Raw genomic sequence first — 56,160 nt, forward strand, 5'->3', positions numbered from 1 at the left:
AGGACCATGCGCTCGACGCGATCGCGCAGCGCGTGCGCACGGCCACCGCGAACCTCGAGGATCCGAACAAGCCGCGCGGCGTGTTCATGTTCGTGGGGCCGTCGGGTGTCGGCAAGACCGAGACGGCACTGGCGCTGGCCGACGTCCTGTACGGCGGCGAGCGCAAGATGGTCACGATCAACATGAGCGAGTATCAGGAAGCGCACAGCGTGTCGGGCCTGAAGGGCTCGCCGCCGGGCTATGTCGGCTATGGCGAGGGCGGCGTGCTGACCGAGGCCGTGCGCCGCAATCCGTATTCCGTCGTGCTGCTCGACGAGGTCGAGAAGGCGCACCCGGACGTGCTCGAGATGTTCTTCCAGGTGTTCGACAAGGGCGCGATGGACGATGCGGAAGGGCGCGAGATCGACTTCCGCAATACGCTGATCATCCTGACGTCGAACGTCGGATCGGCCGCGGTGATGCAGGCCTGCCTGAACAAGCCGGCCGAGGAGCTGCCCGACCCGGACGCACTCGCCGAGACGCTGCGACCGCAGCTGTACAAGACCTTCAAGCCCGCGTTCCTCGGCCGGATGAAGGTCGTGCCGTACTATCCGATTTCCGACGACGTGCTGGTCGAGATCATCGAGCTGAAGCTCGAACGCATCCGCCGCCGGATCGAGGCGAACCACAAGGCCGCGTTCGAATGGGACGAGTCGCTCGTCGAGGCGGTGCTCGCGCGCTGCACCGAGGTCGACTCGGGGGCCCGCAACGTCGACCATATCCTGAACGGCACGCTGCTGCCGGAGATCGCGGGCCACGTGCTCGGCCGGATCGCCGACGGCGCGGCCATCGCGCGCATCGCGGTGCGCGCGGACGAGGCCGGCGAATTCACGTACACCGTCGAATGAGCGCGGCCGCGCAACGCCCAAGCATTGATGAACTGACCGAACCATGCCGATCAATCTCCCCGAGCTGCTGACGCCGATCAGCGATGCGTCGCCCAGCGGCGGCGACCTGCTGTTTTCGAACGAATTCGACGCGATCCAGGACGCGCGGCGCTACGACGACCCGACGCTCGACCAGGGCGAATGGGTGACCGAGATCAAGGAGGCCGACTGGGGCTTCGTCGTCGACCATGCGGGTGAGCTGCTGCGCACGCGCACGAAGGACCTGCGGCTCGCCGTGTGGCTGACCGAGGCGCTCGCGCTGGAGGACGGCATCACCGGTCTCACCGAAGGCTATGCGCTGCTCGAGGGCCTGTGCCGGGAGTTCTGGGACACCGTCCACCCGCTGCCCGAAGACGATGACACCGAGCACCGGCTCGGCAACGTCGCGTGGCTGTCCGGCCGCACGGCCGAGCTGCTGCGCGCGGTGCCGATGACGGACGGCGCGTCGAACGCGTTCAGCACGCTCGACTGGGAAGTGGCGCAGCACGTCGCGCAGTCGATCAAGCGCGACCCCGAACACGCGGACGACATCGCGCGCGGCAAGCCGTCGATCGAGCAGATCGACGCGTCGCGGCGCGTGACGCCGATCGCGTTCTACACGGCGCTGCTGGCGAACCTGAAAGCGTTCGAATTCGCGCTCGATGCGTTCGAGGAGCGACTCGTCGAGCGCGCGGGCGATTCGGCGCCGAGCTTCCGGCAGGCGCGCGACGCGTTCGAGACCGTCTACCGGCTCGCCGAGCGCTTTGCGCGCGAGCAGGGCTATACGGGCAGCGCGCCCCACACGCAGGCAGCGCAGCAGGCGCAACCCGAGCGTATCGAGCCGGTATTCGGCCATCCGGTCCAGACCGAGGAGACTCACGTGCAGCAGCAGACCGCTTCGCGTCCGCCGGTGACGCAGATGATCGCCGGCATCCAGAACCGTGCGCAGGCCGTCGACCAGCTGCGGGCGGTGGCGCGCTATTTCCGCCAGACCGAGCCGCACAGCCCGGTCGCGTATCTCGCCGACAAGGCGGCCGAATGGGCCGACATGCCGCTGCACAAGTGGCTCGAGAGCGTCGTGAAGGACGACGGCTCGCTGTCGCATATTCGCGAGCTGCTGGGCGTGCGCCCCGACGAGCAGTCGTAAACGCACGACGGGCGGCGCATTGCTGCCGCCGCCCGTCGTGCGCCGCGCCGCGCCGCCACGGAGCGGCCGGCCGGTCCGCCGTTACTGCCCCACGCGGAATTCGATCCGCCGGTTCCGGGCCCGCCCGTCGGCCGTATCGTTCGGCGCGATCGGTTGATCCGGCCCGACGCCCGTCGTCGTCATCTGCTGCGGCTGAATGCTCTTCGTGATCAGGTAGCCCTTCACCGCGTCCGCGCGCGCCTGGCTCAGCGCGATGTTCGATGTCCGGTTCCCCGAGTTGTCGGTGTGACCGATGATGTCGACCGTGCGGTTCTGCATCTTCGCGAGCGCGGCCGCCATCTGGTCGAGGATCAGCCGGCCCTGCGGCGTCAGCGTCGCGCTGCCGGTCTCGAACTCGATCGTCCGGTTCGCGAGCGTCTGGTCGAGCACCCCCTGCTCGGACGCCGACACGCGCAGCCCGTTCTTGATCGTGTACGTCGGGTTCAGCGTGTTCGCCATGTCGCTCGCGAGCTGCTGGCGTTGCGCCTCGTTGTGTACCTCGCCCTTCACCTCGATCTGCGTGCCGTTGATCTTCAACTGGCCCTTGCTGATCTGCTTGAGCTGCGCGCCGAGCAGCTTCTGCACGTTCGCGCTCCAGTTCGGCGGCGTCGCGACGTCGCCCACCTCGATCTGGTCGACGACGTTGGCCGCGCCGTAGGTATCGCGCAGCTTCTGCAGCACGGCGGCCTTGGTCGCCTCGTCGGGTACCTTGCCGCCGGCCACCACCTGGCCGGGTGTCGCGTTCGCGGGCGGCGGCGTGATCGTGCCGGCCGTGCCGTGCACCACCGCGCCGGACGCGGCGCCGGCGTTCGGGTTCGCCTGCGGCAGCGTGGTCGTCGCGACCGTGCCGTTGCCGACCGGCGTGACGGTCGCGCCGGTGTTTTGTGCGAAGGCCGCGCCGCTTGCGACGAGGCCGGCGGCGAACAGGGCGGCGAGGGCGGGCGAGACGGCGGCCGAAAAGCGTGCGCGCCGGACGTGAATCGTGCGATGCATCCCGTCAGCCTCCGATGAACGCTTCGCGGAACGCGTCGATGGCGACGCGCAGCGAGAGTTGCGGTTGGTCGAGGTAGCTGACGAGCTTGCTGATCTGGTGATCGTTTTGCGCATGGGCGTCGATCCACTCGGGATCGTCGATGTCGATGTTGTGGGCGGCGTAGGTCTGCGGGTCGACGACGCTCAGCAGCGTCTTCGCCGACGCGCCGTTGAAGCCGATGACGAGCCGTTCGCGTTCGGCGATCGTGCCGATGAAGATCGCGAGCTCGAAGTCGGCCTGCGCGACGAACGGCGCGATCAGTTCGAGCCAGAACGCGGCGACGAGGCTGCGGTAGAACGGATCGACCGGCAGCGGCAGCGTCAGGCCGCGTTCGATGTGCGACGAGCCGCTCTGCATCACCGGCCGCAGCAGCGAGCCGAGCGCGAGCATCGCGCCGCGCAGCCGCACCGGATGACCGCTTTCGAGCAGCATCTCCTGCAGGCCGTACAGCGACTGGTGTTCGATGAAATCGTTGAAGGTGCCGTCATGCGATGTGCCGGGGCCGCCGACGTCGATCGGCACCTGCGTGTCGCCGAGCGCCTGCAGCGCGCCGGGCGGCTCGTCCTTGCCGAGCAGCGGCGGGATCTGCGTGGCGACGCGCGACCACAGCCGCGCGAACGCGAGCGGGCTGCGCGCGAGGAACGCGAGTGGCCGGTCGACCTCGAGCGCGGTTGCGCCGAGGAACGGGAAACGGCGCATCGACACGTCGTGGCTCGCGACCATGTGGCCCGCGATCGCGAGCTTGCTGCGCGAGCCGAGGAACGCGAAATGCATCGGCTTCGCATCCTCGTAGACGATCTTCCAGCGCGGATCTTCCGCAAGCAGCTCGAGCGCCTGCGCAATCCAGCGATCGAGCGTCTGCAGCAGCTGCGGATTGTGCGCGCTCTTCACGAAGTCGCCGCGCGACGGAATCTTGCCGAAGTAGGCGATCTGCGCCTGTACGGTTTGCGTCATTGCGCCCCCTGTGCATTCGTTGCGTTGGCGGCCGCGACGGCCGGCGCTGCGGCCGGCGCGCCCGTGCCGGCGGACTGGGTCGCGTTCTGCGCGGCGCCCGCGCTCGCGTCGGCGACCGACGACGGCAGTTGCAGGCCGCGCAGGCTTTGCTGCTGCGGCTGGTCACCGCCACCGCCCGACGGCTGCGACGTGCTGATGATGCGCATCGTCACCGACACGTTCACGCTGCCTTGTACCCACGTCAGGTCGAAGGTGCCGTCCGGACGGCGCTTGCGTTGCGCCGAGTTGATCAGCTTCTCGAGACCGTAGCGGCCCGGCTCGTTGACGAGCTGCACCGTGCGGCCGTCGAAGGTCGTCGCGGACAGCGTCGCGCCCGGCGAGCCCTGCGGGTTCGGCCACACGAAGTTGGTCCACTGCGGCGGCGTGTTGCGGTAGCGCAGTTGCTGGCCGTCGATCGCGATCGTGTATTCCGTCGTGCCCGTGCTCGGCTGCGGCAGGATCTGGAACACGGTCTGCGGCTCGGACGACGCGGCCGCGCTGCCGGCGGCACCGCCCGCGAGCGGGGCGACCCAGCGCGCGAAGCCGTTCGTGAAGTCCGGCGTGAGCCCGATGCCCATGTCGCCCCACGTGCGGGCGGCGAGCGTGTCGCCGCGGCGCACCGCGAGCGGCCCGAGCGTCGTGCCGACGAACTTCGCGATCGAGCCGTCCGGACCGAACACCTGCGCGATCTCGCCGGCGCCGGCCTCGACCTTCGCGCTGGCCGCGAACGGGTACTTCGTCGCGAGCGAGTTCTGGAACGGCTGGTAGACCTGCGCGTTCCACACCTTGTTGACTTCGGTGCTGGCCGGCTGGATCACGACCGCGAACGCCTGCATCAGCGGCCGCACGAGCAGCGGACGCAGCGACTTGCGTTGCGAATCGGTGAGGCCCGTCAGCATCTGCTCGTCGACGAGCTTCAGCGAATCGGCGAGTTCCGAACCGTTGCCGTCGAGCGTCTGCTGCATCAGCTGGCGCGCGCCCGGGCCCGGGTCGCCCTGGTTCTTGATCACGTTGAAGCGCGTGCGGACCTTCGACAGCGAATCCATGTAGCCCTTGAGCATCGACGTGCCGTCATGCGTCGCGACGATCCGCGCGAGCCCGACGAACTCCTGGCCGATCGGACCCATCGGCACCTCGGCCGGATTGCCGTTGATGTCGATGTTGGCGGCCGCCACCTGGCCGGCCTGCGAGCGCGAGAACAGCTGCTTGACCCAGTTCACGACGCCGGTCTGCGCCTTCTTGATCGTCACGTTCGCGAGCGACGGGTTGTCCCACGACGTCTGGTCGTACGCAGTCTCGAGGATCTTGCGGATCGGCGAATCCTGCGGGTCGCCGAGGCGGTTCATCCCGTCGACGGCCTGGCCGAAGCTGCTGAAGCCCTGCACCGCGATGCCCTGCATGAACTTCTGCCAGTGCTGCGCGTACTCGGTCTTGTACATGCCGACGAGCGTCTTCTGGATCTGCTCGGGGCTGCCCTCGAGCGTCAGGTCGTCCTGCGTCGACGTGTTCAGCACCCAGTCCTTCGCCTGCAGTTCCTTGGTCGCCGCATCGCGGATCGCCGGCTGCACGTAGTCGAACCACGCTTCGCGCGTGAACGTGCCCGGAATCGCGTAGCTGCCGGCCACGAGCCCCTGGTTGCCGTCGCCGACGATGCGCGCGATGGTCATCGGCGCGAAGCGGGTCGACGCGCGTGCCTTGATTTCCTCGTAGACGCGCTGGCGGGCCGGCATGCCGCGCACGACGCGGCGCAGGTTCTCGCGGGTCTGGTCGACGAGCGCGAGGTTCGCGTCGATCATCGGCCAGTCGTTGTCGTTCACGCGGGACAGGTAGAACGAGATCATGCGCTCGGCGCTCTTGATCATCTCGTCACGCGGCATGTTGCCGCGATTCGTCTCGAGCCAGCCGCGCCAGAAGCGGGCGAGCTGGTCGGTCAGATGCGCCTGTTCGACGTGACGCTTGTCGGACAGCATCAGGTACGTCTTCAGCGCGTTGTACGCGTCCTGCACGTTGGTCGGCGATGCATCGCTGTAGAGGCCGCCCTGCGGTGCGGCAGCCTGTTGCGGAGCGGCGGCCGGCGTGGTGCCGGACGCGGCCAGCGCGGCGCCGGCCAGCGGCGCGGCGCCTGCCGCGTTCGTCGAGACCGGCAGCGTGCCGCCCTGTACCGCGCCCGATTCGGGCGGGCGCGTCATCGGCACGAGCTGCTCGGGGTGCGCGTTCACGTCCTTCATGAACGACGCGAGGTTTTGCGACACGGGGACCAGCAGGATCTGGCGCACGCCGTTGTAGTACTCGGTCAGCAGGTGCTGCTCGAGACGGTCGCCCTGGTACAGGCCGAGCGATACCGACAGCGGCTTGTCGCGGCGGAACTGTTCGAGCTGTTCGATCCGGTCTTCGAGGATGTCCATCGCCTGCAGGCGCGACTGCAGGTCGTTGCGGCCCTGCTGCAGGCGCGTGACGTTGTCGAGATCGGCCTGCACGTTCGAGACGAGCTGCTGGTTGCCGATCGTCGACCAGGTCCAGCCGCCGAGCGCGATCGCGAGCGCCGCGACGAAGCCGAAGAAGGTCGCGTAGCGCAGCCGCGTCTTGGTCGGGCTCGCGAACTGGCGCACCGTTTGACGGTCGGCGAAGATCACCTTCGAGAACAGGTCGCGCAGGAAGAAGCCGTTCTTCGAGAATGCGCTGTGCGGTTTCGGCAGCGCGTTCCCGTCGAGGCCGAAGCGGTGCGCGATGCGCTGCGCGGCCGTGCTGTTGGTTTCGCCTTCCTGCAGCGCGCTGGTGAAGTAGAAGCCGCGGAAGATCGGCTTGTACTGGAACGGGTTGTTCTCGAACAGCGTCGCGAGGAACGCGCGCAGCGACGGCTTGATCGTCGAGAATTCGAGCGGGAAGCTCAGTTGGCCCGGCGACAGCTGGTTGCCGCGCGACAGCGACAGCTGCGCGACGCTGATCTCTTTCAGCCCTTCGTAGAGCTCCTCGAAGTGCGTGTCGAATTGCGCGACGACGTCACGCTTGTCGTCGGGCTCGTAGGGCAGGGTGGCGCCCCACACGCGGTCGTACTCGTGCTTGTCGCTGCTGCTGAAGAATTCGGTGAAGCCGGTGATCAGGTCGGCCTTCGTGAACATCACGTAGACCGGCGCGAACACTTCCAGCTTTTCCGTCAGCTCCTGAACGCGCTGGCGGAGGTTCTTCGCGAGGTTGATCGCGAACTCGGGGCGGTTGCCGGTGAGTTCGGCGATGCTCGCGGTGACGATGATGCCGTTGATCGGCGCCTTCGGACGATAGCGCTTGAGCAGGCCGAGGAAGCCGAGCCACTCGCTGCGGTCTTCTTCGTGCACCGAGTAGCGGCCGGCCGTGTCGAGCAGGATCCCTTCGGTCGTGAAGAACCAGTCGCAGTTACGCGTGCCGCCGATGCCGTGGATCACGGCGCTGTTCTTGTCCGCGAACGGGAACTGCAGGCCGGAATTGAGCACGGCGCTGCTCTTGCCCGCCGCCGGGTTGCCGATCACGATGTACCACGGCAGTTCGTACAGCGCGGAGCCGCCCGATACCTGGCCGATCTTCGACGTCTTGATCGTCTTCACCGCGTCCGACAGGCGCGTGCGCAGCACGTCGAGGTCGGCCGTCTTCGCGTCGGGCGCGAGCGCGGCGGCGGCGGGCGCGGTGATCTTGCCGGTTTCCGCCTGCTCTTCCAGTACCTGGCCGAGCTGCTGGTTCGCACGCTTCACGCGCCAGCGGCGCCACAGCGCGACGACGAGCCACAGCGCGAGGATCGCCGCAAAAGCCATTGCCGCCCACAGGAGCGGCAACTGCAGCATGTCGGCGACGATGAAGAGAATGGCCGCTAGCGCGACGATCCCGACAATCGAGAGCGTACGCGGATGAGTCAGCACGTTGAGGATGCGTTGCATAGGACGTTCAGGTTCCGGTGCGATTCGGTGAGGCGACGCAGGCGCGCCGAGCGGCAAGGGTGGCGCCGCGATGTGTCGCCATGCTGTCAAACGGGATGAAGGGGGCTGGCATCAATGCGCCCGCGGCATCGGAGAAGGCGCGCGCATTAATGAAAGGACGCTGTGAGATTTAAAACGGAAGCGGCGGCCGGAAAAAATCGCGCACCGGAATGCCCGAGTTTCTGCGTCGCCCATATCGTTTCCTGCCGGGATATTAAAAAGCCCCATGCCGCCCTCATTATTTCCTGTCCGGCAGCCCTGGCTAGCTGCCGCGTCCCAGTTTAAAACCGGGTTTATGGTATTCCACGTGCCCGAGATCCATCATTTTCCATCGGCCGCCCCAGGTCAGGCCGACTTGCTCGGCGACCTGGCCGTACAACTGATAGCCTCGCATCGCCCACGGATCTTTCTCGGAAATGACCAGCTTGCCGTCGCGCAGGAATGCGTTATCGGCCGCCAGCCCGAATTGGTGATAACTCTGGAAGGCTGCCGCGTTGGTCACGTTGCTGCCCATCTGCGCCAGCCGGTTCTGCCGATCCGGGCTCCGGTAACCTTCCAGCAGCGCCATTTCATAACCGTATTGTTCGTGCATGATCTTGTAGACCAGCAGCAAACGCGTACGGAAATCCGGGTCCAGCAGGTTCCAGTCGCGGCTCGCATCCTTCAGCGCCGGACGGATCTGTTCGACTTCCTTGGTGGCGAAGACTTCCGGCGGCAGCGGCGGGGGCGGCACGAGTTGTTCGCCCTGCAGCAGCGCGGCGATTTTCTCGTCGGGCACGCGCGCCGTGTCGTCGTACTGGAACAATTGCCGGCCGCGTAACGCAATGGCGACCAATGGCGGCGTCGCAAGAATACCTGCCGATACCATAATCATCAAGCGCCGCCGAATCAGTAAATTTTGCACATCGCTTAATGCGCCGCGCGTAACGCTTGCCGATTTAACAATCTGACTCCGCGTCCGGGCGGCGCGATCGTTCGCACGGCGCGTAAGACGGCCGTGAAACTGGGCAACGGATTCGAAAACGGTCGCGCGGATACCCGGTAAAAGCAACAGTGCCGCAACCGCGACGGCAAGGGCGAAATAGGCGACGAGTGCGACGGCAATCAAAGAAATCCCCGGAAATTGGAATTGATTGTGTTTTGCAATGCTTGCTCTTAGAATCAGGCTGCTTCGAGAGGCCGGGCTATATTATCGCGGTGAATTAAACCAGGATTCAATGAGACGCTGAATGAGTGCGCCGGAAAATTCAAATTCGAAAACTCCGCCCAGCCTGCTGTCCGATACTAAACCGGCAGGCGAGGGAGGACCTCGGCAGTCGCGCATTCTCGCGGATCTGGAAGGACGTGTCACGCCGCCCGCCGAGCCGCCGCGCCGTTCGCTGAAGGCGCCGATCGCGGCCGTCGTTGCTTTGGTGGTGGCCGTCGGCGGCTGGGGCGCATGGCGCATGCAGCAGCCGTCGGGCGAGCAACCCGCCGCCGTCGCGGCCGTGACGCCGCCCGCAGCGGCTGCGCCGGCCAAGGCCGCACCGGCCAGCGATACGGCCGTACAGGTCGCGCAGAATGGCGCGTCCGCCACATCCGCTGTGCAACCGGCCACGATCGTCAACGACGATGCAGCCTCCCAGTCCGTTGCATCCGCATCCGCTTCGTCCGCGTCTGCCGCGGACGGCAGCCGCCTGTCGCGCGCACTTGCCAATGGCGCCGATGACGCGTCGGGCGCGGCCACGGGCGGTGCGGCCGCAACTGCCGCGGCCGCCGCAGCCGCGACGACCAAGGCCGCGAAGGCCGACGCCGCGAAGAGCGCGAAGGTCGCCGCGCACGGCAAGGCCGACACGAAGGCCGATGCGAAGGCGGAAGCCCGCAAGCATCACAAGGAACAGCAGGCCGAACTCGCGCAGGCGAAGAAGCGTCGCGATGCGACGCCGGCCCGTACCGCGAAGGCTGGCGGGAAGGACGATCCGGATGCCGATCTGCTCGCGGCGCTCGTCGCGCGCACGAAGCCGGCCGACAAGAAACTCGCCGCCCAGAAGGGGCAGGCCGTGCCGACCAAGGCGGCCGCGGCGACCGGCGGCTCGCTGGGGGCGCGCGTGAAGGAGTGTTCGGAGCGCGGTTTCTTCGAGGATCAGCTGTGCCGCTGGCGCGTGTGCGACGGCCACTGGGGCAAGGATCCCGCGTGCCCGAGCGCCGCCCAGTCGGAGACGCGGCAGTAACGCGTCCTGCGCATGCCGCCCGGTCTTGTCCGCGCCGCCCGTTGGGCGGCGCGTTGCTTTGGGGGCAGGGAAGCTGCCGGTATGATGCGGCCTGAGACTGTCACGCGTGCGTCACGCCCGTCGGGCATACGTCTCCTTTCCTTTCCCGGCGCGGGCTCGCGACCCGCGATGCGCGGCGCGCGCCGCACGACCTTCGACACGATGGACCTGATCGTACAGACTTACGGCGCGGATACGTCCGGCATGGTGTGCGGATTCCGCTTCGTTCCGGGCGGATCCGGCGCGATGCTCGATGCCGACGCGGCCGCCGCGTGGCTGCGCACGTGCCGCGAGCACGGCGCGGGCGCATCGGGCGATTTCGTCTGGCTGCACTTCAATCTCGCGCACGGCGCGAGCGAGCGCTGGATGCGCACGCATCTCGGGTTGCCCGACAGCTTCTTCGAATTCCTTCACGAAGGCTCGCGTTCGACACGCATCGAGCAGGAAGACGGCGCGTTGCGCGCGATCGTCAACGACGTGATGTTCAACCTCGAGCTGACGCCGTCGGAGATCGCGACGCTGTTCGTCCACGTCGAGCGGCGCATCATGGTGACCGCACGGCTCAAGCCGTTGCGCTCGGTCGACACGCTGCGCGCGTGCGTGCGCGACGGCGAGCAGTTCCGGTCGCCCGCGGAACTGCTCGTGCACCTGCTGCGCGACCAGGCCGACCTGCTGAGCCAGATCATGCGGCGCACGAGCGTCGACGTCGACCGCATCGAGGATCGCTTCCTGTCGCAGCGGCTCACGTCGAGCCGCATCGAACTCGGCGCGATGCGCCGCACGCTGACGCGCCTGCAGCGCATGCTCGCGCCGGAGCCCGGCTCGATCTTCCGGCTGCTCGCGAAGCCGCCCGCGTGGCTGCATATGGAAGACGTGCAGGAGCTGCGCGAATCGACCGAAGAGTTCTCGCTGGTGCTCGCCGATCTCGCGGGACTCAACGAGCGGATCAAGCTGCTGCAGGAAGAGATCGGCTCGCGCCTCGACGAGCAGAACAACCGGACGCTGTTCACGCTGACGCTCGTGACCGTGATCGCGCTGCCGATCAACATCGTCGCCGGCTTCTTCGGGATGAACGTCGGCGGCGTGCCGTTCTCGGAGAACAAGCACGGCTTCTGGATGATGGTGCTGCTCGTTGCGGGCTTCACGGCGCTGGCCGCATGGTGGGCGTTCCGGCGCCGCAACGACCGCTAGCGCAAGCGCCGCATCACCGTATCAACGCAGCAACGCGATCGCGCGTTCGCCGATCACCATCCCGAGCAGGCCGACGAGCGCAACGAGCGGCGGGGCCGGCGAGCGCACGTGCAGCAGCGCGTACAGCACGCCGACGCCGAGGCCCACCGCGAGCGAGGTCACGTAATCCATCATGGCGGTCTCCCGTGCGGTCCGGCGTCAGGGCTTGAGGATCACGCGCTCGCGCGCGCCGGCCAGCACCGCGCGGTAGGCGTCGTGCGCGCGCTCGAGCGGGTACACGTAGTCGTCGCCGATCGGGAACGGACGCAGCGTGCCGTTGCCGAAGCCGGGCGCGAGCGTGTCGAGGATCTGCGCGACCGCGTCGCCGCCGAGCTGCAGCGAATCGATCCCCACGAACGTATGCTGGCCGCGATAGAACGCGAAGATGTCGAACGGTACGCTTCGGTCGATCGTCGAGATGAAGATCTGCCGCGCGCCGATCGCCATCGATGCGTTCGCGGCTTCGAAATACGGGCTGCCGACCGTGTTGTAGACGATGTCCGCGCCGTGGCCGCCGGTGGCCGCGCGTACCGCGTCGGCCACCTGTTCCTTCGACGCGTCGATCATGTGCACGTCGCCCGACGCGTGGCCGCGATAGCCGCCGGCACTGCGCTCGACGCCGATCACGGTCGCGCCGCGCGCGCTCGCGAGCTGGATCGCGGCCTGGCCGACCTTGCCGTTCGCGCCGAACACGAGCACGACGTCGCCGGCCGCCGGCATGCCGGCGCGGCGCAGGCCCTCGTACGCGGTGACGAACGGCACGCCCACGCCGGCCGCTTCGTCGAGCGTCAGCACGGCCGGCTTGCGGCGCACGTGTGCGGCATCCAGCACGAGCCATTGCGCGTGCGAGCCGTCCCGCCCGACGCCGAGATCGCCGCCCGAACCCCACACCGGCGCGCCGATCCAGCCGTCCGGGCCGCTGCGCACGATGCCGGCCCAATCGCGCCCGGGCGTACGCGGCCACACCGCGTGCGGCATGCGGCCGAGCGCGGCCTTCACGTCGCTCGGGTTCACGCCGGCCGCGCGCACCTCGATCAGCATCTGGCCGCCGGCCGGTACGGGCGTGTCGATTTCCCGGACCCGGGCGTCGAGCGACTCGATGTCGGCGGCGGGGGTGTCGAAGCGGATGCTGCGCATGATGATCTCCGTGACGGATGGCTGCCGCGCGGCCCGGCAGGCCGGCGCGTGCGGCGGATGAAAACGATGCATGCAGTCTAGTAGGCCCGGTTTGACGCGGAAACGTGCAAAGGCGGATGATTGTTTTGCGTTTTCCGCATAGCCCAATCCGAAGGTCACGAATGGACGACTTCCTTTCCCCGCACCTGGCGCTGTTCGTCGACGTGGTCGACCAGCAGAGTTTCTCGGCGGCGGCGCGCCGGCTCGGCGTCGCCGCGTCGTCGGTCACGCGGCGCATCGATCGCCTCGAAGCGCAGCTCGGCATCCGCCTCCTGCATCGCACCACGCACGCGCTGCGGCCGACCGAGGCCGGGCAGCTGCTGTACGGGCGCGCGACGCGCATGCTGGCCGAACTGCGCGGCCTGCAGGAGGATCTGCACAGCCAGCACGACGAGCCGGGCGGGCTGCTGCGCGTCGACTGCCCGGCGCCGTTCGGCCGGCGGCACCTGATGGCCGCGCTGGCCGCGTTCATGCAGCGTCATCCGGCGCTGCAGGTCGACCTGGTGCTGACCGACAGCATGGTCGACCTGCAGGGCGCGCGGCTCGGCTCCGACGTTGACCTCGCGGTGCGCATCGGCCCGCTCGAGGACACGCGCTTCGTCGCGACGACGCTGGCGCCGCAACGGCGCGTGCTGTGCGCGAGCGGTGCGTACCTCGCGCGGCGCGGTGCGCCCGAATCGCCGGACGCGCTCGCCGGTCACGACTGTCTCGCATGGCATGGCACGCCGCCGCCGGGCGCGTGGCGCTTCGGCGAGCGTCGCCACGTGCCCGTGCAGCCGCGGTTTCGCAGCAATCACTCGGAGGCGTTGCTCGAAGCGGCGATCGACGGGCTCGGACTCGCGCACCTGCCGACCTGGCTCGCCGGGGACGCGCTGCGCGACGGACGGTTGCATGCGGTGCTGCCGCAGTACGCGGCGGCGCCCGAAACGGCGACGATCCACGTGTTGCGCCAGCAGGCGCGCGGCAGTGCGCGCACCTCGCGGCTCGTCGCGTTCCTCGCCACGTGGTTTGCGCAGCCGGCGTGGGACGCCGCGTGGGCGTGACGGCGAGCGGGCGCCGCGCGGAAATAAAAAAGGGCCTCGCATGCGAGGCCCGTCAAAGGTCGGAGAAGCCGGTACGCCGGCCGGCGCCGCGGGCTGCGCGGCACCGGCCGGAGGCGCACCGTTACTGCGTCACTACCTTGCGCGGCTTGAAGACGCCCTGATAGTGCAGTGCCGGGCGTTCCTTCGTCGTCAGCTCGACGCCGCCGAAGGTCGGCGTCTGGCGCAGCTTCATCGCGGCCGGCGAAGCGACCGAGCCGATCGACGTCGAGCGCGAGGCCGGCGCGAGGTTGTTCGCGACGAGCAGCGCGGCTTCGCTCTTCAGGTTCGACAGCAGCACCGGATCGGTCGAGCCGTTGACCTGCGTGAGCAGCCCGCTCCAGGCCGCGTCGCTGTAGTTCACGACGTAGTAGTCGAGACCGCTCGGGTCGGCGACCACGCCCGTGCAGCCGTCGATCCGCGTCTGCGTCTGCGTGTCCTTCAGCGCGAGCGTCGTGCGTTTCGCGAGACCCTGGCCGTACGCGAGCGTGATCGGCACCGTCCACTGCACGCCCGGATACGCGTTCTTGTTCGGGAACGGCTGCTGTTTCAGCGTGATGACCGTCTGGTTCTTCGTCAGGTCGCACTGCGTGTCGAGCGAGATCAGCGGCACGCCGGTCTGGCGCACGAAGCTGTCGCCGATCGGGCCGATTGCCTGGCCGCTTTCCTTCGACAGGGCATCCCACAGGCGCTTCGGCGTACCGTTGCCGAACGAGTAGTCGACCAGGTACTGCTGCAGGCCCTTGCGCAGCGTCTGCTCGCCGAGATAGTTCTCGAGCGTCTTCAGCACGTGGCCGCCCTTGTCGTACGTGAACGCGCTGGCGCTCAGCACGAAGTCGTTCGACGCCCAGCCGTTGAAGTTCGGCGCGACCGGGAACGCGTTCGGGCCGATGTCACGATTGATCACGCGGTACTTGTTCTTCACCTGGTCGAGCCAGCTGAACTCGTTGGGGAAGAACTGGATCGTCGTCTTCGTCTCGAAGAACGTCGCGAACGACTCGTTGAGCCACACGTTGTCCCACCAGTCGGCCGTGACGAGATCGCCGAACCACTGGTGCGCGACTTCGTGCGTCAGCACCTCGTTGCCGTAGTGCGACATCGGCTGGCCCGGCTGCGGGAGGATGTCGTCGGCGAACTCGAGAATCGATCCCCAGTTCTCCATCCCGCCGAAGTTCAGGTCCTTCTGATCCTTGAACGCGTCGTTCGCGGCCACGGTGTCGAACTTCGTCAGCGGCAGCGCGATGCCCGTGTAGCGGTAGTAGAAGTCGAGTGCCTGCTTGGTGCGGTCCATCGCCGGCTTCGCCCAGTCGCTCATGCCCGGCGGCGTGAACACGCGCAGGTGCAGGCCGCCCTTGCCGCCCGGCAGCGGGCTCGTGAAGTCGTCCTCGTAGGTGTCGAACAGGCCGCCGCCGAAGAACAGCAGGTACGACGGCATCGGCGGGGTCTTGTCGAACTGCACGAGCTTGTAGCCGCCGCCGACGTTGGTCGACGGCTTCTCGGCCGCGTTCGACACGACACGCCAGCTCTGCGGCACTTCGGCCGTCACTTCATAGGTCGGGCGGAAGGCCGGCTCGTCCCAGCCGGGGAACCACTGGCGCGACAGGTTGGTTTCGCCCTGGGTCAGGATCGCGCCGCTCGTCTTGCCGTCGGTGCCTTTCAGGTCGACGCGGAAGATGCCTTCCGCGGCCGAGCAGCCCGGATACGGATCGTCGCCGCAGCTGCCGCCCGTCTTCGCGACCGGATCGTCATACGACTTGAAGTTGATGATGCCCGACCACTCCATGTGCAGCGAATAGTTGCCCGGCGAGATCGTGCCGCTCACGGGGCGCAGCTGATAGAAGTCGCCCTTGTCCTGCGGGGTCGCGATCAGCTGGATGTTGCCCGGCTGCAGCGTGATGCGGCCGTTCGTGAACTTGATCCGGTGGCCGGCGATCACGATGTTGTTGACCGGCTTCAGCACCTTGATTTCGACATCGGCGCGGCCGTCGAACGCGTTCAGCGCTTCGTTCGGGCGGAACCACAGCCGGTAGTTCACGGGCACCACGGTGTCCGGCAACTCGACAGGCGACACGCTCTTGTCGACGTTGGACGCGCTCGGCGGCGCGGTGACGGCGGGCGACGAGCCCGTATGCGGCGCGCCGGCGGAGCTGAGCGCGGAAGCGGAGCCTGCACCGCCGTCGTCGCCGCCGCACCCGGCGAGTGCCAGTGCGGCGACGAGCGGCAGATAACGCATCTTGCGAATATGAATCGACATGACTGAAACCTCGATTGTAGAAAGAATCGTTCAGTGCTGCGAAAACGCCGGCAAAAGCAATCCCCTCGCCGTTAATCGACGGCGAAAAAATGGCAATGACGGATTATTCGAAAAGACGGTAGCCGACTACGTGTAGGTAATCATGGTTTACTGCCCCCTCTGGATTTCCGGATATTGGTTAACTTGCCGGTTCAAAATGGCCGGACGCGTGTTGTACTGAATTGATTTCGCGCGCACGACACCGGGCCGCACGCCCGGCGCGGGCGCGCGATCCCTTTGAACCGACGACCTACGGGGCTGGCCGGGCCAGTCCGCAGGACGGAAGGAAGGCGTGTCGCCGTTCCGTAAATTCGCCGTCATGCGGCTTCAAGGTTTGTCGGCTTGCTCCAAGGATGCGTAAATATACTTGATGGTTTTAGGTAAAGGAAACGAAAAATTTAGAAAGAGCATCTATCGAATTCTCCGCGCTTCATTGAATGCTGGAAGTCATTAATTCGCTTTCCGTTTAGCTGGCGATTTCGTAGTTTTAATCTATTAACGATCTGGCGTCGCGGCGAAAACTACGAAATCCGGCGTGAGGCGGCATGCTCGGTACAATGCCTCGACGACCCGCTCACCGATCGCCGCGAGGAGGCCTTCCCATGCCACGTGCCCTGTTCCGTATCGCGCTGCTGCGCGCCATGCCGCTGCTGTTCACCGCCGTGTTCCTGCTCGGCGGTTGCGCGGGGCTGACGCGCGCGCCGTTGAGCGTGACGGTCGTCGGGCTCGACCCGCTCGTCGGGCAGGGGCTCGAGATGCGTTTCAGCCTGAAGTTGCGCGTGCAGAATCCGAACGATGCCCCGATCGACTATGACGGCATTTCGGTCGCGCTCGACCTGAACGGCACGCCGTTCGCGAGTGGCGTCAGCGATCGAACGGGCACCGTGCCGCGTTTCGGCGAGGCCGTGCTCGACGTGCCCGTTTCGGTATCGGCTTTCGCCGCCGCGCGGCAGGCGTGGAACCTGCCCGGCGCGGCCGCGAACGGCGAGCTGCCGTATGCGCTGCGCGGCCGGCTCGCCGGCGGCGTGCTCGGTACCGTGCACTTCAACGACGCGGGCACGCTGCGTCTGCCGGCGATGCCGGGGTGGGGCGGGTAGTTCGTGCGGTCGCGGTCAACATCGGCCAAATATTGCCGAAAATTGACTAATTGACGGTCTTCAACGTTCATTCTGATGCGATCTCGATTTTCTCCGACGATGCCCATAGACTGGCCGGTGTCCGAGGGCCGGACATTCTTCCAGGAGAAAACCATGGCGGCAAAATTCGAGATCAAGCAAGCCACGAACGGTCAGTACTACTTCCACCTGAAGTCGGCGAACGGCGAGATCATCCTCGCGAGCGAGCGGTACCAGGAGAAAAGCGGCGCGAGAAACGGGATCGCGTCCGTGCGTGAAAATGCACCGCTGGACCATCGTTACGAGCGCAAGCTCGCCCACAACGGTGAGCCGATGTTCAACCTGAAGTCCGCGAATCACCAGGTCATCGGTACCAGTGAAACCTACTCGAGCGTGCAAGCACGCGAGAACGGCATTGCGGCCGTCAAGCGCGATGCGCCCGTTGCGGAAGCGTTCGATCTGGCCTGATCGCCGGTTGCGCCGCGACAGGCGCCTTCGGGCCCGCGTCGCGGCGCCTGTTTTGCCGGGTCGGGCAAAGCGCGGTATGGTGTGGTCCGCGCGGTGAATTCCCGCCGCCGTTGAAGCCAACCGTAACCGAGTTCGCGTGACCGATTTCCCCGTTTTCCACTGGGCCGACGCCGACGGCGCCGATCATGCCGTGCGCTGGCGCTCCGAAGCCGGCGTGCAACCGCCGAAGCGTGCGGTGCCCGCTGACGACCGCCTCACGGCCGACGTGGCCTACCGCCTTGCATGCGAGGGCACCGCGCTCGTCTGGCAGGGCGATTTCCAGAATGCGCGCCAGCTCGTGCAGGCGATGGCGCGCCGTGTCGAACGCAAGCCGAAGAAGGCGAAAACCGCGGCCGGCGTCGATGCATTCAACCTGCATCGCCTCGCGCAGTCGCAGCGCGCCCGTACGCTCGGCATGCTGCTGATCCCGCTCGACGCCGATTACACGATCCCGCTGCGCCGCGCGCCCGACGTGCGCGCCGCCTGCGAGGAAGCGTACGGGCCCGGCGGCGCGCCGTCGGTCGTGTCGCTGCGCGAACTGCTCGGCCTCGTCGGCGCGCATGAGTGGCGCAAGAAGGGGGTGCCGATCCCGGCGCTCGGCGGTGCGCCGATTCACCCGCACTACGGCGTGTTCTCGCCGGTGCGCGGCGAATACGTCGAGCTCGTGGCGCGTGCCCCGCTGCCGGCGACGTCGCTCGCGTTCGACATCGGTACCGGCACGGGCGTGCTGGCGGCCGTGCTCGCATCGCGCGGCGTCGCGCGCATCGTCGCAACCGACCAGGATCCGCGCGCGCTGGCCTGCGCGCGCGAGAACGTCGCGCGGCTCGGTCATGCCGGCCAGGTCGACGTCGTCGAGGCCGATCTCTTTCCGGCCGGCCGTGCGCCGCTCGTGGTCTGCAACCCGCCTTGGGTGCCGGCCCGGCCGAGCGCGCCGATCGAATACGCGGTCTACGACCCCGACAGCCGCATGCTGCGCGGCTTCCTCGCGGGGCTCGCCGCGCACCTCGAGCCGGGCGGCGAAGGCTGGCTGATCCTGTCCGATTTCGCCGAACATCTCGGCCTGCGGCCGCGCGACACGCTGCTGCAATGGATCGACGAAGCGGGCCTCGTCGTGCTCGGCCGCGACGACATCCGTCCCGCGCACCCGAAATCGACGGACGCCGACGATCCGCTGCACGCGGCGCGCCAGGCCGAGGTCACGTCGCTGTGGCGGCTCGGCGCGCGAGTCCGAGCCTGACCGCGCATTTTCGGTAAACTGTCGCCATTCCTCACGAATTCCCGCCGCCGGGCCGTGGTCGACCGACCGTGGCCCGGCGCCGCATCACGATGTCGAACCAGACCCACGAAATCCGTCCGGAGCAGTCCGTCGAACTGCTGAAGGAACTGCACATCCTGACCCGCGACGGCAAGCTGAACCAGGACAGCCGCCGCAAGCTGAAGCAGGTCTATCACCTGTTCCAGTTCATCGAGCCGCTGCTCGCCGGCGTGCAGGCCGAAAAAAGCAACGTGACGCTCGTCGATCACGGTGCCGGCAAGTCGTATCTCGGCTTCATCCTGTACGACCTGTTCTTCAAGCAGCAGCCGGGGCACGGCACGCCGGCGTTCGCGTCGCACGTGTACGGGATCGAGACGCGCGAGGCGCTCGTCACGCGCTCGATCGAGCTGGCCGCGCGGCTCGGGTTCGACGGCATGTCGTTCCTGAACCTGTCGGTCGCCGATTCGATCACGTCGCCGCAGCTACCCGAAACCGTCGATGTCGTCACCGCGCTGCATGCCTGCGACACGGCGACCGACGACGCGATCCGCTTCGCGCTCGCGAAGCGCGCGCAGCACATCGTGCTGGTGCCGTGCTGCCAGGCGGAAGTCGCGGGCGTGCTGCGCAAGAACAAGGGCAAGTCGCTCGCGAATGCGCTGACCGAGGTGTGGCGGCATCCGCTGCATACGCGCGAATTCGGCAGCCAGATCACCAACGTGCTGCGCTGCCTGCAGCTCGAAGCGCACGGCTACCAGGTCAGCGTGACCGAACTGGTCGGCTGGGAGCATTCGATGAAGAACGAGCTGATCGTCGCGCAGTACAAGAACCTGCCGCGCCGGCGGCCCGGCGAGCGGTTGAACGAGATCCTCGGGATGTTCGGCCTCGCCGAACTGAACGAGCGCTTCTTCGTGGCGCAAGCCGCGGCAGCGGGCGGCGACGCCGTCGAGCCGGCCGAAGGCTGACGCGCAGCCCGCGCGCCCGCGCAGCGCGTCAGACGTCGTCGCCCGGCCGGCGCATCCATTCGCGCCAGCCGTCGTGGCCGAGGCGGCGCAGTGTTTCCTGATTCTTTTCGTAGATCGCGGACGCGTCCGGGAACGCGTCGACCGCGCGCGCGATGCTGTCTTCGCGCAGCAGGTGCAGGATCGGGTACGGCGCGCGGTTCGTGTAGTTCTCGATGTCGTCGGGCCCGGTGCCTTCGAACCGGTATTGCGGATGGAAGCTCGCGATCTGCAGCACGCCGTCGAGCCGCAGTTGCTGCACGAGCCGCTCGGCAAAGAACAGCGCATCGTTGTAGTCGACGAAATCGGCGAACGCATGCGGGAAGATCACGAGCGTCGTGTCGACCTGCTGCGGGTCCGCTGCGTCGAGCGCGCGTAGCTCGGTTTCGAGTTCGGCGAGTGCGTCTTCCAGCGTCGTCGCTTCGCTGATCGCGTAGCGCACCTGTTCCTTCACATAGACGCTTTTCGCGAACGGGCACAGATTGAGCCCGATCACCGCGCGCGCGAGCCAGTACCGCGTGGCGGCGAGGATGTCGTCGTGCGATTCGGGGCGGGTATCGGTCATGGTGAAACCAGTCGGGCGGAGGAGCGGCGAGGGCCGCATTGTAGCGGGCCCGCCGCGCTCGGGCGCATGCGCCCGGTCAAGCGCACGCGGCTTCGATCAACTGCGTGACGAGCGCCGGCGCGGTGCCGATCGGCGTTTCGCCGTGCCGGTAGGTCTGGCTCGCCGCGTAGATGCCTTCGACCACCAGCGCGAGCGCGTCGGCCAGCGCCTTCGGTTGCCGCGCGCCGGCGCCCTCGCATAGCGCGACGAGCCGCTTCATCAGCTGTTCCTTGTTCTGCGCGACGCGCTCGCGCGCCGGGTGCGACGCGTCCGGAAATTCGGCGGCGACGTTGACGAACGGGCAGCCGCGATAGTCCTTCTGCGTCGCGCGCTCGGCAAGGTCGACGAAATACTGGATCAACTGCGCCTTCGGCTGGCCCGGATGTTTCGCGGTGCTCGTATCGAGGCGCTCGAAGAAACACGCATCCATCCGCTCCAGATACGCGAGGATCAGCTCGTCCTTCGACGAAAACTGGCGGTACAGGCTCATCTTGTTGACGCCCGCGCGCTCCACGACGGCCTCGACGCCGACCGTGCGAACCCCTTCCTTGTAAAACAGCTCCTCGGCGGCGCGCAGCAGGTGCTCCTGAGCGGTGGCGCCGTCCATCGGCCGGCGCGTGCGGCGCGCCAGCGGTTTGGCGATCTCGATGCCCGACATGATGACCCTCGGCTGCATAGTGAATTGCTTGACATGTTACCGACTGGTAACTACGATCGCAACACACTTGTGACCGGTCGGTAACAATCGCGGCCGGATCAACAGACAAATGCCAAGCGTCGGCCCGGGTCAGCCGATGTTGAAATGTGCGGCGGAGGTGGCCTGGTTGGGGCGGAGCGGGCGCGATGGCGCCGGAACCGCCAACTGGAGAACGCGAAGATGAACTGGGCAGTGACACGAATCGGCGGGCGCTTCCATTACGGATGGCTCGCGGCGGCGGTGGTATTCCTGATCTTGCTGGCGGCAGCCGGCACGCGCGCGACGCCGAGCGTGCTGATGGTGCCGCTCGAGCGCGAGCTCGGCTGGAGCCGGGCGGCGATTTCGCTGGCGATTTCGGTGAACATCGCGCTGTATGGCCTGACGGGCCCGTTCGCGGCCGCCGCGATGCAGCGCTTCGGGCTGCGTCCGACGATCCTCACCGCGCTCGTGACGATGAGCGTGGGTGTCGCGCTGTCGTCGATGATGACGCAGAGCTGGCAGATGGTCGTGATCTGGGGCCTGATGGTTGGCTGCTCGACGGGCGTCGTCGCGCTGACGCTGTCCGCGACCTTCGTCACGCGCTGGTTCCATGCGCGGCGCGGCCTCGTGATGGGGATCCTGACCGCGAGCACGGCCACCGGCCAGCTCGTGTTCCTGCCGATGCTCGCGGCGATCGCGCAGCACCACGGCTGGCGGCCGGTCGTGCTGGTCGTCGCGGTGGCGGCTGCGATCGTGATTCCGCTCGTTGCCTTCCTGCTGCCCGAGCGGCCGGCCGACGTGCAACTGCGCCCGTACGGCGAACCGGCCGATGCGCCGGCCGCGCCGGACGCGTCGAAGGAGAACCCGCTCGCGGTTGCGTTCCGCACGCTGTTGATGGCGAGCCGTTCGCGCGATTTCTGGCTGCTGTTCTTCAGCTTCTTCATCTGCGGCGCGAGCACCAACGGTTATGTCGGCACGCACCTGATCGCCATGTGCAGCGACTACGGGATGACCGAAGTGCAGGGCGCATCGCTGCTCGCGGCGATGGGCGTGTTCGACCTGGTCGGCACGACGCTGTCGGGCTGGCTGTCCGACCGCTACGACAACCGCGTGCTGCTGTTCTGGTACTACGGGCTGCGCGGTCTGTCGCTGATCTACCTGCCGCATGCGTTCGGGATCGACTTCTTCGGGCTGCCGCTGTTCGCGATGTTCTACGGGCTCGACTGGATCGCGACCGTGCCGCCCACCGTGCGGCTCGCAACCGACGTGTTCGGCAAGGCCGCGGCGCCGGTCGTGTTCGGCTGGATCGTCGCCGGCCACCAGCTCGGCGCGGCGTTCGCGGCGCTCGGCGCAGGGCTGCTGCGTGCGAGCCTCGGCACCTACACGATCGCGTCGATGATCTCGGGCGGACTGTGCATCGTCGGCGCGCTGATCGTGCTGCGGATCAACCGCGGTCCGTCGCGCGCGGCTGCGCAGGCAGCCTGACCACGATGAGCCCGGCCGGCCGCACACGCTGCGGCCGGCCAATGCAGGCACGCAGATTTGCATAGCGCGGGAGGATCGGGCGCGCAGCCGCTCAAGCGGGTATGCTTGCGGTTCGCCGGGCGTTCGCGCCCCTTCATCGATGTCAGCGAGGAACCGCATGTCCGTCAAACCTGCTCCCACCACTGTTTCGATTCACGATCTGATCGCAGGCCGCTGGAGCCCGCGCGCCTATTCGGACGAGCCCGTCAGCGCCGGCGATCTGCACGCAGTACTCGAAGCCGCGCGTTGGGCCCCGTCCGCGTATAACGCGCAGCCCTGGCGTTTCGTCGTATTCGATCGCGCGCAGGACGAAGACGCATTCAAGCGCGCGTTCGCGACGCTGGTGCCGTTCAACCAGGGCTGGAACGCGCCGGCGCCCGTGCTGATCGCGGTGACCGCGCACACGCTGACGCCGAAGGGCGAGCCGGCGCCGACCGCGTCGTACGACGCGGGTGCCGCCGCGATGTCGCTGGTGCTGCAGGCGCACGCGCTTGGCCTCGCCGCACACCAGATGAGCGGTTTCGATGCGAAGGCGTTTCGCGACGCGTTCGCGATTCCGGCCGACGTCGCGATCCTGTCGATCATCTCGCTCGGCCACTACGGCAACGTCGACAAGCTCGATCCGGTGCTGCGCGACCGCGAAAAGGCGCCGCGTACGCGCCATGCGATCGGCGAAGTTGTCTATGCGGGCGCGTGGAAGAAGAGCTTCGACGCGGCAGCCTGACCGCGCAAGCGGGCGGGCTGCATCGTGCATCCCGTTCGCATGTGTCCCCGGCGCGCCGCACCGCGCGCCGTCGCCATCGGCGCGCGTTGAGCGGCACCGGTGGCCGGCCCCGGTTGTGATCCCGCGGGCTTCATGTTAAAAAGCCCGTCCTTTCCGTTTTCGCGCCGGCCCTGCTGCGGCAACTTCCCATGACTTACTGCGCGATCGATTTCGGCACGTCCAATTCCGCCGTGGCGCTGCCCGACGGCGACGGCATGCGCCTCGCGCCCGTCGAGGGCGACCACCTGACGCTGCCCACCGCGATCTTCTTCAACAACGACGAAGAGACGGTCGAGTACGGCCGTGCGGCGCTGGCTTCCTATATCGACGGCTTCGACGGCCGGCTGATGCGCTCGATGAAGAGCATCCTCGGCTCGCCGCTCGCGGAGACGACGACCGATCTCGGCGACGGCAGCGCGATCGCGTACACCGAAATCATCGCGCGCTTCCTGACGCACCTGAAGCGCAAGGCCGAAGCGCGCGCGGGCGCGTCGATCGGCCGTGCAGTGCTCGGCCGGCCCGTGTTCTTCGTCGACGACGATCCGCGCGCCGACCGCCTCGCGCAGGATCAGCTCGAGGCGGCCGCGCAATCGGTCGGCTTCGCGGACGTGCACTTCCAGTACGAACCGATTGCCGCCGCATTCGACTACGAATCGCGCCAGCAGGCCGAGCGCCTCGTGCTGGTCGCCGACATCGGCGGCGGCACGTCCGACTTCTCGCTGGTGCGCGTCGGGCCCGACCGGATGGCGCGGCTCGAGCGCAAGGACGACGTGCTGGCACACCACGGCGTGCACGTCGCGGGCACCGACTACGACCGGCGTGTCGAACTGGCGGCGATCCTGCCCGCATTCGGCTACCGTTCGCTCGATCCGGAAGGGCGCGAGTTGCCGAACAAGATCTACTTCGATCTCGCGACCTGGCACCTGATCAACACGGTCTATACGCCGAAGCGGGCCGGCGAGCTGACGCTGATGAAGCACCTGTACCAGGACGTGCGGCAGTACGACCGGCTCACGAGCGTGGTCGAGCAGCGGCTCGGGCACGCGCTGATGGCGCGCGCGGAAGAAGCGAAGATCGGTGTTGCGGCGGGCGGGGAGACGATGATCAACCTGAACGACGTGGAAGAAGATCTGCTGATCGCATTCGACTCGGACCGTCTCGTCGATGCGAGCCGCGACGACACCTCACGCATCGTCGACGCCGCGCGCGAGACGGTGCGGCTCGCGGGCGTTGCGCCGCGCGACGTCGGCGCGCTGTATTTCACCGGCGGTTCGACCGGGCTCGCGTTCCTGTCGGGCGCGCTCGCCGGCGCATTCCCGGATGCGCAGCCGGTATTCGGCGACCGCCTCGCGAGTGTCGCGACGGGGCTCGGTATTCACGCACAGCGATTGTTCGGCTGAATGGCGGTCGGCGGTATGGCGTAGCCGCCATGCCGCACCGACGCCCGAAAACAAAAAAGCCCCGCCGAAGCGGGGCTTTTTTACACGAATTATCGCGCCAAGCTTAGACCGGACGGATGTTCGCAGCTTGCAGACCCTTCGGGCCCGTCTTCACTTCGAATTCAACCTTCTGGTTTTCTTGCAGCGTCTTGAAGCCTTCGACGCGGATTTCCGAGAAGTGCGCGAACAGATCGTCGCCGCCGCCTTCCGGGGTGATGAAGCCGAAGCCCTTTGCGTCATTGAACCACTTGACGGTACCGGTTGCCATGTTACTTGTTCCTAAAAAGATAAAACGGGGCCGAGGCCCATGGGGTGCGGAAAATCAAGGAAGGGGTAATAGGACCAACCGGAGTACCGTTGATGGGCGAACTACGAAAGAACCAATTCACTCGCCACTTGAAATCCTGCGAAGTCCTTTATACGGCCAATCGCGTTCATGGTCAACCGTATTCCCATACTCTCAGGGTTATTGCGGAGATCGGGTTTACAAAGCTTGCAAGCGATGCGAATTTTTTGTAGGGGCCGAACGATTTTGGCGGCACGTTTGAGGTGCAACCGTTAAACTACGCGCCGCGTGGACGGGTTGCCCTGATCGGGTGACGCGTCCCCCCAAGAATGCGTGCGCGGTGCTGTCCGAGCCGATCCCGGACCGCAGGCCGACCATGCTTTTTGAGACACAGGAGAGGATGTGAAGAGTTCTATTCAACGGAACATCGGCCCGTTTGCATTGATGCTGACGGGACTGGGTTCGATTATCGGCTCGGGCTGGCTGTTCGGCGCCTGGAAAGCCGCGAAGATCGCCGGTCCGGCGGCGATCTGTGCATGGATTATCGGCGCGGTCGTGATTCTCGCGATTGCACTGACGTACGCGGAACTGGGCGCGATGTTCCCCGAGTCGGGCGGGATGGTGCGCTATGCGCGCTACTCGCACGGTTCGCTGGTGGGCTTCATCAGCGCATGGGCCAACTGGATTGCGATCGTATCCGTGATCCCGATCGAGGCCGAGGCGTCGATCCAGTACATGAGCACGTGGCCCTATCCATGGGCGCATGCGTTGTTCGTGAACGGCGAGTTGACCACACCAGGCCTGTTGCTGTCGGCCGTGCTGGTCGTCATCTACTTCCTGCTGAACTACTGGGGCGTGAAGGCCTTTGCGCGTGCGAACACCGCGATCACGATCTTCAAGTTCCTGATCCCGGGCGCCACGATCCTCGGCCTGATGCTGACGAGCTTCCATTCGGAGAACCTCGGCACCGCATCGAATGCGGCCTTCGCGCCGTACGGCTGGTCGGCGGTGCTGACCGCGGTCGCGACGAGCGGCATCGTGTTCGCGTTCAACGGTTTCCAGAGTCCCGTGAACCTGGCGGGCGAAGCGCGCAATCCATCGCGCAGCGTGCCGTTCGCGGTGATCACGTCGATCCTGATCGCGCTCGTGATCTACGTGCTGCTGCAGATGGCGTACATCGGCTCGGTGAATCCGGCTGACGTCGCGAAGGGCTGGGCGCACTTCAACTTCTCGTCGCCGTTCGCGGAACTCGCGATCGCGCTGAACCTGAACTGGCTCGCGATCCTGCTGTACGTCGACGCGTTCGTCAGCCCGAGCGGCACCGGCACGACCTACATGGCGACGACCACGCGGATGATCTACGCGATGGAGCGCAACAACACGATGCCGAAGATGTTCGGCAACGTGCACCCGATCTACGGTGTGCCGCGCCAGGCGATGTGGTTCAACCTGCTCGTGTCGTTCATCTTCCTGTTCTTCTTCCGCGGCTGGAGCTCGCTCGCAGCCGTGATCTCGGTCGCAACGGTGATCTCGTACCTGACCGGCCCGATCAGCCTGATGGCGCTGCGCCGCGCGGCGACCGACATCGAGCGTCCGCTGTCGATTCCGCTGATGAAGCTGATCGCACCGTTCGCATTCGTGTGCGCGTCGCTGATCCTGTACTGGGCGAAGTGGCCGCTGACGGGCGAAATCATCCTGCTGATGGTCGTCGCACTGCCGGTGTACTTCTTCTTCCAGGCGAAGTCGGGCTGGAGCGGTTGGGGTGCCGACCTGAAGGCGGCATGGTGGCTGGTTGCGTACCTGCCGACGATGGCCGTGCTGTCGCTGATCGGCAGCAAGGAATTCGGCGGTCACGGCTACCTGCCGTACGGCTGGGACATGCTGGTCGTTGCGGCGATCGCGTTGGTGTTCTACTTCTGGGGCGTGAATACCGGCTACCGGACCAAGTATCTCGACGAGCGCGAGTCGCACGACGAGATCCTCGAAGGGATCGGTGCCTGACGCCTGACCTGTTGCCGGATTCGGCGGCGGCAGGATGCAACAACAAAAAGCCCGCCCGAGCATCGCTCGGGCGGGCTTTTTGCTGGCGTCGACGATTGCGTCGCGGCTCAGGCGTCGGCGCTAGCGAACACGTAGTTCGTCATCGCAAGTACGCGCTGGTAGGTGCCGAGCGACTGGATGCCGAGCTGGTAGTCGTCGTCGGCCGCGCCGAGCGCCGTGAAGACCGGCAGCAAATGCTCGTCGGTCGGATGCATCAGCGCCGCGTGCGGCGCCTGCCGGCGGTAGTCGAGCAGTGCATCGACGTCGCGTGCGGCGAGCTTCGCCTCGAACCAGTCGGTGAATTCCGCGACGCGCGGGTCCGCATCCTCGGGTGCGGCGCCGAAATCGGCCGCGCGCAGGTTGTGCGTGATCTGGCCCGAGCCGATCACCATCACGCCTTCGTCACGCAGCGGCCGCAGCGCCCGGCCGAGCGCGAAGTGATGCGCGGCGTCCGCGCGCGGCTGGATCGACAGCTGCGCGACCGGCACATCAGCCTCCGGGAACATCAGCAGCATCGGTACCCACGCGCCGTGGTCGAGGCCGCGCTCCGTCGTCGCGGTCGCGATGCCGGCCGCGTCCAGCAGCGTGGCCGCGCGCTCGGCGACATCGGGCGCACCCGGAGCCGGATAGCGGATCTCGTACAGCGCCTGCGGGAAACCGTAGAAATCGTGGATCGTTTCCGGATGCGCGGTGATGCTCGCGACCGGCCGTTGCGTGCCCCAGTGTGCGGACAGCATCAGCACCGCGCGCGGGCGCGGCAATTCGGCGCCGAGGTGCGTGAATGCGCCGGACGGCAGCGTCGGGTCGATCGGCAGCGTCGGGGCGCCGTGGGACAGATACAGCGAAGGCAAGCGGTTCATGGTGGTGGCCTGCGAAAAGGGTTTGCCTGTGACTATAGGCGTGCACCGTACATTGATAAATCGGCATCCACGAATTTGATTGGTGCCTGTTTGTTGATAATCGGCGCAACGCAATGCCTGTCGGCGCGGGTGGCCGTCAGTGTGCTGGAAATCGAATGAATTGCCGCTTGAATCGGCGGAGATGCGCGAAGAAGGGGGTTGATGCCGCTTACTGCGCGTGCCGGATACCGGCCCACGGTGTCGTCTGCGGGGCGCTGAGCGCGAACAGGTCGAGCACGCGCGTGACGGTCTGGTCGACGAGTTCCTCGATCGTCTTCGGCATCGCGTAGAACGCGGGCAGCGGCGGAAAGACGATGCCGCCCATTTCGGTGACGGCGGTCATGTTGCGCAGATGCGCGAGGTTGAACGGCGTCTCGCGGACCATGAGCACGAGACGGCGGCGTTCCTTCAGCGTGACGTCGGCTGCGCGCGTGATCAGGTTGTCGGACAGCCCGTGCGCGACGCTCGCGAGCGTCTTCATCGAGCAGGGTGCGATCACCATCCCGTCGGTCGCGAACGAGCCCGACGCGATCGTCGCGCCGACGTCGCGCACCGAGTGCACGACGTCCGCGCGGCTTTCGACATCGGCTTTCGGCAGCTTCAGTTCATGCTGGATGTTGAGCCAGCCGGCGTTCGAAATCAGCAGATGCGTTTCGACGCCGCCAGCGGCGCGCAGCAGGTCGAGCAGCCGCACGCCGTAGATCGCGCCGGTGGCGCCGGTGATCGCGACGATCAGCCGGCGTGGCGGCGCGCTGGGAGATGCCATCGACAGGGGGGCGTTACGCGGCGGCGAACAGTTGCTGCAGTTCGCCCGACTGGTACATCTCCATCATGATGTCCGAGCCGCCGACGAATTCGCCCTTCACGTAGAGCTGCGGGATGGTCGGCCAGTTCGAGAACTCCTTGATGCCCTGGCGGATTTCGTCGTCCTCGAGCACGTTGACCGTCTTGAACTGGTCGACGCCGCAGGCTTTCAGCACCTGCACGGCGCGGCCCGAGAAGCCGCACATCGGGAATTGCGCGTTGCCCTTCATGAAGAGCACGACCTGGTTTTCGTCGACGATTTGCTTGATACGTTGTTGGGTGTCCATGACTGACCTTGCGTTTGCGGGGCGTTAGATCGAAATGATAGCGGATTTCAACCGGGCGGGCCGGGCATCAGCCCGGCAGGCGGCCGCCGGTCGTGCGTTCGATGGCGGCGAGATCGGCGAGCGATTCGACCGCGACGAAGCCGTGCGACGCGAGGATCGCACGGACGGCTTCGGCCTGATCGTAGCCGTGCTCGATCCAGAGCGTGCCGCCCGGTTTCAGACAGGTGCCGGCGCCCGCGACGATCGTGCGGATCGCGCTGAGGCCGTCGGCATCGTCGGTGAGCGCGCCGCGCGGCTCGAAACGCAGGTCGCCCTGCGCGAGGTGCGGATCGTGCTGCGCAATGTACGGCGGGTTGCTGACGATCGCGTCGAACACGAGCGCCGGATCGAGCGCCGCGTACCAGTCGCTTTGCAGCCACTGCAGCGGGCCGCCGGGGCGACGTGCGTCGAGCAGCTTGTCCGCGTTGCGTTGCGCGACCGCGAGCGCGGCCGGCGAACGGTCGAGCGCCCACACCCGCGCATCGGGACGTTCGGCCGCGATCGACACGGCGATCGCGCCGCTGCCGGTGCCGAGATCGAGCACGGCCGGATGCGGCAGTCCGTCGATCGCATCGAGCGCGGCTTCGACGAGCAGTTCGGTTTCGGGGCGCGGGATCAGCACGTCGGCGGTCACGTCGAACGGGCGGCCGAAGAACTCGCGCATCCCGACCAGCTGTGCGACGGGCTCGCCGGCGACACGGCGAGCTTCGAGCGCGCGGTAGCGCTCGACCGCGGCCGCATCAAGCGGTGCGTCGCCGCGCGTGATCAACTGCGTGCGGGTCCAGCCGAGCGCATGCGCGAGCAGCACGCGCGCATCGACCGCGTCGAGCGGCGACGCGCGCAGCAGGTCGTCGGCGGTGGTGTCGGACATCGCGGCCTCAGTCGGCTTCGCCGAGCGACGCAAGCAGCTCGGCTTGGTGCTCGGTGACGAGCACGCCGATCAGTTCGTCGAGATCGCCGTCCATGATCGCCTCGAGCCGGTACAGCGTCAGGTTGATCCGGTGGTCGGTCATCCGGCCTTGCGGGAAGTTGTACGTGCGGATCCGTTCCGAACGGTCGCCGGAGCCGATCAGGCTCTTGCGCGTCGCGGCTTCCTTCGCATGCTGTTCGTGATACTGCTTGTCCTTGATGCGCGCGGCGAGCACCTTCAGCGCGCGATCCTTGTTCTTGTGCTGCGAGCGGTCGTCCTGGCATTCGACGACGATCCCGGTCGGGATGTGCGTGACGCGCACCGCCGAATCGGTCTTGTTGATGTGCTGGCCGCCCGCGCCGGATGCGCGGAACGTGTCGATGCGCAGATCGGCCGGATTGATCTCGACTTCGCCGATTTCGTCGGCTTCCGGCATCACCGCGACCGTGCATGCGGACGTATGGATGCGCCCCTGCGTCTCGGTGGCCGGCACGCGCTGCACGCGATGGCCGCCCGATTCGAACTTCAGGCGCGAGTACGCGCCCTGGCCCGCGATCCGCACGATCACTTCCTTGTAGCCGCCGAGATCCGACGCGCTCTCCGACATCATTTCGACCTGCCAGCGCTGGCGTTCCGCGAAGCGCAGGTACATGCGCAACAGGTCGCCCGCGAACAGCGCCGATTCGTCGCCGCCGGTGCCCGCGCGGATTTCGAGGAAGATGTTGCGGTCGTCGTTGGGATCCTTCGGCAGCAGCATTTTCTGCAGCTCGGTCTCGAGGCGCGCCATGCCGTCACGCGCACTGCGGATCTCGTCTTCCGCGAAGTCGCGCATCGACGGATCGGCGAGCAGCTCCTGTGCGGCCGTCTCGTCGCTGCGCGACTGGCGCCACAGCGCGTACTGCTCGACGACCGGGCCGAGTTCCGCATGTTCACGCGTCAGCTTGCGGTATTGGTCGAGGTCGGCCGTGACGTTTTCGCGGCTCAGCAGATCGTTCAGTTCGGCCAGCCGTGTGGACAGCTGGTCGAGCTTGCGTTGCATGCTCGTCTTCATGGTGTGGAGCGGCGCTCCCGGGCAAAGGGGTATTCGGAAAGGATAGGCCGGCTCGCGGCCGGCGGCAGGGCGACCGGGCGGCGCTAGTGGCCGGACTGGTCGTTCGAGCGCGGCGCGTGTTGGTAGAAGCCGCGCATCAGGTCGATCAGCGAATCGCGATCGGCGCCGTTCACGCGGTTGAGCGCGCTCGTCGGGCCGTGGATCAGCTTGTTGGTCAGCGCCTGCGACAGGGCTTCGAGTACGGCAGCCGGATCATCACCGCGTGCGAGCAGTTTCTGCGCCTTGTCGACTTCGGCCCGGCGCAGCGCATCGGCCTGCGTATGCATGTGACGGATCACGGGCACGACGCTGCGCGTGTCGAGCCATTGCATGAAATTCTGCACGCGCGTCTCGATGATCGCTTCGGCCTGTGCAACCGCGGCCTGGCGCGACGCGTTGCCTTCGCGCACGATCGCGCCGAGATCGTCGACGGTGTAAAGGAACACGTCCTTCAGCTTGCCGACTTCGGGCTCGATGTCGCGTGGCACCGCGAGGTCGACCATGAAGATCGGCCGGTGGCGGCGCGCCTTCACCGCGCGCTCGACCGCGCCGAGGCCGATGATCGGCAGCGTCGACGCGGTGCACGACACGATGATGTCGAATTCGTGCATGCGGGTGGGCAGGTCCGCCAGCGGCATCGCGCGGCCGTTGAAGCGTTCGGCGAGCCGCTGGCCGCGTTCGGCCGTGCGGTTCGCGACGACGAGCTCACGCGGGCTTTGCGCGGCGAAGTGCGTCGCGCACAGCTCGATCATTTCGCCGGCGCCGATGAACAGCACGCGCTGATCGGACACCTTTTCGAAGATCCGCTGCGCGAGGCGAACTGCAGCGGCGGCCATCGACACCGACTGCGTGCCGATTTCGGTCGTGCCGCGGACTTCCTTCGCCACTGCGAACGTGCGCTGGAACAGCTGGTTCAGATAGGTGCCGAGCGCGCCGGCTTCCGTCGCGGTGCGGACGGCATCCTTCATCTGGCCCAGAATCTGCGTTTCGCCGAGCACCATCGAATCGAGGCCGGATGCGACGCGGAACGCGTGCCGGACCGCTTCCGACTGCGGCAGCGCATAGACGTGCGGCGCGAGCTCGTCGACCGGAATCCGGTGATACTCCGACAGCCAGCGGACCGCCCCTTCGCGGGCCGCACGGTCGTCGGTCGCGCAATACAGCTCGGTGCGGTTGCAGGTGGAGAGGATCGCCGCTTCAGGCGTATTGGGTGCCTGGGGGCCGAGAAACACGTTCTTGAACGTGACGAGAGCCGGCTTGATTTGCTCGAGCGGAAACGCCACGCGTTCGCGCAGGGCGACAGGCGCAGTGTGGTGGTTGATTCCGATCGTGAGGAGTTGCATATCGAGGGCTATCGTTTAGCCCCATATTATAGCGTTTCAGCGATTTCCTCACTCGACGCATAGCGGGCATCAGCGTGGCGGGGCCGCGAATTTGGGGGTTCGATCGGCACGCGGTCGAGCTGATAACCGAAGCCGTAGATCGGCAGCAGCCGGTAGCCGCGCTCGGGAAGCAGCTGCAATTTGCTGCGCAGCCGCGACGCGTGCGTGTCGAGCGTGCGCGACTTCATGTCGCGGCGGCGTGCCCACACCGTTTCGAGGATATGGGCGCGGGATATGGGGCGCGACAGGTTCGCGAACAGCAACTGCGCGAAGCGGAACTCCTTCGGCGTGAGTGAAACGATTGCGTCGCCGAAGCGCACGAGGCAATGTGTGGCATCGAATGCGTATTCTCCATACGTTTCGCGCGAGCGGGTCGGCGGCCGGCGTACGCCGGCGCGCCGGCTCAGCGCGTTGACGCGCGCGAGCAGCTCGGGCCCGCTCACGGGGCGCACCAGGCAATCGTCGGCGCCCGCGTGCAGGCACGAGACGATTTCGCTCTCTCGCGGCGATTGCATCACGGCGATGGCCGGCAGGCCGGGCAGGACTGCCTGTGCGCGCGGAATGACTTCCTGGGCTGGCTGGTCGCCGGCCCAGTGGCCGGTGACCAGCATGTCGCAGGTGTTGTCGGCGGCGAGCCACTCGAAGAATGCGGTGCTGGACGGAAACGCGTGGCACACGTGACCGCCCGCGAAGAGCAGGCGGTTCAGGAGTGCGACATGACGCGATTCCGGATCGATCAGAGCGATTCGCATGAGAATTTCTTCAATATGGCAGCCGGTGTGCGCTTGCCATAACGTCGAGTCGGCCCCTACACTCGAATGTTCGCGGCGCCCGGCTGGTCTCGGGTTCGATGGATGAGTCGATGCTAGCCGCTGGCAACGTTCACGCCTATGGGACGAATCTGAATTTATAGAAGGCGTCGAATGAACTGGTTTGGAATCCTTGTCCTGGGAGCGGCCGTCGGGCTGTTCGGCCGCTGGCTGCATCCGATGCGGCGCACGGGCCGGCCGGCGTGGTGGATCGCGGTGCTCGCCGGCATCGTCGGGGCGGTCGCCGCCCGCATGGCCGGCAATCTCTCTGGACTGTTTTACGATGGCGAGACGCTCGAATGGCCGGTCTGCACCGGCGTCGCGTTCCTCGCCGTAGCCGTGACGGTCGCGCTGTCGGCCCGTCGCTGAATGCCCTCAGGTGAAATCATGAATGCCCGTCTTCCCGAAGTCTCGCCGGTGCCGGCCCGCCTCGCGCTGCTGCGCGACGCCATGGCCCGCGAGGACCTGGCCGCCTATCTCGTGCCGTCCGCCGATCCCCATCTGTCCGAATACCTGCCCGAACGCTGGCAGGCGCGCCGCTGGCTGTCCGGCTTCACGGGCTCGGTCGGCACGCTGGTCGTGACCGCGGATTTCGCGGGGCTGTGGGTCGACAGCCGCTACTGGGTGCAGGCCGACGCCGAACTGGCCGGCACGGGTGTGCAACTGATGAAGATGACGGGCGGGCAGCAGAGCGCGCCCCACGTCGACTGGCTCGCGCAGAACGTGGCCGCGGGTGCGACGGTCGGCGTCGACGGCGCCGTGCTCGGCGTCGCGGCCGCGCGCGGGCTGACGGCCGCGCTGAGCGCGCGCGGCATCGCGCTGCGGACCGATCTCGACCTGCTCGATGCGATCTGGCCCGAGCGGCCGGGGCTGCCCGGCGACGCGGTGTTCGAGCACGTCGCGCCGCAGGCCGACACGACGCGGGCGAGCAAGCTGGCCGATGTGCGCCGCGCGATGCACGCGCAGGGCGCGCAATGGCATTTCGTGTCGACGCTCGACGATCTCGCGTGGCTGTTCAACCTGCGCGGCGCCGACGTCAACTTCAATCCCGTATTCGTTGCGCACGCAATGATCGGTGCCGATCGCGCGACGCTGTTCGTCGCCGATGGCAAGGTGCCGCCGGCGCTGGCCGCGTCGCTTGCCCAGGACGGCGTCGACGTTCGCGCATACGACGCCGCGCGCGCATCGCTCGCGGCGCTGCCCGACGGCGCGACGCTGCTGATCGATCCGCGCCGCGTGACGTTCGGCACGCTCGAGGCCGTGCCGGCCGGCGTGAAGCTCGTCGAGGCCGTGAATCCGTCGACGTTCGCGAAGTCGCGCAAGACATCCGCCGAGATCGAGCACGTGCGCGTGACGATGGAACACGACGGCGCCGCGCTCGCGGAGTTCTTCACGTGGTTCGAGCAGGCCGTGAACCGCGAGACGATCACCGAGCTGACGATCGAGGAGAAACTCACGGCCGCGCGCGCCCGGCGGCCCGGCTATGTGTCGGCGAGCTTCGCGACGATCGCGGGCTTCAACGCGAACGGCGCGATGCCGCACTATCACGCGACGCGCGAGTCGCACGCGACGATTGCCGGCGACGGCCTGCTGCTGATCGATTCGGGCGGCCAGTACGTGACGGGCACGACCGACATCACGCGCGTCGTGCCGGTCGGCACCGTCAGCGACCTGCAGCGGCGCGATTTCACGATCGTGCTGAAGTCGATGATGGCGCTGTCGCGCGCACGCTTCCCGCGCGGCATCCGCTCGCCGATGCTCGACGCGATCGCGCGCGCGCCGATGTGGGCGGCCGGGCTCGACTATGGGCACGGTACCGGGCATGGCGTCGGTTACTTCCTGAACGTGCACGAAGGCCCGCAGGTCATCTCGCACTACGCGCCGGCCGAGCCGTACACGGCGATGGAAGAGGGCATGATCACGTCGATCGAGCCGGGCGTGTACCGCCCGGGCAAGTGGGGCGTCCGGATCGAGAACCTGGTCGTGAACCGCGCGGCCGGGAAGACGGAATTCGGCGATTTCCTCGCGTTCGAGACGCTGACGCTGTGTCCGATCGATACGCGCTGCGTGCTGATCGAGATGCTGCACGACGACGAGCGGGCGTGGCTGAACACGTATCACGCGACGGTGCGCGAGCGCGTCGGCCGCCACCTGAGCGGCGATGCGAAGGCGTGGCTGGACGCGCGCACGCAGCCGATCTGACGCAACATGCGATAACGGCCGGACCACGGCCGAACGACAAAACCGAGGGCAGCCAATGACGGACACCGCAGTGATCGTGATCGACATGCAGCGCGGGCTGGTGGAGCGGGCGCAGCCCGCCTACCGGCTCGACGACGTCGTGTCGGGCATCAACCGGCTGACGGCGGCAGCGCGCGCGGCGAACGCGCCCGTCTGCTTCGTGCAGCACGACGGCGATGCGGACGACGACATCGTCCCCGGCACGCCGGGCTGGGAGCTGCATGCGGGGCTGGTCGTCGGCACCGACGACTGGCGCGTGCGCAAGCAGATGAGCGATTCGTTCCACGACACGCCGCTCGCGGCGCAGCTCGACCGCCACGGCATCCGTTCGGTGCTGATCTGCGGTTATGCGACCGAGTTCTGCGTCGATTCGGCTGCACGCCGTGCCGCGCTGCTCGGCTACCGGACGACCGTCGTGTCCGACCTGCACACGACGAACGAGCGCGCGCACCTGTCGGCCGCGCAGATCGTCGCGCATCACCACTTCATCTGGAACAACAACTCGCTGTCGGGCAACGCGGTGACGCCGCGTCCGCTCGCGGAAGTACTGACTGTGGAGTTCGCATGACGATCAAGGCTGTGGTGTTCGATTTCGGCGGCGTGCTGATCGACTGGAGCCCCGAGTACCTGTACCGTGAACTGATTCCGGACGACGCCGAGCGTCGCTGGTTCCTCACGCATGTCTGCGCGATGGACTGGGTGATCCGGCAGGACGGCGGGCAGACGATCGAGGAAGGCACGGCCGAGCTCGTCGCGAAGTTTCCGGCGCACGAGGCGCCGATCCGCGCGTTCTATGCACGCTGGCACGAGATGATCGGCGGCGTGCTCGAGGAGGGCGCCGCGCTCGTCGACCGGCTGGAGGCGCAGGGGATGCCGCTGTTCGGTCTGACGAACTGGTCCGCGCAGACGTTCCCGTATGCGTGGGACAACTTCCCGGTGTTGCAGCGCTTCAAGGAGATCGTCGTGTCCGGCCGCGTGAAGCTCGTGAAACCCGATCCCGCGATCTATCACGAGATGCATGCGCGGATCGAACCGCACCTGCCGGGCATCGCGCCGCACGAGCTCGTGTTCATCGACGACAACCCGAAGAACGCGGCAGCCGCGACGGCGCTCGGCTGGCACGGCATACACCACACGAGCGCGGCGTCGACCGAGGCGCGGCTGCGCGAACTGGGCGCGCTCGCGTAAGCGTCGGGCCGGGGCCGCGCAGATAAAAAAAGCGGGCCATTGGCCCGCTTTTTCCTTGTACCGCTCCGGAAGCGGCCCCTTCGGCATCCGGCCCCGCGTTGCCGCAGTGCCGGGCGCCCGGGCCGCGCCGCTCAGCGGCTGATCGGCTTGTAGCGCAGACGCTTCGGCTTCGCGGCTTCCTCGCCGAGGCGCGCACGCTTGTCGGCCTCGTACTCCTGGTAGTTACCGTCGAAGAACGTGACCTGCGAATCGCCTTCGAACGCGAGGATGTGCGTCGCGATCCGGTCGAGGAACCAGCGATCGTGCGAGATCACCATCACCGAGCCCGCGAATTCGAGCAGTGCGTCTTCCAGCGCGCGCAGCGTTTCGACGTCGAGGTCGTTCGACGGTTCGTCGAGCAGCAGCACGTTGCCGCCCGAGATCAGCGTCTTCGCGAGGTGCAGACGGCCGCGCTCGCCACCGGACAGGTTGCCGACGATCTTCTGCTGGTCGCCGCCCTTGAAGTTGAAGCGGCCGATATACGCACGCGACGGCGTTTCGTACTTGCCGACCGTCAGCACGTCGGCGCCGCCCGAGATTTCCTCGAACACCGTCTTCGAGCCGTCGAGCGCATCGCGGCTCTGGTCGACGTACGCGAGCTTCACCGTCGGGCCCATCACGACTTCGCCCGAATCCGGTTGTTCCTTGCCCGTGAGCATCCGGAACAGCGTCGACTTGCCGGCGCCGTTCGGGCCGATGATGCCGACGATCGCGCCGGCCGGAATCTTCAGGTTCAGGTTGTCGATCAGCAGGCGATCGCCGAACGCCTTGCTGACGTTCTTGAATTCGATCACTTCATTGCCGAGGCGGTCGCCGACCGGAATGAAGATTTCCTGCGTTTCGTTGCGCTTCTGGTATTCCTGGCTGCTCAGTTCCTCGAAGCGCGCGATACGTGCCTTCGACTTCGCCTGACGGCCCTTCGGGTTCTGGCGCACCCACTCCAGTTCCTTCTTGATGGCCTTCTGGCGAGCCGATTCCGACGCTTCTTCCTGCTTCAGGCGCTCTTCCTTCTGGTCGAGCCAGCTGCTGTAGTTGCCCTTCCACGGAATGCCGTGGCCGCGGTCGAGTTCGAGAATCCACTCGGCGGCGTTGTCGAGGAAGTAGCGATCGTGCGTGACGGCGACGACGGTGCCCGGGAAGCGCACCAGGAACTGCTCGAGCCAGTCGACCGATTCGGCGTCGAGGTGGTTGGTCGGTTCGTCGAGCAGCAGCATGTCCGGCTTTTCGAGCAGCAGCTTGCACAGCGCGACGCGGCGCTTTTCGCCGCCGGACAGGTGTTCGATCTTCGCGTCCCACGCCGGCAGGCGCAGCGCGTCGGCCGCCACTTCGAGCTGCTGCTCGGGGCTGCCGCCGTCGCTCGACGCGAGGATCGCCTCGTACTTCGCCTGTTCGGCCGCGAGCGCGTCGAAGTCGGCGTCCGGCTCCGCGTAGGCCGCGTAGATTTCTTCCAGTTTCTTGTTGGCCTGGAACAGGTCGCCGAGGCCTTCCTCGACGGCTTCGCGCACGGTCTTCGTCGGATCGAGCTGCGGCTCCTGCGGCAGGTAGCCGATGTTCAGGTTCGGCATCGGCGTGGCTTCGCCTTCGATGTCCTTGTCGACGCCCGCCATGATGCGGATCAGCGTCGACTTGCCCGAGCCGTTCAGGCCGAGCACGCCGATCTTCGCGCCGGGAAAGAACGACAGCGAGATGTCCTTCAGGATCTGGCGCTTGGGCGGCACGATCTTGCCGACCCGGTTCATCGTGAAAACGTATTGGGCCATTTCGGTGTGAAAGTCAGAAGTGGTTGAGACGGCCGCGCAGCGCGCGGGCGTGGCGGCGTCGGGGGATTCGGTACGGAGCGTGCCGCGCGGGGCGCGGCGGCGTCGCCGCGTGTCGGCGGCGCGAGCGGGTATTGTACTTCGCCGCCGGCTGCCGCTGGCGCGGCGCAGCCATCCGGATGCGCCGCGTTACAGCCACGCGGCGACGCCGCCATGCCCCGAGCACGTGCCGCGCCGGTGGCGGCTGAAGCTGTACGTGCCGTCGCGGCAGCGCGCACTCGCGCCGTCCGGCACGCGGCCCGATTTCGAATGCGCGGGCGCATGCACGGTTTCGCCGTCGCGGTTGCGATACGTGTCGTGACGGTCGAGATCGGCTTCGTTGCCGTAGCCGGGTGACGTGCGATAGGCGTGCGCAGCATGGGGCAACGCGGCGCACGCGACGAAGAGCGCGGCGGACAGGGCCGCGATGTGCGTCGCGCGGCGGAGCAGGGCAGGCATGGTCTCTCCCGGTCGGTCTGTTGTTATCGATGCCGGGCCGATGGCCCGCGCCGCATGTTAGCGGATCGGCGCCGGACAGCCAGGCGACACTACGCCGCGCCGGTCATCGACGCCGCGCCGTCGGCCTGCGCGGCGTCGAGGATCCACCGGCGGAACGCGGCGACCTTCGGCCGTTCCGCGTGATGCGGTGGATAGACGAGGTAGTACGCGAAATCGTCGAGCCACGCGACGTCGGCCAGCTGCACGAGCCGGCCGCTGGCCAGTTCGCCGCGCACCATCGCGGCCGGCAGCAGCCCGGCGCCCTGGCCGGCGACGATCGCCTGCAGCAGCAGGCCCGAGTCGTCGAACGCGGGGCCGCGCGGCGGCCCGAAATCGTCGATCCGCTGCGCGCCGAACCAGATGTGCCAGCCCTTGCGCTCGGCGTCGTGCAAGTGCGGCCAGCCGACGAGGTCGGCCGGCGTCGCCGGCATGCCGAGCCGCGCGACGAGATCGGGCGCCGCGAGCGCGACGATTTCCACCGTCAACAGGCGCTCGCCGCACAGCCCGATGTAGCGCCCGAGGCCGTGGCGGATCGCGACATCGACGCCGTCGCGCGAGAAATCGGCCAGTGCGTGGCTCGTGACGACCTGCAGGTCGACGTCCGGACACGCGTGCCTGAACTGCGCGAGGCGCGGGACGAGCCACGCGGACGCGAAGAACGGCGTGACGCTCACCGTCAGCACGCCGCTGTCGGCGGCGCCCGATACACGCTGCGACGCGTCGGCGATCTGCCGGAATGCGTTGCGCACCGGCGGCAGGTAGTCGCGGCCGGCGGCCGTCAGCAGGATGCCTCGGTTCACGCGCTCGAACAGCTGCACGCCGAGGTGTGTCTCGAGCGTGCGGATCATCTGGCTCACCGCGCCGGGCGTGACCGACAGCTCCTCGGCGGCCGACTTCACCGACAGGTGGCGGGCGGCCGCTTCGAACGCGCGCAGTGCATTGAGCGGCGGCAGGCGGGAACGATTCATTTAGTTTTTCTAAAGCGAAAGGCCGACGAAATATCGTTTGAGGCGATGCATGTGCGCGAGTACCGTTGACGCATCGAGTCGCGTGCTGCGTGGCCGCCCTTTGACGGCCGATGCGATCAACATAGTTCATCTATATCCATGAGGCAATCCGGACGCCGCCCGGCGGCCGGTAGAACCTGAGAGGAGCATCGTCATGAACCGCCCGGGCGCCTCGCGCCTCTTCTACGGCTGGTACGTGGTCGCGGCCGCGTTCGCCGTCACGTTCGTCGGGTTCGGCAGCGCGTATACGTTCAGCGCGTTCGTCGAGTCGCTGCAGCGGGATTTCGCCGCGTCGCGCGGGCAGATCTCGCTCGTGTTCTCGCTCGCCGGCTTCCTGTATTTCGGTTTCGGCATCGTCAGCGGGCCGCTGGCCGATCGCTTCGGCTCGCGGCGGCTCGCCGTCGCCGGGATGCTGCTGACGGGCGCCGGGCTCGCGGCCGCCGGCGCCGCGCAGTCGCTGCTGCAGGTGTATGTCGCGTACGGTCTCGGCGTCGGTCTCGGGGTCGGCTGCGCATACGTGCCGGCCGTCGGCGCAGTGCAGCGCTGGTTTGTGCGGCGGCGTGGCTTCGCGTCGGGGCTCGCGGTCGCGGGGATCGGCGTCGGCACGCTCGTGATGCCGCCGCTCGCGTCCGCGTTGATTGCGCATGTCGGCTGGCGCGGTGCGTATTTCACGCTGGCCGCAATCGCTGTCGTGCTGGGCGCCGGCATGTCGCTGCTGATCGAGAACGACCCGCGCGGGCGCGGATTGTTGCCGGACGGCGATGTCGCCGGCGACGGTGGCCGGCATGCCGGTGCTGCGTCGGCCGGCGCGAACGTGCGGGCCGGCGCGACGGTGCGCGAAGCCGTCACGTCGCGGCCGTTCGCGAGTCTTTATGCGGCCTGCCTCGTCTGCTCGTTCGGCGTGTTCGTCCCGTTCGTTCACCTCGTGCCGTATGCACTCGATCATGGCGTCGCGCCATCGACGGCCGTGCTGCTGCTCGGCGCGATCGGCGTCGGCAGCACGGCCGGCCGCTTCTTCCTCGGGGGGCTCGCCGACCGCTTCGGCCGCCGCGCGTCGCTGCTCGCGATGTTCGCCGGCATGGCCGTGGCGCTCGTCGCGTGGGCGGGCGCCGGCACCGTCGCGACGCTGGCCGCGTTCGCGCTCGTGTTCGGCGTGTTCTACGGTGGCTGGGTCGCCGTGCTGCCGGCCGTCGTGATGGACTACTTCGGCGGGCGCAATGTGAGCGCGATCATCGGCATCCTGTACACGAGCGTCGCGTTCGGCACGCTGATCGGGCCGGCGGCCGCCGGCTTCATCTATGACGCAGGCGGCGGCTATCTGGTGCCGATCCTCGCGAGCGCCGTTGCGAATGCGATCGCGTTTGCGATTGTCGCGACCACCGGACGGGCGCCGGCGGCCGCGCGCGCAACCGGCGGATAGGCGCACCCGACTGGGCGCATCGTGCGATTTCCGGTAGGGTGGCCGGACCGTCAACCATCGGCGAACGGTCGGGGAGGCATCGTGACATTCGACGAAGTCCGGCAGATCGCGCTCGCGTGGCGCGGTGTCGAGGAGGGCACGTCGTACGGCACGCCCGCGCTCAAGGTGAAGGGCAAGATGCTCGCGCGGCTGCGCGAGGACGGCGACACGCTCGTCGTGAAGGGTGTCGGTCCCGACGAACGCGCATGGCTGATCGAATCGGAACCCGGCGTGTATTACGTGACCGATCACTATGCCGGCTGGCCGATCGTACTGGTGCGCCTGTCGGCCGCGCATCCCGACGCCGTGAAAAGCCTGCTTCTGCGAGAATGGCACGCGATCGTACCTGCGAAGTGGCGGGACGAAGCCGCACGCGACGCGAACTGAGTGCCCTGCGCGCAATGCGGCCGGCATGCCCGTGACGAGCGCACCGGCGCGCGAGCCGTCGCCGAACCGCAGCAAGCGTTGCATCGTTTCGCATCGATGCAACAAGTGGTTCCATCGAAATTCTTCAATTGGTTCTTAGTGAAGAACCGTTTGATGCTTACACTCCTTCGCTTCGAAGGCGGCTGACGACAGCCGACGGAAAGGGCGTACGCGATGCGCCGGCGCCCGGTGCGCTGCATCGCACCCGCAGCTTCGCAGACTGCGCGGGCACACCGATCCGAACGGCCCCATCCGGCCTCATGCCCGCGTGCGACGCACGCGCGGTCGCAGCCGGATTCAAGAACGACAACTCCCCGCGCCGCCTTCACGCGACACCCGGTCGTACCGGAACCGTTTTTTGGAGAGAGACAGATGAGTGGAAGCAACACAGGCCTCGGCACGGGCCTGAAGCAGCGTCACGTGACGATGATGTCGATTGCCGGCGTCATCGGCGCGGGCTTGTTCGTCGGCTCCGGCCACGCGATCGCGGAAGCCGGGCCGGCATCGATACTCGCGTATGCGATCGCGGGCGTGCTGGTCGTGCTGGTGATGCGCATGCTCGGCGAAATGGCCGTCGCGCATCCTGACAGCGGGTCGTTCTCGACCTATGCCGATCGCGCGATCGGCCATTGGGCCGGCTTCACGATCGGCTGGCTGTACTGGTGGTTCTGGGTGCTCGTGATCCCGATCGAGGCGACGGCCGCCGCGACCATCCTCAATGCGTGGTTCCCGGGCATCGCGACCTGGATCTTCGCGCTCGGCATCACGCTGCTGCTCACCATCACCAACCTTTTCTCGGTCAAGAACTACGGCGAATTCGAATTCTGGTTCGCGCTGATCAAGGTCGTCGCGATTGTCGTGTTCCTGTGTATCGGCGGGGCGGCGATCGTTGGAATCATCCCGGCGCCCGCCGTATCGGGGGTGTCGAACCTGTTCGCGCATCAGGGCTTCATGCCGAATGGCGCCGGCGCGGTGCTGGCGGCGATGCTGACGACGATGTTTTCGTTCCTCGGCACCGAGATCGTAACGATCGCGGCCGCCGAATCGGATAACCCGCAGCGCCAGATCGTGCGCGCGACGAATTCGGTCATCTGGCGTATCACGCTGTTCTATCTCGGCTCGATCCTGATCGTCGCGGCCATCGTGCCGTGGAACGATCCGCTGCTGCCGAAGCACGGCTCGTATCAGCGTGCGATGGAACTGATCGGCATCCCGAACGCGAAGGCGATCATCGACGTGATCGTGCTCGTGTCGGTCGCGAGCTGCCTGAATTCGGCGCTGTACACGGCGTCGCGGATGCTGTTCTCGCTGTCGAAGCGCAAGGATGCGCCGGCATTCCTGCATCGCACCGATTCGACCGGCACGCCGCGTGCGGCCGTGCTCGCGTCGACCGCATTCGGCTTCGTGACCGTGATCGCGAACTACCTGATGCCGGAACAGGTGTTCGGCTTCCTGCTCGCAACGTCGGGCGCGATCGCACTGCTCGTGTATCTGGTGATCGCGATCTCGCAACTGCGGATGCGCAAGACGCTCGAATCGACCGGCGCCGACCTGACGCTGCGGATGTGGCTGTTCCCGTGGCTCACGTGGCTCGTGATCCTGTTCATCTGCGGCACGCTGACCGTGATGTTCGTCAGCGAGGATCACCGGATGGAGGTCGGTGCGACGGCCGTGCTGGCGTTGATCGTGCTGTTCGCGTCGTGGCTGAACAAGCGCGGTCGCGATGCGCAGGCGAACGCGGGGCGGCGGGTGTCGGCAACGTGATGCAGTAACGTGACAGCGGGGCGGGGAGCCCCGGTCATGAAAAATGGCCCGATCGGCGTTTGCCGGTCGGGCCATTTGTCTTTTTGCGGTGCGGATGTCGTTGCGGGGGGAGGACGGCGAGATAGGGTCGAAATTTAAGGGCGAAGAATCGAACTCGTCTGATTTCATTGTCGACGGCCCCTGCATACATTGACCACTTCGACAGCCGGAGTGAATCGATGGAGCAATCGATTTGGTGGGCTTTGTTGTGTGCTCAAGTTTCGAAGCGAGCCAAGTTGTGCGTCATCGCACATGACGCACGTCCCTGCCCCGGCGCATTGAGGTCCGGGCAATGACCGGACAACCGACTGCCCGTGTACGTGTCGAGTTTCACGCCGTTGACGGGTACGCGCTTCGAGGAACCTATTTTCCGGCGGAGGCCGGTTCCCGCTCTCCCGTACTCGTCTGTCCTGCTACCGGATTGCGTCAGTCCTTCTATTTCGCATTTGCGGAGTGGCTACGCAATGGTGGTTATCCGACATTCGTATTCGACTATCGGGGGATGGGTGCGTCGCTGAACGGCTGCCACGTCCGTCGATCACGCGTCCGCAAACAGGATTGGGGGCAGCTCGACATGCCTGCCGCGCTCGATTGGCTCCTTGGCGCAACCGATGCACGTGATGCCCATCTGATTGGGCACAGCGCGGGGGCGCAACTGGTCGGCCTGATGCCGAACCACGCATCGATCCGTTCGCTATGCGCAATATCAGCTTCATCTGGATACGTCGGCAACATCCGGGGGGCGACGCGCATTGCCGCGCTGTTGCTGGCTGATCTCTACGTTCCGGTGACCGCTCGCCTGCTTGGCTATGTCCCCGCCAGGGTGCTCGGCTGGGGCGAGGATCTGCCTGCGCGCGTCGGGCTTCAGTGGGCTCGGTGGTGCCGAAGCCCCGGATACATGGCGAACGAGTTCGGGGTCGGCGTTGCGCATCACTACTACAACGAATTCTCTGCTCCTGTCACGGTAGTCGCAGCGACCGATGACCCCCTTGCGACGCTGGCCAATATCGAGGACTGGCTGCGGTGGTTGCCGAACGCCAGCCGCCACGTCCATTTCATCAGCCCGGAAAACTGTGATGGCCGGGCAATCGGTCACGTCGGCATGTTCCGCCGCACGCATTCGTCGCTGTGGCCGGAACTCACCAGAGGATTGCAGGGTTGACGCTCGGGCGTGCTCGCGTCCTCGTATCAGGAGACCTGGATGGACGATTCAATCGATATGAAAGCGCGTTTCAAGGCAGTGCGAAATGAGGCGAAGGAGACACGCGCGTCGCTTTACCACCTCACGAATCAATGCAATCTGCGCTGCAAAGGGTGCTGGTTCTTTGAGAACGCGTTCGACGTCGCATCGGATGAGTTGAACGATTCGTCGCGGCTGGAGGCTCGTGTGCAGGACGAGGCCGCACGCGGAATCAATGCGCCATTGCTGATAGGTGGCGAGCCTGCACTGTTTCTCGATCGGATCAGGATATTCCGGAAGCACATGCCGAAGGTGTCCGTTTCGACGAACGGTCTCCGTCGAATTCCTTTCGAGGGTTTCGAAGATATCACCATCGCGATCTCCGTATTCGGCGGCGGGCCGCTCGATGACGAGTTGCGCGCGATTGGCCCGAACGGAAAGCGTTTCACAGGTCTGTTCGACAAGGTACTTGCGAATTATCGCGACGACGAGCGGGCTGGTTTCGTCTATGCCGTCTCGATCGACGGCATTGCCTATATCGAAGAAACGGTACGCAGGATTCGGGATAACGGAAATCGGCTGCTGTTCAATTACTACAGTGCCTACGATGTTGCAGGACCCCTTCGCCGGCAAGGTGAGGAACAACTCCTGAATGTATTGCTCGAATTGCAGGCGAAATACCCGGAAACCGTGGTGAGCCATCCGTACTATCTGGCCGCACTCATGCGTGGCGAGACCCACTGGGGAACATTCGGTCATGCGAGTTGCCCGAGTGTCAGCGAAGATCATCCGGAGAACGAGGCGCGGTTCGCTTCGGGATGGCCCGCGTTGCCGAAATTCAACGCGTATCGCGCGGACTTCCAGACGCTGGCGCGCTGTTGTACTTCAGGAGAGTGTACGAAGTGTCGCGACAGCCAGGCCGTGATGTCGTGGTTGCTGGTCAACGCGAGACACGTGCTGCAGGAAGACGGTGGGCTCAGGACCTGGACCGAAGTGGCAGAGAGCTACTTCAGTCAATTCGTCTGGTCGAGTTACCATCCACGCAACCGCGCCGGGCACATGCTGGATTGCCAGGTGCAGTGACGCGATGCGGTCGCCGGAATAAAAAAGGTTCATCGCAGGAAACCGTGGAGCCTTGGAGAGCGATTGCGTAACCTGACGCCTGACTTTATGGAGGTCAGGAGGCAGAATTGCTCGATCGCAAGGCACTTCAGGCACTGGGTTGCTGGACAGGCTATCGGCTGGAGCGGGTGGAGTGGCCGCAGGGCGATAGCCGCACGCTGTCGCTGTACTTGAAGCCGGTCAGCAAGGTCATGTACTGCGAGCAATGCGGAGCGCGTTGCCAGCAGATTCATGAAACGACGGTGCGACGCGTGCGCGATCTGCCGCTGTTCGAGTATCGGGTGGTGCTGCATGTGCCTCGTCGCCGAGTCTGGTGCGAACGCTGCGGCGGGCCGAGGCTGGAGAAGCTGGACTGGCTGGGCCGCTACCAGCGGGTGACGGAGCGATTCGCCAAGGCCTGCGAGAAGCTGCTGCAAGCGGCCAGCGTGCAAGCGGTAGCGGCCTTCTACGACTTGGGCTGGCATACGGTCAAATCGATCGACAAGATGCGCTTGCGCGCACGCGTAGCCGAGCCGGACTGGTCGACGATCCGCTATCTGGCGATGGACGAGTTCGCGCTACATAAAGGCCATCGCTACGCCACGGTGGTGGTCGATCCGATCGGCCGGCAAGTGCTCTGGATCGGACAGGGGCGCTCTCGCGAGACGGCCAGGACCTTCTTCGAACAACTTCCCGCGGGCGTCACCGAGCGTATCGAAGCGGTCGCGATCGACATGACCACGGCTTACGAGCTGGAGATCAAGGCGCAGTGTCCGCAGGCCGAGGTGGTCTACGACCTGTTCCACGTCGTCGCCAAGTATGGGCGCGAGGTGATCGATCGGGTACGGGTGGATCAGGCCAATCAGCTACGCCATGACCGGCCGGCCCGGAAGGTTCTGAAGTCCAGTCGTTGGCTGCTGCTGCGCAACCGCCGCAACCTGAAGCAGGAACAGGCCGTGCATCTGAAGGAACTGCTGGCCGCCAATCAGCCGTTGCTGTGCGTCTACGTGCTACGGGACGAACTCAAGCGGCTCTGGTTCTACCAGAAGCCAGCTTGGGCGCAAAAAGCCTGGGAGCAATGGATCGAGCAAGCCCGGCAAAGCGGGATTGCCGCGCTGCAACTGTTTGCGCAGCGTCTGCAGGGTTACTGGCACGGAATCCTCGCCCGCTGCCGCCATCCGCTCAATACCAGCGTCGTCGAAGGCATCAACAACACCATCAAGGTCATCAAACGCAGGGCCTACGGGTACCGCGACGAGGAATATTTCTTCCTCAAGATCCGCGCCGCGTTCCCCGGTAATCCTCGATGAACCATAAAAAAGCCCGCGAGTGCGGGCTTTTTGAATGCGTATCGAAGCAACCTACACGTTGAACAGGAAGTTCATCACGTCGCCGTCGTGCACGACATATTCCTTCCCTTCGGCGCGCATCTTGCCGGCTTCCTTCGCGCCTTGCTCGCCCTTGTACGTGACGTAGTCGTCGAACGCGATCGTCTGCGCGCGGATGAAGCCGCGCTCGAAGTCGGTGTGGATCACGCCGGCCGCCTGCGGCGCCGTGTCGCCGATATGGATCGTCCACGCGCGCACTTCCTTCACGCCCGCGGTGAAATACGTCTGCAGGCCGAGCAGCTTGAAGCCCGCGCGGATCACGCGGTCGAGGCCCGGCTCTTCCATGCCCATGTCGGCGAGGAACGCTTCCTTGTCCGCGTCGTCGAGATCGGCGATTTCCGCTTCGATCGCCGCGCACACGGCGACCACCGGCGCATTTTCGCTTTCCGCGTACTTGCGCACCGCATCGAGGTGCGGGTTGTTCTCGAAGCCGTCGTCCTTCACGTTGGCGACGTACATCGTGGGCTTCGCGGTGATCAGGCAGAACGGCTTGAGCAGCACCTGTTCGTCGTCCGACAGCGCGAGGCCGCGCACGGCCTTGCCCTGGTCGAGCTGCGCGCGCACTTTCTCGAGCACCGCGACGAGCTTCGCCGCTTCCTTGTCGTTGCCCGACTTGGCAGCCTTCGAATAGCGCGTGAGCGACTTCTCGACGGTGCCGAGGTCGGCCAGCGCGAGTTCGGTGTTGATCACTTCGATGTCGTCGATCGGGCTGACCTTGCCGGCGACGTGAATGACGTTCTCGTCTTCGAAGCAGCGTACGACGTGCGTGATCGCGTCGGTTTCGCGGATGTTCGCGAGGAACTGGTTGCCGAGGCCTTCACCCTTGCTCGCGCCTGCGACGAGGCCCGCGATGTCGACGAACTCGACGACGGCCGGCACGACACGCTCCGGCTTGACGATCTCCGAGAGCGCCTTCAGGCGCGTATCGGGCACTTCGACGACGCCGACGTTCGGCTCGATCGTGCAGAACGGGTAGTTCTCGGCGGCGATGCCGGCCTTGGTCAGCGCATTGAACAGGGTGGACTTGCCGACGTTGGGCAAGCCGACGATGCCGCATTTGAGACTCATGGAATCCTTCGGACGGGTAAGGCGGCGCGGCCGGACAGGGCACGGCGGCGCGGGAAAAAAGGGCGGCCGGCGCGGGGAGCGCGGCGGGCCGACGGTCAAAGACGCTATTGTACCGTGCCGGCGCCCCGGATTCCGGGGTTGCGCCGAACGGCCGATGCGGCGGGCCGCCGCGCCGCATCGGCCGCCTGCGATTCTGCTGATTTCCCGCAAAGTCCGGCCGCGTAAGGGTTTGGCCCCGCGGCTATAATGCCCGCCATGACTGCCCACCACACCTTCGACGTCGCCGTGGTCGGCGGCGGGCTCGTCGGCAAGACGGCCGCGCTCGCGCTGACCCAGTCCGGCTACAAGACTGCCTTGCTCGCCCAGCCGGCCACGCCGCGCCCCGCCGATCTCGCGTTCGACACGCGCGTCTACGCGCTGTCCTCCAGTTCGCAGGCGCTGCTCGAGCGGCTGCGGGTCTGGCAGGCGCTCGATCACAGCCGGCTTGCCCCCGTCTACGACATGCGCGTGTACGGCGATGCGCACGCGGAACTGCATTTCTCCGCTTACCAGGCCTCCGTGCCGCAACTTGCATGGATCGCCGAATCGTCGCTGGTCGAGGCGTCGCTCGATGCCGCGCTGCGGTTCCAGCCGAATCTCACATGGTTCGAGGCGCGCGCCCAGGGCTTCGACGTGCGCGACGATGCGGCCGTCCTCACGTTGTCGTCGGGGCAGGTGCTCGAAGCCGACCTGATCGTCGGCGCCGACGGCGCGCATTCGTGGGTACGTTCCCAAATGGGGGCCAAGGTCGAACGGCGCGATTACCGGCAGACGGGCGTCGTCGCGAACTTCAAGGCGTCGCTGCCGCACCGCGAGACGGCCTGCCAGTGGTTCCACGAAGGCGAGATCGTCGCGCTGCTGCCGCTGCCGGACGGCCACGTGTCGCTCGTGTGGTCCGCGCACACTGCGCATGCCGATGAATTGCTCGCACTCGATCCGGCGCAGCTCGCGGCCGAGGTCGAGCGCGTGTCGCACGGCCAGGTCGGCACGCTCGAATGCGTGACGCCGGCCGCCGGCTTCCCGCTGGCGCTGCAGACGGTCGACAAGCTGATCGCGCCGCGCGTCGCGCTGGTCGGCGATGCCGCGCATCTGATCCACCCGCTCGCGGGGCAGGGGATGAACCTCGGGCTGCGCGACGTTGCGGCGCTCGCCGACGCGATCGCGGGCAAGGAAAGCTTCCGCAACCTCGGCGATACGGTGCTGCTGCGCCGCTACGAGCGTTCGCGCCGCGAGGACATCCGCGCGCTGATGGTCGCGACCGACGGCCTGCAGCGGCTGTTCGCGGTGCCGGGCTCGCTCGCGAAGGCGGTGCGCAATGCGGGCATGGCCTTCGTCGGCGCGCAGCCGTTCGTGAAGCGCTGGCTCGTGTCGGCCGCGCTCGGCTGATCGAACCTTCTGCCGCTTCGCCGGTCGGAGTCGGTTCCGTTACGGCGTACACTGTGCCGTGGACACCGATTGAGCTGAAGGAAGATTTCGATGAAAAAAACGATCCGCATCGCGTCGCTGGCGCTGGCCGTCACGATGGCGACGCTTGGCTGCACCGCCCAGGCCGACCAGACCACCGACAAGCTGAAAGCCACGCTGCAAGCCCGTCTCGGCAACGACGCGCCGATCAAGAGCGTATCGAAGTCGCCGGTCGCGGGCCTCTACGAAGTGAACCTGGGCTCGCAGATCATCTATAGCGACGCGGCAGGCGATTACGTGCTGCTCGGCGATCTCGTCGACACCAAGACGCACAAGAACCTGACCGACGCACGCCTGTCCGAAATCAACAAGATCGACTTCGCGAGCCTGCCGTTCGCGAATGCGATCAAGGTCGTCAAGGGCAACGGCGCACGCAAGATCGCGGTGTTCTCCGATCCGAACTGCCCGTACTGCAAGAAGCTCGAGACGACGCTGCAGTCGATCGACAACGTCACCGTCTACACGTTCCTGTACCCGGTGCTGTCGCCGGATTCGACCGTGAAGTCGAAGGCGATCTGGTGCGCGACCGACCGTGCGAAGACGTGGGAGGGCTGGATGCTCGACCACCGCGCGCCGTCCGGTGCCGGCACCTGCGATACCAGCGCGCTCGACAAGAACCTCGCGCTCGGCCGCGGGATGAACGTCACGGGCACGCCGACGATCTTCCTGCCGGACGGCCGCCGCCTGCCGGGCGCGGTCTCGGCCGACCAGCTCAACCAGGCGCTCGCCTCGAGCAAGTAACCGACCGATACGCCGGGCCGCATGGCCCGGCCAGCGAGGGGCGCCCGCATGATCTGCCGGCGCCTCTCTTCGTTTTCGCCGCCGTATTCGACCGACCGATTGCCACGATGACCCAGCCGATTCGCTATTCGATTGCCCCGAAAGATCTTGCCGCGCACCTGTTCGAAGTGTCGGTGACGGTTACCGATCCCGATCCCGAAGGCCAGCGCTTCTCGCTGCCGGTGTGGATTCCGGGCAGCTACCTCGTGCGCGAGTTCGCGCGCAACATCGTGACGCTCGGTGCGTTCAACGACGCGGGCCGCAAGGTGCGCGTCGCGAAGACCGACAAGCACACGTGGCAGGCCGCGCCCGTGACCGGCGCGCTGACGCTGCGCTACGACGTGTACGCGTGGGACCTGTCGGTGCGCTCCGCGTATCTCGATGAGTCGGGCGGCTTCTTCAACGCGACGGCCGTGTTCCTGAGCGTCGCCGGGCGCGAGGATGCGCCGTGCGAAGTCGACATCGCTAAACCGGCCGGCGCGGCGTTTCGCACGTGGCGCGTCGGCACCGCGCTGCCCGAGGCGCGCGGTACGAAGCGCTACGGTTTCGGCGCGTATCGCGCGGCCAACTACGACGAGCTGTCCGATCATCCGGTGACGATCGGCGAATTCGCGCTCGCGACGTTCGACGCGCACGGCGTGCCGCATGACATCGTGGTCGCGGGGCGCGTGACGCAGCTCGACATGGAGCGGCTGCGTACCGACCTGAAGCGCGTATGCGAAGCGCAGATCGCGCTGTTCGAGCCGAAGTCGAAGAAGGCGCCGATGGACCGCTACGTGTTCATGACGCTCGCGGTCAGCGACGGCTACGGCGGTCTCGAGCATCGCGCGTCGACTGCGCTGATCTGCAACCGCACCGACCTGCCGGTGAAGGGGCGGACGGAAACGACGGAAGGCTATCGCACCTATCTCGGTCTCTGCAGCCACGAGTACTTCCACACATGGAACGTGAAGCGCATCAAGCCGGCGGCGTTCGTGCCGTACGACCTGACGCGCGAGAACTACACGTCGCTGCTGTGGCTGTTCGAAGGTTTCACGTCGTATTACGACGACCTGATGCTGGTGCGCAGCGGGCTGATGTCGCAGGACGAATATTTCACGGCGCTGGGCCGCACGGTCGGCGGCGTGCTGCGCGGTACGGGCCGGCTCAAGCAGAGCGTCGCGGAAAGCTCGTTCGACGCGTGGATCAAGTACTACCGTCAGGACGAGAACGCGACCAACGCGATCGTCAGCTATTACACGAAGGGTTCGCTCGTCGCGCTCGCGTTCGATCTCGCGATCCGCGCGCAGACGCGCAACCGGAAGTCGCTCGACGACGTGATGCGCCTGCTGTGGCAACGCTACGGCCGCGATTTCTACCGCGGCAAGCCGGCCGGCGTCGAGGAGAACGAAGTCGACGCGCTGATCGAAGAGGCGACGGGCGTCGCGCTCGGCCGCCTGTTCACCGACGCCGTGCACGGCACGCGCGACCTGCCGCTCGCCGAGTTGCTCGCGCCGTTCGGGGTGACGCTCGCACCCGATGTCGCACTCGGCGCGGCCGCGAAGCCGACGATCGGCGCGCGCCTGCGCGGCGGCGCGGACTGCACGTTCGCGGCGGTCTACGAAGGCGGCGCCGCGCATCGCGCGGGGCTGTCGGCCGGCGACACGCTGATCGCGGTCGACGGGCTGCGCGTGACGGGCACGAACCTCGATGCGCTGCTCGCGCGCTACCGGCCGGGCGACAAGGTCGAGGTTCACGCGTTCCGCCGCGACGAGCTGCGCACCGCGAAACTCAAGCTCGACGGCCCGGAAGTCACGCGCTACCGGCTGACGGCGGCCGCGAAGCCGGCGGCGGTCGCGAGGGCCCGGGAAGCCTGGCTGAAGGGGTGAACGTAAGGAAGCGGGTATCGGGGCGCGATCGAGTATTGTTCTGCTGCTGCAACAATCCGTCGCCCTGAACCCGCTTTTTCGCGGTCATGCGGCCACGCACAATGGGGTCACTCGCGCTACCGAAGCGCAACCCTACTGGAGCCTGACATGACGACCATTCTGCAAATCAATTCCGCTGCACGTTCGCAAGGTGCGCAATCCACGCTGCTGGCTAACGAACTGACGGCAAAGCTGCAACAATCGAATCCCGGCGCGAACGTCGTGGTTCGCGACTTGCTGGCCGATGCGCTGCCGCACCTCGACGAATCGGTGCTCGGCGCGTTCTTCACGCCGGCCGACAACCGCACCGCGGAGCAGAATGCGATCGTCGCGAAGAGCGACGCACTGATCGCCGAGCTGCAAGCCGCCGACATCATCGTGATCGGCGCGCCGATGTACAACTTCGGCATCTCGTCGCAACTGAAGACGTACTTCGACTGGATCGCCCGTGCCGGCGTCACGTTCCGCTACACCGAGAACGGTCCGGAAGGCCTGATCAAGGGCAAGAAGGTTCACGTCGTGACGGCCCGCGGCGGCAAGTACGCCGGCACGCCGAACGACAGCCAGACGCCGTATCTGCGCACGTTCCTCGGCTTCGTCGGCATGACCGACGTGAGCTTCATCTTCGCGGAAGGCCTGAATCTCGGCCCGGATGCGCAAAGCGCCGCGCTGGCCAGCGCACGCGAAGCGATCGCCGCCGCGTAAGGTCGATGCGGGTGCGACGCACCTGCAGCATCGCCCGATAAAAAAACGCCGCGCCCCCGAAAGGGGCGCGGCGTTTTTTGCATGTCGTCCGGATCCGGGGAAGGAACCGGCGCGGCGCGTTACGCGAGCGTTTCGGCTACGTCCGGTAGGCGCCAGTCGATCGGTTCGCGGCCTGCATCGACCAGATAATCGTTCGCGAGCGCGAAATGGCGGCAGCCGAGGAAGCCGCGATGCGCGGACAGCGGCGACGGATGCGGCGCCTCGAGCACGCAATGCGCGTTCGCGTCGAACAGCGCGCGCTTCGCCTGCGCGTGTGCGCCCCACAGCATGAACACGAGCCCGCGATGGCGGCCGGCGAGTTCGCGGATCAGCGTGTCCGTGCATTGCTCCCAGCCGCGCTTCGCGTGGCTCGCGGCCGCGCCGCGCTCGACCGTCAGCACGGTGTTGAGCAGCAGCACGCCCTGGCGCGCCCACGTGTCGAGACAGCCGTGACGCGGCGTGTCGTGACCGAAGTTCGCGGCGATTTCCTTGAAGATGTTGCGCAGCGACGGCGGCGTGCGAACGGCCGGCGGCACCGAGAACGCAAGCCCGTGCGCCTGCGGCGTGCCGCGATCGTCGCCGTGGTACGGATCCTGGCCGAGAATCACGATCTTGACGTCGTCGGGGCTCGTCAGGCGCAGCGCACGGAACACGTCGGTCGGGTAGACCGTCTTGCCGGCTGCGCGCTCGTCGTCAACGAAGCGGCACAGCGGCGCGTACGCGTCGCTGTCGGTGAACGGTTTCAGCACGTCGCGCCAGACGGTCGGCAGCGCGTCGAATTGCGCGGCGAGATGCGGCACGTCGGCGGCAGCGGGCCGCGGCGGTACTGCGGCGGCTGGAGCCGCCGGTTCAGCCGCTTTCTTCGCGGGTTTGCGTCCGGCCGCGGGCGCTTCGGGGGCCGGGGACGGTGTATCGGCCGGTGCCGTTTCCGGCACGGGATCATCGAACAGCGACGCCTGTTGCGGCGCGCGGGAAGTCTTGCGGGTTGCCATGCGTGATGCGTGTTTATTGCGCGCGCAGCCGATAGCCGCGCTGCGCCTTGCTGATGTTTTCGGGAACGAGGCCCGGCAGCGCTTGCTGCAGTTCGGCGGCGAGCGTCGCGAGCGCCGTTTCCGGGCCGTCGATCAGTTCGAGTTCGATTTCGCTGATCGGTTCGCGGCGCGTTTCGTGTTCCGCCTGGACGACGATCTCGCCGAGGTCCACCGCGGCTTCGACGGTTGCGCCGCCGATTGCGATGCGCCACAGCGTACGCGAAAAATCCGTGCGGAACAGCGCAGATAGCGCGCCGGCCGCATCTTTCAGCGCGGCGGCGGCTTCCGGCACGTCGCAGGCCGCGACGAGCGCGTCGATTTCGAGCGCGTCGCCGGCGACCGGCAGTTCCCATTCATGGCGGCGATGCAGGCCGCCTTCCGCGCTGCCGACCGTCTTGAACGTCTGCAGCCAGCCGTGCGGCGCGCGCCGCACGCGCACTGCGCTCTTCGAGCGTGCCAGCGCCAGATCGGGCGTGTCGTAATAGACGTTCGCGAGCGTGATGTCGTGACCGGGTTCGCCGGTCAGCGTCTCGAAGAAGTGTCGCGCGGCGTCGGCCTGGCCGGCCGGCAGCGTGAGCTTGATTTCCTTTTCGATCGCCATCAGAAGAACATCCGCGCGAGTTCCTCGCCCGGCTGCTCGGCGCGCATGAACGCTTCGCCGACGAGGAACGCGTTCACGTTCGCCGCACGCATCGTGTCGACGTCGGTGCGCGACAGGATGCCCGATTCGGTCACGACGATGCGGTCCGCCGGAATCATGTCGAGCATGTCGAGCGTGGTCTGGATCGACGTCTCGAACGTGCGCAGGTTGCGGTTGTTGATGCCGAGCAGCGGCGTCTTCAGCGTTAGCGCCCGTTCCATCTCGTTGCGGTCGTGCACTTCGACCAGCACCGCGAGGCCGAGCGAGTGCGCGTAGGCCTCGAGATCCTGCATCAGCGGCGTGTCGAGCGCGGCGGCGATCAGCAGGATCGCGTCGGCGCCCATCGCGCGTGCTTCGAGGATCTGGTACGCGTCGACGATGAAGTCCTTGCGCAGCACCGGCAGCGTGCAGGCCGCGCGCGCCTCTTCGAGGTAGCGGACGCTGCCCTGGAAGAACTGTTCGTCGGTCAGCACCGACAGGCACGCGGCGCCGTGCGCCGCATACGAGCGCGCGATGTCGGCCGGCACGAAATGCTCGCGCAGCACGCCCTTCGACGGGCTGGCCTTCTTGATTTCGGCGATCACGGCGGCGTCGCCGGCCGCGTGCTTCGCACGCAGCGCGCCGACGAAGTCGCGCAGGTCGCGCGCCGATGCGTCCAGCTTCAGTGCCTCGAGCGGCGTGCTGCGCATGGCCGCCGCGACTTCTTCGCGCTTGACGGCGATGATTCGGTCGAGAATGTCGCTCATGTGGGTTCCTGCTTGATTCGTAAGGGGAGTCAGCGCTTGAATTGCTGCGTGAAGCGCACGAGTTCGTCGACCTTCGCGCGCGCCTTGCCGCTCGCGATCG

At 66.8% G+C, this 56,160-nt stretch carries 52 protein-coding genes (2 of these 52 running past the window's edge); 27 read left to right on the forward strand and 25 right to left on the reverse strand.

Annotated elements, in window-relative coordinates; all coding sequences use genetic code 11:
* Positions 1-887, forward strand: partial view of a type VI secretion system ATPase TssH gene (gene tssH, locus OHZ10_RS02200; protein ID WP_342703500.1) — the 3' end only. It extends 1,783 nt beyond the left edge of the window; 887 of the gene's 2,670 nt are visible here — the last part of the coding sequence; its start codon lies beyond the left edge, outside the window; its stop codon occupies positions 885-887.
* A gap of 43 nt (positions 888-930) precedes the next feature.
* A complete protein-coding gene (gene tssA, locus OHZ10_RS02205; RefSeq protein WP_059236448.1) occupies positions 931-2,052 on the forward strand; it encodes a type VI secretion system protein TssA in 1,122 nt (373 codons plus the stop codon).
* An 81-nt stretch (positions 2,053-2,133) separates the two neighbouring features.
* Here the strand turns inward: tssA and OHZ10_RS02210 are convergent, their stop codons facing one another.
* From OHZ10_RS02210 to OHZ10_RS02225, 4 genes are all read right to left on the reverse strand, one after another.
* The gene (locus OHZ10_RS02210; RefSeq protein ID WP_059236446.1) at positions 2,134-3,084 is read right to left on the reverse strand and encodes an OmpA family protein; all 951 of its coding nucleotides are present in this window, start codon (positions 3,082-3,084) and stop codon (positions 2,134-2,136) included.
* Between the two features lie 4 nt (positions 3,085-3,088).
* On the reverse strand, positions 3,089-4,078 hold the full coding sequence (gene tagF, locus OHZ10_RS02215; RefSeq protein WP_059236444.1) for a type VI secretion system-associated protein TagF: 990 nt from the start codon (positions 4,076-4,078) through the stop codon (positions 3,089-3,091).
* Entirely contained in the window at positions 4,075-8,022 is a 3,948-nt protein-coding gene (gene tssM, locus OHZ10_RS02220) for a type VI secretion system membrane subunit TssM (protein ID WP_059236442.1), read from the reverse strand. Before tssM ends, tagF begins: the two co-directional genes overlap by 4 nt.
* Before the next feature lie 301 nt (positions 8,023-8,323).
* Positions 8,324-9,169, reverse strand: a complete 846-nt coding sequence (locus OHZ10_RS02225; protein WP_059236440.1) for a M15 family metallopeptidase — start codon at positions 9,167-9,169, stop codon at positions 8,324-8,326.
* Between the two features lie 121 nt (positions 9,170-9,290).
* Between OHZ10_RS02225 and OHZ10_RS02230 the strand changes: the two genes are divergently transcribed.
* Positions 9,291-10,271 carry a phage tail protein gene (locus OHZ10_RS02230; protein ID WP_342703502.1) on the forward strand — a complete coding sequence of 327 codons (981 nt, stop codon included), beginning with the start codon at positions 9,291-9,293 and terminating at the stop codon, positions 10,269-10,271.
* Positions 10,272-10,472: 201 nt separating this feature from the next.
* Entirely contained in the window at positions 10,473-11,501 is a 1,029-nt protein-coding gene (locus OHZ10_RS02235; RefSeq protein ID WP_059236436.1) for a transporter, read from the forward strand.
* Between the two features lie 21 nt (positions 11,502-11,522).
* Here the strand turns inward: OHZ10_RS02235 and OHZ10_RS02240 are convergent, their stop codons facing one another.
* Both OHZ10_RS02240 and OHZ10_RS02245 read right to left on the reverse strand, forming a co-directional pair.
* Positions 11,523-11,675, reverse strand: coding sequence for a DUF1427 family protein (locus OHZ10_RS02240; protein ID WP_081051886.1), 153 nt, complete (start codon positions 11,673-11,675; stop codon positions 11,523-11,525).
* A 24-nt stretch (positions 11,676-11,699) separates the two neighbouring features.
* Positions 11,700-12,677 (reverse strand): quinone oxidoreductase family protein, encoded by a 978-nt coding sequence (locus OHZ10_RS02245; protein WP_059236928.1) that lies wholly within the window; start codon positions 12,675-12,677, stop codon positions 11,700-11,702.
* Between the two features lie 161 nt (positions 12,678-12,838).
* Here OHZ10_RS02245 and OHZ10_RS02250 point away from each other — a divergent pair, with 161 nt between their 5' ends.
* Positions 12,839-13,759 carry a LysR family transcriptional regulator gene (locus tag OHZ10_RS02250; RefSeq protein ID WP_174993778.1) on the forward strand — a complete coding sequence of 307 codons (921 nt, stop codon included), beginning with the start codon at positions 12,839-12,841 and terminating at the stop codon, positions 13,757-13,759.
* A 121-nt stretch (positions 13,760-13,880) separates the two neighbouring features.
* Here OHZ10_RS02250 and OHZ10_RS02255 read toward each other — a convergent pair whose 3' ends face one another.
* Positions 13,881-16,049 carry a M1 family metallopeptidase gene (locus OHZ10_RS02255; RefSeq protein ID WP_059236432.1) on the reverse strand — a complete coding sequence of 723 codons (2,169 nt, stop codon included), beginning with the start codon at positions 16,047-16,049 and terminating at the stop codon, positions 13,881-13,883.
* A 641-nt stretch (positions 16,050-16,690) separates the two neighbouring features.
* Between OHZ10_RS02255 and OHZ10_RS02260 the strand changes: the two genes are divergently transcribed.
* The 4 genes from OHZ10_RS02260 (at position 16,691) to OHZ10_RS02275 (ending at position 19,927) form a co-directional block, all read left to right on the forward strand.
* Positions 16,691-17,185: an LEA type 2 family protein gene (locus OHZ10_RS02260; RefSeq protein WP_059236430.1), complete on the forward strand. Its 495-nt coding sequence runs from the start codon at positions 16,691-16,693 to the stop codon at positions 17,183-17,185.
* Positions 17,186-17,338: 153 nt separating this feature from the next.
* Complete coding sequence (locus OHZ10_RS02265) at positions 17,339-17,671, forward strand: YegP family protein (RefSeq protein ID WP_059236428.1); 333 nt, start codon at positions 17,339-17,341, stop codon at positions 17,669-17,671.
* A gap of 136 nt (positions 17,672-17,807) precedes the next feature.
* Positions 17,808-18,947 carry a methyltransferase gene (locus OHZ10_RS02270; RefSeq protein WP_174993779.1) on the forward strand — a complete coding sequence of 380 codons (1,140 nt, stop codon included), beginning with the start codon at positions 17,808-17,810 and terminating at the stop codon, positions 18,945-18,947.
* Between the two features lie 89 nt (positions 18,948-19,036).
* Complete coding sequence (locus OHZ10_RS02275; protein WP_174993780.1) at positions 19,037-19,927, forward strand: class I SAM-dependent methyltransferase; 891 nt, start codon at positions 19,037-19,039, stop codon at positions 19,925-19,927.
* 28 nt (positions 19,928-19,955) lie between these two features.
* On the opposite strand, the gene OHZ10_RS02280 is transcribed toward OHZ10_RS02275, so the two are convergent.
* Both OHZ10_RS02280 and OHZ10_RS02285 read right to left on the reverse strand, forming a co-directional pair.
* Positions 19,956-20,528 carry a DUF1415 domain-containing protein gene (locus OHZ10_RS02280; RefSeq protein ID WP_342703504.1) on the reverse strand — a complete coding sequence of 191 codons (573 nt, stop codon included), beginning with the start codon at positions 20,526-20,528 and terminating at the stop codon, positions 19,956-19,958.
* A gap of 76 nt (positions 20,529-20,604) precedes the next feature.
* Entirely contained in the window at positions 20,605-21,225 is a 621-nt protein-coding gene (locus OHZ10_RS02285; RefSeq protein WP_174993781.1) for a TetR/AcrR family transcriptional regulator, read from the reverse strand.
* A 219-nt stretch (positions 21,226-21,444) separates the two neighbouring features.
* Here OHZ10_RS02285 and OHZ10_RS02290 point away from each other — a divergent pair, with 219 nt between their 5' ends.
* The 3 genes from OHZ10_RS02290 (at position 21,445) to OHZ10_RS02300 (ending at position 24,930) form a co-directional block, all read left to right on the forward strand.
* On the forward strand, positions 21,445-22,728 hold the full coding sequence (locus OHZ10_RS02290) for an MFS transporter (protein WP_342703507.1): 1,284 nt from the start codon (positions 21,445-21,447) through the stop codon (positions 22,726-22,728).
* A 157-nt stretch (positions 22,729-22,885) separates the two neighbouring features.
* On the forward strand, positions 22,886-23,491 hold the full coding sequence (locus tag OHZ10_RS02295; RefSeq protein ID WP_059236419.1) for a nitroreductase family protein: 606 nt from the start codon (positions 22,886-22,888) through the stop codon (positions 23,489-23,491).
* Positions 23,492-23,679: 188 nt separating this feature from the next.
* Positions 23,680-24,930 (forward strand): Hsp70 family protein, encoded by a 1,251-nt coding sequence (locus OHZ10_RS02300; RefSeq protein WP_059236417.1) that lies wholly within the window; start codon positions 23,680-23,682, stop codon positions 24,928-24,930.
* Between the two features lie 103 nt (positions 24,931-25,033).
* Here OHZ10_RS02300 and OHZ10_RS02305 read toward each other — a convergent pair whose 3' ends face one another.
* Complete coding sequence (locus OHZ10_RS02305; RefSeq protein ID WP_006477070.1) at positions 25,034-25,237, reverse strand: cold-shock protein; 204 nt, start codon at positions 25,235-25,237, stop codon at positions 25,034-25,036.
* A 420-nt stretch (positions 25,238-25,657) separates the two neighbouring features.
* On the opposite strand from OHZ10_RS02305, the gene OHZ10_RS02310 reads away from it, so the two are divergent.
* Entirely contained in the window at positions 25,658-27,256 is a 1,599-nt protein-coding gene (locus tag OHZ10_RS02310; RefSeq protein WP_059236415.1) for an APC family permease, read from the forward strand.
* Between the two features lie 107 nt (positions 27,257-27,363).
* Here OHZ10_RS02310 and OHZ10_RS02315 read toward each other — a convergent pair whose 3' ends face one another.
* From OHZ10_RS02315 to OHZ10_RS02345, 7 genes are all read right to left on the reverse strand, one after another.
* Positions 27,364-28,155 carry a DODA-type extradiol aromatic ring-opening family dioxygenase gene (locus tag OHZ10_RS02315; protein WP_059236413.1) on the reverse strand — a complete coding sequence of 264 codons (792 nt, stop codon included), beginning with the start codon at positions 28,153-28,155 and terminating at the stop codon, positions 27,364-27,366.
* Positions 28,156-28,363: 208 nt separating this feature from the next.
* Positions 28,364-28,960, reverse strand: coding sequence for a UbiX family flavin prenyltransferase (locus OHZ10_RS02320; RefSeq protein WP_059236411.1), 597 nt, complete (start codon positions 28,958-28,960; stop codon positions 28,364-28,366).
* A gap of 13 nt (positions 28,961-28,973) precedes the next feature.
* On the reverse strand, positions 28,974-29,285 hold the full coding sequence (gene grxD / locus OHZ10_RS02325) for a Grx4 family monothiol glutaredoxin (protein ID WP_006753626.1): 312 nt from the start codon (positions 29,283-29,285) through the stop codon (positions 28,974-28,976).
* Positions 29,286-29,352: 67 nt separating this feature from the next.
* On the reverse strand, positions 29,353-30,195 hold the full coding sequence (gene prmC / locus OHZ10_RS02330; RefSeq protein ID WP_059236924.1) for a peptide chain release factor N(5)-glutamine methyltransferase: 843 nt from the start codon (positions 30,193-30,195) through the stop codon (positions 29,353-29,355).
* A 7-nt stretch (positions 30,196-30,202) separates the two neighbouring features.
* Positions 30,203-31,285: a peptide chain release factor 1 gene (gene prfA / locus OHZ10_RS02335; protein WP_059236409.1), complete on the reverse strand. Its 1,083-nt coding sequence runs from the start codon at positions 31,283-31,285 to the stop codon at positions 30,203-30,205.
* A gap of 83 nt (positions 31,286-31,368) precedes the next feature.
* Complete coding sequence (gene hemA / locus OHZ10_RS02340) at positions 31,369-32,667, reverse strand: glutamyl-tRNA reductase (RefSeq protein WP_059236407.1); 1,299 nt, start codon at positions 32,665-32,667, stop codon at positions 31,369-31,371.
* A 26-nt stretch (positions 32,668-32,693) separates the two neighbouring features.
* Complete coding sequence (locus tag OHZ10_RS02345; protein ID WP_059236404.1) at positions 32,694-33,458, reverse strand: response regulator transcription factor; 765 nt, start codon at positions 33,456-33,458, stop codon at positions 32,694-32,696.
* Between the two features lie 171 nt (positions 33,459-33,629).
* Here OHZ10_RS02345 and OHZ10_RS02350 point away from each other — a divergent pair, with 171 nt between their 5' ends.
* From OHZ10_RS02350 to OHZ10_RS02365, 4 genes are read left to right on the forward strand one after another with little or no spacing between them, the layout of a single operon-like run.
* The gene (locus OHZ10_RS02350) at positions 33,630-33,884 is read left to right on the forward strand and encodes a hypothetical protein (protein WP_059236402.1); all 255 of its coding nucleotides are present in this window, start codon (positions 33,630-33,632) and stop codon (positions 33,882-33,884) included.
* An 18-nt stretch (positions 33,885-33,902) separates the two neighbouring features.
* Positions 33,903-35,717, forward strand: coding sequence for an aminopeptidase P family protein (locus OHZ10_RS02355; protein WP_059236400.1), 1,815 nt, complete (start codon positions 33,903-33,905; stop codon positions 35,715-35,717).
* Between the two features lie 55 nt (positions 35,718-35,772).
* Positions 35,773-36,324, forward strand: coding sequence for a cysteine hydrolase family protein (locus OHZ10_RS02360; RefSeq protein ID WP_059236399.1), 552 nt, complete (start codon positions 35,773-35,775; stop codon positions 36,322-36,324).
* Positions 36,321-36,944, forward strand: coding sequence for an HAD family hydrolase (locus OHZ10_RS02365; RefSeq protein ID WP_059236397.1), 624 nt, complete (start codon positions 36,321-36,323; stop codon positions 36,942-36,944). The genes OHZ10_RS02360 and OHZ10_RS02365 overlap by 4 nt, the downstream gene beginning before the upstream one ends.
* A gap of 131 nt (positions 36,945-37,075) precedes the next feature.
* Here OHZ10_RS02365 and ettA read toward each other — a convergent pair whose 3' ends face one another.
* The 3 genes from ettA to gcvA all read right to left on the reverse strand — a co-directional run bounded on the left by ettA (position 37,076) and on the right by gcvA (position 40,245).
* On the reverse strand, positions 37,076-38,743 hold the full coding sequence (ettA, locus tag OHZ10_RS02370; RefSeq protein WP_059236395.1) for an energy-dependent translational throttle protein EttA: 1,668 nt from the start codon (positions 38,741-38,743) through the stop codon (positions 37,076-37,078).
* A 186-nt stretch (positions 38,744-38,929) separates the two neighbouring features.
* On the reverse strand, positions 38,930-39,238 hold the full coding sequence (locus tag OHZ10_RS02375; RefSeq protein WP_059236393.1) for a DUF3761 domain-containing protein: 309 nt from the start codon (positions 39,236-39,238) through the stop codon (positions 38,930-38,932).
* Between the two features lie 89 nt (positions 39,239-39,327).
* Complete coding sequence (gene gcvA, locus OHZ10_RS02380) at positions 39,328-40,245, reverse strand: transcriptional regulator GcvA (RefSeq protein ID WP_059236391.1); 918 nt, start codon at positions 40,243-40,245, stop codon at positions 39,328-39,330.
* Between the two features lie 193 nt (positions 40,246-40,438).
* Between gcvA and OHZ10_RS02385 the strand changes: the two genes are divergently transcribed.
* From OHZ10_RS02385 to OHZ10_RS02410, 6 genes are all read left to right on the forward strand, one after another.
* Entirely contained in the window at positions 40,439-41,704 is a 1,266-nt protein-coding gene (locus tag OHZ10_RS02385; RefSeq protein WP_342703510.1) for an MFS transporter, read from the forward strand.
* Between the two features lie 81 nt (positions 41,705-41,785).
* Positions 41,786-42,130 carry an MmcQ/YjbR family DNA-binding protein gene (locus OHZ10_RS02390; RefSeq protein ID WP_174993788.1) on the forward strand — a complete coding sequence of 115 codons (345 nt, stop codon included), beginning with the start codon at positions 41,786-41,788 and terminating at the stop codon, positions 42,128-42,130.
* 411 nt (positions 42,131-42,541) lie between these two features.
* Positions 42,542-43,933 (forward strand): GABA permease, encoded by a 1,392-nt coding sequence (gabP, locus tag OHZ10_RS02395; protein WP_059236385.1) that lies wholly within the window; start codon positions 42,542-42,544, stop codon positions 43,931-43,933.
* A 331-nt stretch (positions 43,934-44,264) separates the two neighbouring features.
* Positions 44,265-45,134 carry an alpha/beta hydrolase family protein gene (locus OHZ10_RS02400; RefSeq protein ID WP_342703511.1) on the forward strand — a complete coding sequence of 290 codons (870 nt, stop codon included), beginning with the start codon at positions 44,265-44,267 and terminating at the stop codon, positions 45,132-45,134.
* Positions 45,135-45,173: 39 nt separating this feature from the next.
* Positions 45,174-46,235 (forward strand): radical SAM protein, encoded by a 1,062-nt coding sequence (locus OHZ10_RS02405; RefSeq protein WP_342703512.1) that lies wholly within the window; start codon positions 45,174-45,176, stop codon positions 46,233-46,235.
* Between the two features lie 107 nt (positions 46,236-46,342).
* The gene (locus OHZ10_RS02410) at positions 46,343-47,563 is read left to right on the forward strand and encodes an ISL3 family transposase (RefSeq protein WP_059236190.1); all 1,221 of its coding nucleotides are present in this window, start codon (positions 46,343-46,345) and stop codon (positions 47,561-47,563) included.
* Positions 47,564-47,614: 51 nt separating this feature from the next.
* Here the strand turns inward: OHZ10_RS02410 and ychF are convergent, their stop codons facing one another.
* Entirely contained in the window at positions 47,615-48,709 is a 1,095-nt protein-coding gene (ychF, locus tag OHZ10_RS02415; protein ID WP_059236380.1) for a redox-regulated ATPase YchF, read from the reverse strand.
* Between the two features lie 246 nt (positions 48,710-48,955).
* Between ychF and OHZ10_RS02420 the strand changes: the two genes are divergently transcribed.
* The 4 genes from OHZ10_RS02420 to OHZ10_RS02435 all read left to right on the forward strand — a co-directional run bounded on the left by OHZ10_RS02420 (position 48,956) and on the right by OHZ10_RS02435 (position 53,604).
* Positions 48,956-50,134, forward strand: a complete 1,179-nt coding sequence (locus OHZ10_RS02420; RefSeq protein WP_174993792.1) for a UbiH/UbiF family hydroxylase — start codon at positions 48,956-48,958, stop codon at positions 50,132-50,134.
* Positions 50,135-50,224: 90 nt separating this feature from the next.
* Positions 50,225-50,953, forward strand: coding sequence for a DsbC family protein (locus tag OHZ10_RS02425; protein WP_059236377.1), 729 nt, complete (start codon positions 50,225-50,227; stop codon positions 50,951-50,953).
* 107 nt (positions 50,954-51,060) lie between these two features.
* A complete protein-coding gene (locus OHZ10_RS02430; protein ID WP_256085524.1) occupies positions 51,061-52,860 on the forward strand; it encodes a M61 family metallopeptidase in 1,800 nt (599 codons plus the stop codon).
* Positions 52,861-53,007: 147 nt separating this feature from the next.
* Entirely contained in the window at positions 53,008-53,604 is a 597-nt protein-coding gene (locus OHZ10_RS02435; RefSeq protein WP_059236373.1) for an FMN-dependent NADH-azoreductase, read from the forward strand.
* Positions 53,605-53,723: 119 nt separating this feature from the next.
* On the opposite strand, the gene OHZ10_RS02440 is transcribed toward OHZ10_RS02435, so the two are convergent.
* The 4 genes in view from OHZ10_RS02440 to trpD are tightly spaced (at most 29 nt apart) and all read right to left on the reverse strand, a layout consistent with a single transcriptional unit that may run on beyond the window.
* The gene (locus OHZ10_RS02440) at positions 53,724-54,635 is read right to left on the reverse strand and encodes a uracil-DNA glycosylase (protein ID WP_256085525.1); all 912 of its coding nucleotides are present in this window, start codon (positions 54,633-54,635) and stop codon (positions 53,724-53,726) included.
* 13 nt (positions 54,636-54,648) lie between these two features.
* A complete protein-coding gene (locus OHZ10_RS02445; protein ID WP_256085526.1) occupies positions 54,649-55,275 on the reverse strand; it encodes a CYTH domain-containing protein in 627 nt (208 codons plus the stop codon).
* Complete coding sequence (gene trpC / locus OHZ10_RS02450; RefSeq protein WP_342703513.1) at positions 55,275-56,060, reverse strand: indole-3-glycerol phosphate synthase TrpC; 786 nt, start codon at positions 56,058-56,060, stop codon at positions 55,275-55,277. The genes OHZ10_RS02445 and trpC overlap by 1 nt, the downstream gene beginning before the upstream one ends.
* Positions 56,061-56,089: 29 nt before the next feature.
* On the reverse strand, positions 56,090-56,160 hold the final stretch of the coding sequence (gene trpD, locus OHZ10_RS02455) for an anthranilate phosphoribosyltransferase (protein WP_059236366.1). The gene runs 961 nt beyond the window's last position; only the last 71 of its 1,032 coding nucleotides appear in the window; the start codon falls outside the window, past its right edge; its stop codon occupies positions 56,090-56,092.

The organism is Burkholderia arboris (genome assembly GCF_038723655.1).
GTDB classification, from domain to species: domain Bacteria; phylum Pseudomonadota; class Gammaproteobacteria; order Burkholderiales; family Burkholderiaceae; genus Burkholderia; species Burkholderia arboris.

Bases quoted from the DNA above. Each gene is read 5' to 3' on its own strand.
- grxD (WP_006753626.1), bottom strand. From the start codon at position 29,285: ATGGACACCCAACAACGTATCAAGCAAATCGTCGACGAAAACCAGGTC.
- ychF (WP_059236380.1), bottom strand. From the start codon at position 48,709: ATGAGTCTCAAATGCGGCATCGTCGGCTTGCCCAACGTCGGCAAGTCC.
- hemA (WP_059236407.1), bottom strand. From the start codon at position 32,667: ATGCAACTCCTCACGATCGGAATCAACCACCACACTGCGCCTGTCGCC.
- OHZ10_RS02375 (WP_059236393.1), bottom strand. From the start codon at position 39,238: ATGCCTGCCCTGCTCCGCCGCGCGACGCACATCGCGGCCCTGTCCGCC.
- OHZ10_RS02240 (WP_081051886.1), bottom strand. From the start codon at position 11,675: ATGATGGATTACGTGACCTCGCTCGCGGTGGGCCTCGGCGTCGGCGTG.
- prmC (WP_059236924.1), bottom strand. From the start codon at position 30,195: ATGTCCGACACCACCGCCGACGACCTGCTGCGCGCGTCGCCGCTCGAC.
- OHZ10_RS02445 (WP_256085526.1), bottom strand. From the start codon at position 55,275: ATGGCGATCGAAAAGGAAATCAAGCTCACGCTGCCGGCCGGCCAGGCC.
- OHZ10_RS02360 (WP_059236399.1), top strand. From the start codon at position 35,773: ATGACGGACACCGCAGTGATCGTGATCGACATGCAGCGCGGGCTGGTG.
- OHZ10_RS02365 (WP_059236397.1), top strand. From the start codon at position 36,321: ATGACGATCAAGGCTGTGGTGTTCGATTTCGGCGGCGTGCTGATCGAC.
- tssM (WP_059236442.1), bottom strand. From the start codon at position 8,022: ATGCAACGCATCCTCAACGTGCTGACTCATCCGCGTACGCTCTCGATT.
- OHZ10_RS02230 (WP_342703502.1), top strand. From the start codon at position 9,291: ATGAGTGCGCCGGAAAATTCAAATTCGAAAACTCCGCCCAGCCTGCTG.
- OHZ10_RS02295 (WP_059236419.1), top strand. From the start codon at position 22,886: ATGTCCGTCAAACCTGCTCCCACCACTGTTTCGATTCACGATCTGATC.
- OHZ10_RS02250 (WP_174993778.1), top strand. From the start codon at position 12,839: ATGGACGACTTCCTTTCCCCGCACCTGGCGCTGTTCGTCGACGTGGTC.
- OHZ10_RS02350 (WP_059236402.1), top strand. From the start codon at position 33,630: ATGAACTGGTTTGGAATCCTTGTCCTGGGAGCGGCCGTCGGGCTGTTC.
- trpC (WP_342703513.1), bottom strand. From the start codon at position 56,060: ATGAGCGACATTCTCGACCGAATCATCGCCGTCAAGCGCGAAGAAGTC.
- OHZ10_RS02265 (WP_059236428.1), top strand. From the start codon at position 17,339: ATGGCGGCAAAATTCGAGATCAAGCAAGCCACGAACGGTCAGTACTAC.
- prfA (WP_059236409.1), bottom strand. From the start codon at position 31,285: ATGAAGACGAGCATGCAACGCAAGCTCGACCAGCTGTCCACACGGCTG.
- gcvA (WP_059236391.1), bottom strand. From the start codon at position 40,245: ATGAATCGTTCCCGCCTGCCGCCGCTCAATGCACTGCGCGCGTTCGAA.
- OHZ10_RS02255 (WP_059236432.1), bottom strand. From the start codon at position 16,049: ATGTCGATTCATATTCGCAAGATGCGTTATCTGCCGCTCGTCGCCGCA.
- OHZ10_RS02245 (WP_059236928.1), bottom strand. From the start codon at position 12,677: ATGCGCAGCATCCGCTTCGACACCCCCGCCGCCGACATCGAGTCGCTC.
- OHZ10_RS02315 (WP_059236413.1), bottom strand. From the start codon at position 28,155: ATGAACCGCTTGCCTTCGCTGTATCTGTCCCACGGCGCCCCGACGCTG.
- OHZ10_RS02400 (WP_342703511.1), top strand. From the start codon at position 44,265: ATGACCGGACAACCGACTGCCCGTGTACGTGTCGAGTTTCACGCCGTT.
- OHZ10_RS02280 (WP_342703504.1), bottom strand. From the start codon at position 20,528: ATGACCGATACCCGCCCCGAATCGCACGACGACATCCTCGCCGCCACG.
- OHZ10_RS02345 (WP_059236404.1), bottom strand. From the start codon at position 33,458: ATGCGAATCGCTCTGATCGATCCGGAATCGCGTCATGTCGCACTCCTG.
- OHZ10_RS02285 (WP_174993781.1), bottom strand. From the start codon at position 21,225: ATGTCGGGCATCGAGATCGCCAAACCGCTGGCGCGCCGCACGCGCCGG.
- OHZ10_RS02275 (WP_174993780.1), top strand. From the start codon at position 19,037: ATGTCGAACCAGACCCACGAAATCCGTCCGGAGCAGTCCGTCGAACTG.
- OHZ10_RS02305 (WP_006477070.1), bottom strand. From the start codon at position 25,237: ATGGCAACCGGTACCGTCAAGTGGTTCAATGACGCAAAGGGCTTCGGC.
- OHZ10_RS02405 (WP_342703512.1), top strand. From the start codon at position 45,174: ATGGACGATTCAATCGATATGAAAGCGCGTTTCAAGGCAGTGCGAAAT.
- gabP (WP_059236385.1), top strand. From the start codon at position 42,542: ATGAGTGGAAGCAACACAGGCCTCGGCACGGGCCTGAAGCAGCGTCAC.
- tagF (WP_059236444.1), bottom strand. From the start codon at position 4,078: ATGACGCAAACCGTACAGGCGCAGATCGCCTACTTCGGCAAGATTCCG.
- OHZ10_RS02420 (WP_174993792.1), top strand. From the start codon at position 48,956: ATGCCCGCCATGACTGCCCACCACACCTTCGACGTCGCCGTGGTCGGC.
- tssA (WP_059236448.1), top strand. From the start codon at position 931: ATGCCGATCAATCTCCCCGAGCTGCTGACGCCGATCAGCGATGCGTCG.
- OHZ10_RS02440 (WP_256085525.1), bottom strand. From the start codon at position 54,635: ATGGCAACCCGCAAGACTTCCCGCGCGCCGCAACAGGCGTCGCTGTTC.
- OHZ10_RS02425 (WP_059236377.1), top strand. From the start codon at position 50,225: ATGAAAAAAACGATCCGCATCGCGTCGCTGGCGCTGGCCGTCACGATG.
- OHZ10_RS02290 (WP_342703507.1), top strand. From the start codon at position 21,445: ATGAACTGGGCAGTGACACGAATCGGCGGGCGCTTCCATTACGGATGG.
- OHZ10_RS02300 (WP_059236417.1), top strand. From the start codon at position 23,680: ATGACTTACTGCGCGATCGATTTCGGCACGTCCAATTCCGCCGTGGCG.
- OHZ10_RS02355 (WP_059236400.1), top strand. From the start codon at position 33,903: ATGAATGCCCGTCTTCCCGAAGTCTCGCCGGTGCCGGCCCGCCTCGCG.
- OHZ10_RS02210 (WP_059236446.1), bottom strand. From the start codon at position 3,084: ATGCATCGCACGATTCACGTCCGGCGCGCACGCTTTTCGGCCGCCGTC.
- OHZ10_RS02435 (WP_059236373.1), top strand. From the start codon at position 53,008: ATGACGACCATTCTGCAAATCAATTCCGCTGCACGTTCGCAAGGTGCG.
- OHZ10_RS02320 (WP_059236411.1), bottom strand. From the start codon at position 28,960: ATGGCATCTCCCAGCGCGCCGCCACGCCGGCTGATCGTCGCGATCACC.
- OHZ10_RS02430 (WP_256085524.1), top strand. From the start codon at position 51,061: ATGACCCAGCCGATTCGCTATTCGATTGCCCCGAAAGATCTTGCCGCG.
- ettA (WP_059236395.1), bottom strand. From the start codon at position 38,743: ATGGCCCAATACGTTTTCACGATGAACCGGGTCGGCAAGATCGTGCCG.
- OHZ10_RS02385 (WP_342703510.1), top strand. From the start codon at position 40,439: ATGAACCGCCCGGGCGCCTCGCGCCTCTTCTACGGCTGGTACGTGGTC.
- OHZ10_RS02260 (WP_059236430.1), top strand. From the start codon at position 16,691: ATGCCACGTGCCCTGTTCCGTATCGCGCTGCTGCGCGCCATGCCGCTG.
- OHZ10_RS02235 (WP_059236436.1), top strand. From the start codon at position 10,473: ATGGACCTGATCGTACAGACTTACGGCGCGGATACGTCCGGCATGGTG.